Here is a 47018-nt window from a genome sequence, read left to right as displayed (position 1 = left end):
GCGAGGACTACCTGGACCAGCCGCTGCGGTTTCAGGGGCAGTATTTCGATGCGGAAAGCGGGCTGCATTACAACCGGCATCGGTATTACGACCCGAGGTTGGGACGGTATTTGACGCCGGATCCCATCAAGTTGGCGGGTGGGTTGAATCAGTACCAGTACGTGCCGAATCCGACGGGGTGGGTGGATCCGTTGGGGTTGACGTCGAACTGTCCGCCGCCGAACAGGCCAGGCTGTGAGGTGCCGGGTGGGATTGGCGGGGCTAAGGTTGACGAGGGTGAGCCGAAACTACCGACCATTGCTCACAATATAGATCCGAAAACTTTGAAGCGTGTACATACAATAGAGGGAAAAACCTCAACCAGGACAGTCGAGGATTATAAAAATAAAATGCGCAACGGATACGACCCAACCGATCCCATCACCGTAATAGAACATGACGGCAACCTATATATCTTGGACGGACACCATCGCGCAGCAGCTGCACGACAAACTTCGACCAATGTGACAATCAAACTCATAACAGATCTAAAAACGTATAACGGAGCTCTACGAAGTATTGAAGATGTATTGGAATCAGCAAACAATGTGGGCCTGGACAGGTTGGAGCACCGGAGAAGAAGATGAGCGATCAAAATGAAGCTTTGGACATCCTGATAAATGACTTTATCTCCATGGTAGAGTCCAGCACGCTGATATTTGAGCGCAAATTTGGCACTCGTGACATTCGACGGCTCTGGTACACCAAGATAATAAAGCGACGAGGAAGAGTCACTCGAGGCGTTAAATATGAATTGCATGGTGTTGGCTGCCGCATCAATCTATCGACAGGAAGCGTAGATTTTGACTATGGCCCAAACGGTGAAATTAATGGGTTTGATACTTGGCGCCTATACAATTTTGCCCGCGAAAGACCATCTAAACATAGGAAATATTGCGATGAAAAAATCATTAAAAAAGAACTGGAAGAATATCTTAATTTAAAAAAAATCAAAAAAATGTCAGCCTTCAGTAACCTGTATGTATGGGCTGACTCAAAAGAAACCGATTAAACATGACCACGAAAAGGGCCTGTTCACTCAGGCCCTTAAAAACAAATCCAAATTTTCAATCCACCTTACTCCCCCTCACTGCTCATCCTCATCCTCCTCATACTCCATATCTGCCTCATCCGCATCATTCAACGGCACCGTCGCATCATCCATCAGCGACCCCGGATCCTCGTTCCCCGGATCATTGATAAACGGCAGACCACTCGGGCCTTTTTCTTCCTTGCCTTCGGTTTCGGGCGTCATGGCAAACCTCTACGTCTGGTGGGTTGTATAACGTTCGAAAAGCCTTACAGGCAATCGTTCCAGTGTCCGACCGCCAGAAACGAAAAACCCGGCGCCAGGCCGGGTTTGTTTTCGAATATTCAATCAGTGATGGCGGTTTTTGTGTTTGTACTTGTTGTGCTTGTGACCACCACCGGAATGAGCTCTGCCACCGTCGTCACCCAGGTTGTTGCCCACTGCACCACCCGCCGCACCACCCAAACCAGCACCGATGGCCGAACCGGTGGAGCCGCCCAGGCTGTTGCCGACCACCGAGCCGCCGGCAGCGCCGAGGCCACCACCAATGGCGGCTTCGGTGCGATTGTGTTTATTCGCCCCAACCGCGCTGCCCGCCGCGCCACCGACGCCTGCGCCAACCGCGGCACCAGTGCTACCGCCGAGCTGGCCACCGACCACGTTACCGAGTACACCGCCCAAACCGCCACCTACGGCGGCGCTGCCATCTCCGGCGGCCATCGCACCTTGAGCGATGAATAATCCGAAAAACAGTGCAGACAATGACAAGCGCATTTGAACCTCACAGTTCCCGAATCGGGAGGGTATGCCCATAGGGCCTATGTCAGATTGGAGACATTTTTCGAGAAAACGTTCAGCCATGAAAAAACCCGACATCGAGCCGGGCTTTTTCTGACAAACGTTCGCTATCAGTGACGCTTGTGACCTTTGGACAGGTTAGCGCCGACGGCACCACCCGCAGCGCCACCAAGACCGGCGCCAATGGTTGCACCATTCCGGCCGCCCAGGCTGTTGCCGATCACCGAACCACCGGCCGCGCCAACACCACCACCAATAGCCGCTTTGGTGCGGCTGCCCTTGCCGGCAGCCATCGCACTGCCCGCCGCGCCTGCAACACCGGCACCAATCGCTGCGCCCGTGCTGCCGCCCATCTTCTGGCCAACCACGTTACCCAGCGCGCCACCCAGACCGCCGCCGAGTGCTGCAGTACCCTCACCGGCGACCGCACCTTGAGCAACCAGAAGCCCCAGAACCAGAGCAGGCAATGTTAGACGCATGACGAAAACCTCAAAAATAGGGAGATCAAAAGGGGCCGAGATTGAAAGCTGCCGACGCGCTGAAGTCCAGACAAATCAGCTGCCGCCGCGCACTTGGCGCCGATTGGACAGCGATTTCGCCAAAGGTTTTATCGCAGGCAAAAAAAAGCCCGCTGGGGAGACGGGCTGGAGACTTGCTTTCTAACGGATGGCTTCACCCTACGACCGTGGACGTGAAAAGTTTGTGAAAAACACCAAACCGGGCCAAGAGTTTGTAGGAGATTTCCTTTTCATAAACAGCAGGCATAAAAAACCCCGTTCATAGACGGGGTCGTTCGGTCTCACTTTATTTTCTTGAGCGGGCCGAGACCTTTGGAAGGAATTTGGCTTTCGGCCCCTTGGGTGCCGTGGACTTGATCTTGCCGGTCTGCACCGGATCCTCGCCAAAGCCCGATTGGTACTCCGTCTGGCCGCAACGGACACAGTTGTTGAATGAAAATTCGGCTCCATCGTCTTCGATATACGGATCAGTCATAGCCTCTCCCCTTTGCGATAGATCGACACCGGCAAAGCCCTTTTGCCTGAAAAAATATCGACCTCCAAGGCTTTTGAGACTAGCCGGTCATTACCGGACTTGTGGTTCAGTTCGACCGATGCCCGACGAATGGCCTACACCTGCTCAACATCCGAACCAACCGTTGATCTCACAACGCTAAAGATTCCCGCCCACAGGCCGTTGCCCTTTTTCATACAAATGAATCTCAAGGAGAGAACATGAAAATCAACGGATTCCCGGAAATGCCGGTCGTAAAACTCACGGACGAACAAATCGCTGCCGGCAAAGCCGCCGGTGAAAAATTCAAGGAAAAGCTCGCATCAGGCGACATCACCATCACCTACCCGGACAAACCGGTTCTGACTCCCGGCGTTATCTACCACCCGAGTCAGCCGGCCGATCCGACGCCCTCCACCGGCACCCCGCCGATGGTCGCAGTCGATACGCCCCTGACCTATGACGCCCACGGGCTTGTCATCCTCAAGCCACAGGGCTGATCGAAAGCAGAAAAGCAAAAAGCCCATTCATCATCTGAATGGGCTCGCTTAAACACCGCGACTGCATCAACGCAACTTGACCGCCGTACCCGTCGCGAACACCACAACCATGCCACCCTTGCCCGCCGGCATGCTGATCTCGAAATCCAGCCCGACCACCGCATCCGCCTGCAACGCCCGCGCCCGTTCCTTGATCTCGTCCGTCGCCTGAACCCGCGCCTCTTTCAACGCACGCTCCAGCGTCTGCGAGCGCCCACCAAAAAAATCGCGCATGCCGGCAAACATGTCACGGATCACGTTGACGCCCTGCACCGACTCCGCGCTGACAATGTCCAGGTACGCGGTGATCTGTCGGCCTTCGATGGCGTGGGTGGTGGAAATGATCATGGGAACAGTCCTTTTTTCTACGGATAAAGCGACGATTGTAATGTGCTATGGGAAAATCAGACCGAGCACTTGCGCGCATGACAGGCGTAGCGGATTAAAATCCAGACGCCAGAAACCACAAAACCCCTGATCTCTTTCGAAATCAGGGGTTTTGCGTATTGAATTTGGCGGTGAAGGAGAGATTCGAACTCTCGATACAGTTTCCTGTATACACACTTTCCAGGCGTGCTCCTTAAGCCACTCGGACACTTCACCGTATCTCTTCAAACATGTTCTGTCTGTCGAGGCGCGCTAATGTAGTCGAAAGCTTTTCTGATGGCAAACTTTTTTTCAGAATTTTCATGTGGTTAAGACAAAAAGGCGTTTCGCCCCACCTTGGACGATGGCAAACCGGCCAATCTCTGGTGACGGCCGCCCTTCTATATAGAAGCAGAACGGCGTGCTACGCCGGGCGCGGCCGGAAACGGTGACCGGCGAGTCAGTCACAGCGCTTTACCTGGCCTACGGTGGTGGGTAACGTCTGCCCATCTTTCTTACAAGGAATAGCGTCATGAGTGAGTTGATTGCCTACCACCTCGAAGACGGTATCGCGACCCTGACCCTGAACAACGGCAAGGTCAATGCCATTTCCCCGGACGTGATTGCGGCGTTCAACGCGGCGCTGGATCAGGCGAAGACTGATCGTGCCATCGTGATCATTACCGGTCAGCCGGGGATTCTGTCGGGCGGCTATGACTTGAAGGTGATGACCACCGGCCCGAAAGAAGCCGTGGCGCTGGTGACTGCGGGTTCGACACTCGCCCGCCGCCTGCTGTCCCACCCGTTTCCGGTGATCGTTGCCTGCCCAGGCCACGCCGTGGCCAAAGGTGCATTCCTGCTGCTGTCCGCCGACTACCGCATCGGTGTCGACGGCCCGTTCAGCATCGGTCTGAACGAAGTGCAAATCGGCATGACCATGCACCACGCCGGCATCGAGCTGGCGCGTGATCGTCTGCGTCGTTCGGCGTTCCACCGTTCGGTGATCAACGGCGAGATGTTTGATCCGAAAAGCGCGGTGGATGCCGGTTTCCTCGACAAGGTGGTGGCTGCCGAAGAGCTGCAAGGCGCAGCCCTGGCCGCGGCGCGTCAGTTGAAGAAGATCAACATGAACGCGCACAAGAACACCAAGCTCAAAGTGCGCAAGGCGCTGCTCGAAGCCCTCGACAACGCGATCATCCAGGATCAGGAGCACCTGGGCTGAGCCCACGCTTCCCGAGCCGAAGAAAAGCCCGACCGTCGTGTCGGGCTTTTTCTTGCGCGTTCGGTTGATCATCCGCCGACAGCTCTAGGACGCGTCTGACGATCAACTTGGAAACATGCGCTTAAACATCGCCTATCTCCGGACTCTATAGCAGCAATTGCCGAAAACAGTGCACATCCGTACACTGCGCCACCTTTTGTCCCGGTGGGGCCTGAAAATGCTGTTTGTGTTTCGTATGTTATTGATGGGCCTGCACTTTATTCTGGCCGGCGTGTTGGGGGTGATCCTCGGGCTGTGCCGGCCGTTCAATCCGGACAACAGCCGACTGTGCGCCCGCCTCTACGCGCTTCCGGCCATGTGCATTCTGCGCTTGCGGGTAAAAGCCGACGTCGGCCCGTTGATGAACAAGCCAGACAGTTGCGTGATTGTCGCCAACCATCAGTCCAACTACGACCTGTTCGTGTTCGGCAACGTGGTGCCCCGGCGGACCGTGTGCATCGGCAAGAAAAGCCTGAAATGGGTGCCGCTGTTCGGGCAACTGTTCTGGCTCGCGGGCAACGTGTTGATCGATCGCGGCAACGCGCACAAGGCGCGCAAGTCGATGCTCACCACCACCCACACCTTGCAGCACGAAGACACGTCGATCTGGGTATTCCCGGAAGGCACGCGCAACCTCGGTGAAGAACTGCTGCCGTTCAAGAAAGGCGCGTTCCAGATGGCGATCGCCGCCGGTGTGCCGATCGTGCCGGTGTGCGTCAGCAGCTACATCAAGCACATGCGCCTGAACCGCTGGCGCAGCGGGAACATTCTCATACGCTCGCTGCCGGCGATTCCTACAGCCGGGCTGACCATGGATGACATGCCCATGCTCATGTCCCAATGCCGCGAGCAGATGCGCGAATGCATCGCCGCGATGGATCAGCAGCTGCAAGCTGCGTAAAAAAGCCCGCCTTGTGCGGGTTTTCTTTTGCCGGGTGAACTGTACAGATTTCACTGACTCTCAAGCAGCGACACAGCTAAGCTGAAGCCTTGTATTCCCTGCCATCTGCCAAGAAGAAGTGAACCACTACCATGGGTCGAGTTGTTGCTGCTGCGGTTTACAGCGCCGGTAAGAAAGTCACTAATATCACGCTTGACGAAGGTGCCGCCTGGGCCGCAAAAACCGGACATTTTGTCTGGATCGGCCTGGAAGAGCCGGACGCTCAGGAGCTGGCCAATCTGCAGCGCCAGTTCAACCTGCACGAACTGGCCATTGAAGACGCCCTGGAAAAACACAGCCGGCCGAAGCTGGAAACCTTTGGTGACGCCTTGTTTATCGTCACCTACTCGCCAATCCGCGAACATGGGATCTTGCAGTTCATCGAAACACACATCTTCGCCGGCAAGGGCTACATCATCACCGCCCGCAACGGCCACTCGGCGTCCTACGCGCATGTCCGCCAACGCTGTGAGGCGCGGCCGCTGTTGCTGGAGCACGGCGAAGATTTCGTCCTGTATGCGCTGCTGGATTTCGTCATAGAAAACTACCAACCGGTGGGCGAAGCGATTCATGCCGAGATCGATGAACTGGAGCGCAACGTGCTGTGCAGTGCGTTGAACGAGCATGACATTCAGAAACTCCACGGTCTGCGCCGCGACGTGTTGCGCCTGCGCCGCTATGCAGCGCCGATGGTGGAGATTGGCGAGGAGCTGCAGAAGCTGAGCTTCCCGTTCATCGACAAGAACATGCGCCCGTACTTCCGCGATGTGCAGATTCACGTCACGCGGCAGATGGAAGACCTGACCACGCTGGCCGACATCGCCAGCCAGACCATCGAAATCGGCGTGCTGCTCGAGGCGTCACGGCAGAGCGTGGTGCAACGCAAGTTTGCCGCGTGGGCGGCGATTCTGGCGTTCCCGACCGCGGTGGCGGGGATTTACGGGATGAACTTCCAGAACATGCCGGAGCTGAGCTGGCACTACGGCTATTTCGCTGTGTTGGGGTTTATTACGGTGGGGTGTGTGAGTTTGTGGGCGAGTTTCAAGAGGTCGGGGTGGTTGTANGGGATTTACGGGATGAACTTCCAGAACATGCCGGAGCTGAGCTGGCACTACGGCTATTTCGCTGTGTTGGGGTTTATTACGGTGGGGTGTGTGAGTTTGTGGGCGAGTTTCAAGAGGTCGGGGTGGTTGTAGTCCTGTGGCGAGGGAGCTTGCTCCCGCTGGGGTGCGAAGCGCCCCCATACAGAAATCAAGTTGCCGTAAATTACGGCTGCTGCGCACCCGAGCGGGAGCAAGCTCCCTCACCACATAGGTAAATGTCAGGTCTTAAATCGCTGCAGCCTCAGGCTTGTGCGCCACAAAGCGCATCATCCACTCTGCCACCGTGATGCCATGGTGCTCCTGCTCCAGGCTGGCCACGCCTTTCGAGTAGATCTGCGAACCCAGCGCTTCCTGGCGCAGATCCAGCAGCGCTCGCGAATAGTCGTGAATGAATTCCGGGTGGCCCTGGAAGCACAGCACCTGATCGTTGATGTGGTACGCGGCAAACGGACAGAAATCGCTGGAGGCAATAACCGTGGCGTTTTCCGGCAGCGCCGTGACCTGATCCTGGTGGCTGATCAGCAGCGTCAGCTCTTCTCGCACCGGGCTCATCCACGGAGCCTTGGCCGCCAGTTTGTAGTTGTGGGTGCCGACGCCCCAGCCTTGGCTGGCGCGCTCGCTCTTGCCACCTAGCAGCAGCGCCAGCAATTGATGGCCGAAGCACACGCCGAGCAGCTTGTCGCCACGCTCGTAGCGGGTCAGCAGGTATTGCTTGAGGGTCTGGATCCACGGGTCGGTGCCGAACGAATCGGCCTTGCTGCCGGTGATCAGGTACGCATCGAAGGTCAGGTCGTCGCTTGGGTATTCGCCCTGCATCACGTTGTACACGGTGAACTCGGCGGCAATCGGTTGCTGCGAGAACAGGCGCTGAAACATCTGCCCGTAACCCTGATATTGATCGACCAGTTCCGGACGCAGGATGTCGGTTTCCAGAATGCAGATGCGTAGCGACATAAAAAATACCTGACACGTGATGGGAATAATGAACACCCCAGAGCCTGCCTTGAAACACCCCGGCAAGGCAAGCCCCGCAGCGTTCAGCCGATCACTTAAACAGCTCGCCTTTCGCGGCTTTTTCCAGCAACAGCGCCGGTGGCGCAAAGCGCTCGCCGTACTGCTCGGCCAGATACTGCGCGCGTGCGACGAAGTCCTGCACCCCGTACTGATTAATGAACTGCAAGGCGCCGCCGGTCCACGGCGCAAAGCCGATGCCGAAGATCGAGCCGACGTTGGCATCCGCCGTCGAGGTGAGCACGCCCTCCTCCACGCAGCGCACGGTTTCCAGGGCCTGCACGAACAGCAGACGATCACGCACATCCTTCGGCGAAATCTGCCCGTCGGCCTGCTCGAAGCGCGTCTTCAACTCCGGCCACAGATGTTTCTGACCACCCGCCGCGTAATCGTAGAAACCACCGCCAGCGGCTTTGCCCGGGCGCTTGTATTCGTTGAGCAGCAAGTCAATCACGGCGAAGGCCGGGTGTTCTATCAGCGGTTTCCCTTCCGCTTGCAGGTCTTTGGCCGTTTGCTGACGGATATGGCTCATCAGGCTGAGGGAAACTTCGTCGGAGATCGCCAGCGGCCCGACCGGCATCCCGGCCTTGCGCGCTTCGGTCTCGATCATCGGCGCGCTCACGCCCTCGCCGAGCATGGCGATGCCTTCATTGGTGAAGGTGCCAAACACCCGCGAGGTAAAGAAGCCGCGACTGTCATTGACCACGATCGGGGTTTTCTTGATTTGCAGAACAAAGTCGAAACCGCGCGCCAGGGTTTCAGCACTTGTTTGCGCACCTTTGATGATTTCCACCAGCGGCATTTTGTCCACCGGGCTGAAGAAGTGCAGACCGATGAACTTGCTCTGATCGGGTACCGCGGTCGCCAGTCCAGTGATCGGCAAGGTTGAAGTGTTGGAGGCAATCACTGCATCAGAACCCACTATTTTTTGCGCTGCCGACGAGACCGTCGCCTTGAGTTCGCGATCCTCGAACACCGCCTCGATGATCAGATCACAACCCGCCAGATCCGCATCATCTTCAGTGGCGTGGATCCGCGCCAGCACCGCTTCGCGCTTTTCGGCCGTCATCTGGCCACGGTCGACTTTTTTGTCCAGCAGCGCCGCCGAATGGGCCTTGCCCTTCTCGGCCGCCGCCAGGTTGATGTCCTTGAGCACTACGTCGATGCCGGCTGAGGCACTGACAAAGGCGATCCCGGCGCCCATCATGCCCGCACCGAGCACACCGACCTTGCGCGTGACATATGGCGCAAAACCCTGCGGCCGCGAACTGCCGGCGTTGATCTCGTTGAGCTGGAACCAGAAGGTGCCGATCAGGTTTTTCGAGATCTGCCCGGTGGTCAGTTCGGTGAAATAGCGGGTTTCGATCAGGTGCGCAGTGTCGAAATCGACCTGTGCGCCCTCCACCGCCGCACACAGAATCTTCTCTGGCGCCGGCAGCGTGCCCTGAGTCTTGCTGCGCAGGATCGACGGCGCTATCGCCAGCATCTGCGCGACTTTCGGATTCGACGGTGTGCCGCCGGGGATCTGATAACCCTTCACGTCCCAACGCTGCACCGCGCCCGGGTTGGCGACAATCCAGGCGCGCGCCTTGGCCAGCAACTCGTCACGATCCGCCGCCAGTTCATCGATCAGACCGGCCTGCAATGCCTGTTGCGGGCGTACCTTTTTGCCTTCGAGCAAGTACGGCAAGGCTTTTTCGATGCCGAGCATACGCACCATGCGCACCACCCCGCCGCCGCCCGGCAGCAGGCCCAGCGTCACTTCCGGCAGACCGAGTTGCACCGCCGCATCGTCCAGCGCCACCCGGTGATGGCAGGCCAGACAGATTTCCCAGCCACCGCCGAGCGCGGCGCCGTTGATCGCCGCGACCACCGGTTTGCCGAGGGTTTCCAGGGTGCGCAATTGTGCTTTGAGGCTCAGCACCATGTCATAAAAGGCTTTGGCTTCGGGTTTGCCGACCTTGATCAGCTCATTGAGGTCGCCGCCGGCAAAGAAGGTTTTCTTCGCCGAGGTGATGATCACCCCGGCGATGCTGTCTTTTTCCGCCACCAGTCGCGCAACGCAGGCGCCCATGGCCTGGCGGTACACGGCGTTCATGGTGTTGGCGCTCTGGCCCGGCATGTCGATGGTCAACACGACGATGGCGTCCTGGCCTTTTTCGTAACGAATGGCTTCGCTCATAACAAGGTTCCTTGAATTCGGGGCTCAGAGGCGTTCGATGATGGTGGCAATGCCCATGCCGCCGCCGACACACAGCGTCGCCAGGCCGTAGCGCAGGCGCCGGGCTTCCAGTTCATCGAGCAAGGTGCCGAGGATCGCGCAACCGGTCGCGCCCAGCGGGTGGCCCATGGCGATCGAGCCGCCGTTGACGTTGACTTTGTCCGGGTCCACCGCCATGTCCTTGATGAACTTGAGCACCACCGAGGCAAACGCCTCGTTGACCTCGAACAGGTCGATGTCTTCCACGCGCAGACCCGCCTTGGCCAAAGCCTTGCGGGTGGCCGGCGCCGGGCCGGTGAGCATGATGGTCGGGTCAGTGCTGGTGACCGCCGTGGCGACGATCCGGGCCCGTGGTTGCAGGCCCAGTGCACGACCCTTGGCTTCGGAGCCGATCAACATCAGCGCCGCACCGTCAACGATCCCGGAGCTGTTGCCCGGCGTATGCACGTGATTGATCCGCTCGACGTGGCTGTAAACCCGCAGCGCCGTGGCGTCGAAACCCATCTGGCCGATCATTTCGAAACTTGGCTTGAGTTTGCCGAGGCCTTCCATCGTCGACTCGGCGCGAATGAATTCGTCGTGATCGAGCAGGATGATGCCGTTCTGATCCTGCACCGGCACCAGCGACTTGTTGAACGAGCCGTCGGCCCGCGCCCGTGCGGCTTTTTGCTGCGAGCGCAGCGCGTAGGCATCGACATCCTCACGACTGAAGCCTTCAAGGGTGGCGATCAGGTCCGCACCAACGCCCTGCGGGGTGAAGTGGCTGTGCAGATTGGTTTGCGGATCCAGTGCCCAGGCGCCGCCGTCGCTGCCCATCGGCACCCGCGACATCGACTCGACGCCACCGACCACCACCAGGTCTTCGAAGCCCGAGCGCACCTTCATCGCGCCGAGGTTGACCGCTTCCAGGCCCGAGGCGCAAAAACGGTTGATCTGCACGCCGGCGACGCTAACGTCCCAATCCGCCACCTGCACCGCAGTCTTGGCAATGTCCGAGCCCTGATCGCCAATCGGCGTGACGCAGCCGAGCACCACGTCATCGACCTGACTGGTGTCCAGCGCGGTACGGCTTTGCAGTGCGGTCAGCAATCCGGCGACCAGATTCACCGGTTTGACACTGTGCAGCGCGCCATCGGCCTTGCCTTTGCCGCGGGGCGTGCGTAACGCATCGAAAATCAAAGCTTGGGTCATGACGTCCTCGAACCTGTGCGGTGAGTGAATTTCGTAGTGTCACTGTTGTCCCGAGCGCGCATGGATTCAATGACCACAGCGCTCAATGACGTTGACGTGCACGCTCAGACGGACGGTCATCCATCCTCAGGTGAACCGGTTCAGGTCAGCGAGTTGTCTAGCCAGCGGGCGGCGAAGAAGCTGGCAATAAGCCTCATGCCGTTTTTATCGCAAACGGCAGCAAATACATATGAAATGGATCTAAGCCAAGCGTGACGCGGGCTCTAAGGTAGTAAATGTACGTCAGGGTCGTCGGGTTTTGCCGGGGCCGACGTTCTTCAACAGGAAGTGCAGCGTTTGCCGTCATGGATATGCAGGCAGACATCAGGAAATAACAATAAAGGCGGTCAAGCCATGTTCAAACAACCGAAAGTTCGTCAAGCAGGACTCATTCTTTTCGCCACCACGCTGCTGTTGATTTTGCCCAATCTGACCAAGGTGATTGGCTGACTCAAGCGGCAGGCGTCCGTTATCGCCAGACAAAATGTGACTGGCCCGCTACCCGGGCCAGCGTGGCTGTGCGAACCTTTGCGCACTTCCACGACAGGGACGGCGATCATTTGAAAACGCTCATTGTGTTCTGGGCCTTGCTGCTGAGCATGCCCTTGTCTGCGGCGCAGCTCACGGTGGCGCTGGGCGCGAACAGTCGCACCTGGCAGACCGAAGAGTTGCTCAAGCATCCGCAAGCACAAACTCTGACCATCAAGAACGATGTGTCCTACAAGAAGGACATGACTTATCGCGCCGTGCCCGTGGCGGCGCTGCTCACCGGGATCAAACCGGCCGATCACCTGCAAGCGGTGGCGCTGGACGGGTTTGCCGCCGAACTGGCCGCTGCGCCGTTGCTCAACAGCAAAGGCGCGCAGGCCTGGCTGGCGATCGAGGACCCGACGCAGCCGTGGCCGCCGCTGTCCGAGGGCAAACACAGCGCCGGGCCGTTCTATCTGGTGTGGACTGACCCGCAGGCCGGCAACATCAGCCCGGAGCAATGGCCGTTCCAAGTGGCGAGCATCAAGCGCATGGCGCCGGTGGCCGAGCGCTTCCCGGCGCTGTTACCGGATCCCAAGCTGAAAGCGGATGACCCGGTGAATCAGGGTTTTGCGCTGTTCCAGAAGAACTGCCTGGCCTGCCACCGGTTGAACGGTGCGGGGGATGCGCAGTTCGGGCCGGATCTGAATATTCCGTACAACCCGACTGAGTACTTCGGCGCGGATTTTCTCAAGCGCTACATTCGCGATCCGCAGAGTTTGCGCCAGTGGCCTCAGGCGAAGATGCCGGGGTTTTCGGCAGAGGTGTTGCCGGAGAGGGATTTGCAGTTGTTGATCGGCTATTTGCAACACATGGCTGGGCGCAAGGTTAAGCCCTGATGCAACTCCCCATGTGGGAGCGAGCCTGCTCGCGAAAGCGGAGTTTCAGACACCACATTGCTGACTGATAAACCGCTTTCGCGAGCAGGCTCGCTCCTACAGGGTTTTGTGTGAAGCAAATTACTGTTGTTGCACGGAAATAACCGGCGTCGGCGACACGAACACCTTCGCATGCATCTGCTCACAACCACCGCCCCGACGCATGCCGCGCACCGGGCAGGCATCCAGATAATCCAGGCCCACCGCCAGTTTCAGATGGCGCTCCGGGCGGGCCAATTGGTTGGTCACATCAAAGCTGTACCAGGCGTCATCCAGCCACGCTTCGGCCCAGGCGTGACTGGCCAGGTGCTCGGCGTCCTCGCTGTACAGATAACCCGACACGTAACGCGACGGAATCCCCAGGCTGCGTGCACAAGCGAGAAACGCATGGGTGTGATCCTGACAAACCCCGGCGCGCCCGGCAAAGGCTTCGGCGGCGCTGGTGTCGACTTCAGTCGAACCCGGCGTGTAGCTGATGTGCTGGTTCAAACCGTGCATCAGGTCGATCAGCGCGGTGCGATCGCGCCGCTGTTTGCAGGATTTGTCGGCAAACGCCCGTAGCGCTTCGTCCGCCTCGGTCAGCCGGGTGAAGCGCAGAAACGGTAGCGCCGACTGGCTCTCATGTTCGGCCTCGCGCAATTCGTCGATATCGACCTGGCCACGGGCGCCGATGATGATCGCTTCGTGAGGCTCATCCATGGTCAGCACATGCAGGATATTGCCGAACGGATCGAGCTGGGCGCGCACCGGACGCGGCAGGTCGAGCTGCCAGCTCAACACGTGCTGACGCTCGCTGTCGTGCGGGGTCAGGCGCAGATACTGGATGCTCGCCCGCACCTGATCTTCATAGTGATAGGTGGTCTCGTGGCTAATGGAAAGTCTCATGCAGCCTCCAGGTATGAACTGTGAATCGCGTTGCCCAGCTGGCGCACCAGCGGGATGAATTCGGTGAGCCAGGCGTGCAGGCCTTCGGCGAGGATTTCGTTGATGCCGGTGTAACGCAGACGCGCGTCCATCTCGGCGGCGAGGCGTTGTGCCGGACGGCCATTGGCACCCGGTAACTGGGCGAGGATCTGGTCGATTTCCTCGGTGCAGGCGCGCAGCGAGCGCGGCACATCGGCGCGCAACAGCAGCAGCTCGGCGACATGCCGGGCGCCGGGGGCGTCGCGGTAGATCTCGGTGTAGGCCTCGAACGATGACAGCGCTCGCAACAGTGCACTCCACTGGTAATAGGCGTGCGCCGTACCGTCACTGACGGCCTCGGCCTGATCGCCGGCCATTTCATAGCGCGCATCGAGCAGGCGCAGCGTGTTATCCGCACGCTCGATGAACGTCCCCAGACGAATGAAACGGAATGCATCGTTGCGCATGATCGTGCCGTAGGACGCGCCCCGGAACAGGTGCGAGCGCTCCTTGATCCACTCGCAGAAACGGCTCATGCCGTAACGACTGAGGCCCTGCTCGGCAATGCCGCGAATTTCCAGCCAGGTAGCGTTGATGTTCTCCCACATGTCCGCGGTGATACGCCCGCGCACCGCATGCGCACTGGCCCGCGCCGCGCCGAGGCAACTGTAGATGCTCGCCGGGTTGGCCGCATCGAGGGCGAAGAAGTGCAGCAGGCGTTCGGCATGCAGTTCGCCGTGACGCTCCAGATAATCGTCGAGGGTGCCGGTGATCAACAGCGGCATCGCCAATTCGTGCAAACCGTCGCCGCGACCGTCCTGCGGCATCAGCGACAGCGAATAGCTGATATCGAGCATCCGCGCGAGGTTTTCCGCCCGCTCCAGGTAACGCGACATCCAGTACAGATCCGAGGCAGTTCTACTTAACATGGCAAGCTTCCTTCAATCCTCGACCACCCAGGTGTCCTTGGTGCCGCCGCCCTGGGAGGAGTTCACCACCAGGGAGCCTTCACGCAGGGCGACACGGGTCAAACCGCCGGGCACGACCCGGGTTTCGCGGCCAGACAATACAAACGGACGCAAGTCGATATGACGCGGCGCAATGCCGTTTTCGACAAAGGTCGGACAGGTCGACAACGACAGCGTCGGCTGCGCAATGTACGCGTGGGGCTTGGCCTTGATCCGCTCACGGAACGCATCGATCTGCGCCGTGGTTGACGCCGGCCCCACCAGCATTCCGTAACCGCCGGAGCCCTGGGTCTCCTTGACCACCAGATCCGGAAGATTGGCCAGTACGTGGGAAAGTTCCGAGGGGTTGCGGCACTGCCAGGTCGGCACGTTCTTCAGGATCGGTTCTTCATCGAGGTAGAAACGGATCATCTCGGTGACAAACGGGTACACCGATTTGTCATCCGCCACGCCGGTGCCGATGGCATTGGCCAGCACCACGTTGCCCGAGCGATAGGACGAGAGCAGCCCCGGCACACCGAGCATCGAGTCGGGGTTGAATGCCAGCGGATCGAGGAACGCGTCGTCGAGACGGCGGTAGATCACGTCCACCGCTTTCGGCCCGTCGGTGGTGCGCATGTACACCTTGTCGTCACGCACGAACAGGTCGGCGCCCTCCACCAGTTCAACGCCCATTTCTCGCGCCAGGAAAGCGTGTTCGAAGAACGCACTGTTGAAGCGCCCCGGCGTCAGCACCACCACGCTCGGGTCGTCAATCGGGCTGGAGCTCTTCAGGGTGTCGAGCAACAGATTCGGGTAGTGGTCGATGGGCGCGATGCGCTGGGCGGCGAACAGCTCCGGGAACAGACGCATCATCATTTTGCGATCTTCGAGCATGTAGCTGACGCCGCTCGGAGTACGCAGGTTGTCTTCGAGCACGTAGTAAGTGCCATCGCCGTCGCGCACAAGGTCGACGCCGGAGATGTGCGAATAGATGTCGCGATGCAGATCCAGGCCCTGCATCGCCAACTGGTACTGCTCGTTGGCCAGCACCTGTTCGGCGGGGATGATCCCGGCCTTGATGATGCGCTGTTCGTGATAAAGGTCGGCGAGGAACATGTTCAACGCCTTGACCCGCTGGATGCAGCCACGCTCGACGATCCGCCACTCGCTGGCGGGAATGCTGCGCGGGATGGTGTCGAACGGAATCAGGCGCTCGGTGCCCTGCTCGTCGCCATAGAGCGTGAAGGTGATCCCGGCCCGGTGGAACAGCAGGTCAGCCTCGCGTCGCCGTTGTGCCAGCAACTCGTCAGGCGTGTCGGCCAGCCAGCGGGCGAACTCCCGGTAATGCGGGCGGACCTGGCCGCCGGCATCGTACATTTCATCAAAATAGGTGCGGATCATGCCGTACTCCTTGTCACCCGGACCTACAGGCCTTCGCAAGGCCCGTGCCATCGGCATAAACGCTTTGATTTCAATCGGTTGGATAATCACGCCGCAAGCACCGCACCATTCCTGTGCGGCAATGGCCCCAACCGGATTGCCCCCGCTTCATTGCGACGCATTGCATCGCCTATCACCAGCATAGTCAGAGTTGATTTCACCGCTCGCACCGAGCTGCGGATAATCGGCGCATCCGCTGAAAACTTCCCCGGTGAAGACTTCAGCTCCACTGATCCGGACTGCCCGCGCAGTCCCCGCAGGCCGTAACCCTGACCGGTTTCCTCTCCTTATCGGTCTTCCCTTTAGCCACCCTCTCCGGTGGCTTTTTTTTGCCCGGGATTCTTGTTTCAGGGTTTTGCCACGGGCTATTCGGCGGCCAGAAACGACAACGGCCAACCCGAAGGTCAGCCGTTGCTCAATACCTGAAACCAGAGATCAGTTCAGACGATGGCGGTTACGCACCTCCTGCTTCACGCCCCAGCCCTCGATGATTCCGCCCAGCGGCTCGACCACGGCAGAGAAGCCCTGCTCGAAATCGCCAATATCGTCATAGGTTGCGTACATCACTTTGCTCAGTTCCAGCGACCAGGCGCCATCGTCGCGCGCACTGACCTGGGCATTGATGGATTCACCACGAAATTTGCCTGCCGCCCTGCGCGCCCGCTCCTCGTCCGGGAAAATGGCGTAGAACTCGATGGGATGGAACCGGGAAAAGTCGAAACCGCCTTCTTTCATGCGGCGCAGAACATTGCTGCTGATGTCTTCTTGATAGGCTGTGCTCATGAATCGTCCCCCTCGGATAGATGGATAGACTTTCCGTATTCCCGCCCCGGGCCTTACAGGCCAAAGTACTTCGGCAACGTGGTTGCACGCGGGAAACAAGCATGTAGCTGACAAGACCAGACCTTAGCGATTGTTTCGCTGATCTCGCTTGCAGAGTAGCCCCAAGATAGAGCTGCTGCCAAGGCCTGGTGCTTCAAGTGACAGGAAGAATTTCAGATTGGCGTGATACTGCGGATTTCGATGCTGTTCTGGGTTTTCAGGCTTTTCACGCCAGCATCGGTGGTGCGCCCTTCAAGATCGTTCATATCCAGTTCGGCGGCCACCGGCAGGAGCCGTTCCTTGATCAGGCGTGCAGCCTCGTCGTCGCTGGGGCATTCCGCGCGCTCGAACACCTCATCGACAATTTCACCATGATCGTCCACGAAAGTGACTTTCCACTTTTGCATCGGTGCCTCCTCGATCAAACCCGCAAATGGGCTTACTACTATCTCGACTTTTGGCGAGATTGATCGTTCAAAAGGATTGCAGCGGACGAACATGAAAAAAAAATCATTTTCATGGCTGGAAAAATTGTGTGGCGAGGGAGCTTGCTCCCGCTGGGCTGCGAAGCGGCCCCAAAATATTTTGAGATCGCAGACTTTGTGAGTGCTGCGCACTCAAGCGGGAGCAAGCTCCCTCGCCACAAGGAATCCATCGGCCTGGTCAGTCGTTGCTTGGCTTGTTGATCGCCTGCAGCACGTACTGCGGCAGCGCGAATGCGCCGATGTGGATTTCCGGGTTGTAATAGCGGGTGACGATGCCGCTGCCGATGAAGCGCTGTTGCAGGGTTTCACGGCTCAGCTTGCGGTAGGCCGGGTTGGTCGAGCCCCAGGCGAAGGTCATCGAACCGCCGATGTAGGTCGGCACCGCTGCCTGATAGAAGTGCCAGTCCGGGAACAGGCTGCGCAGGCGACCGGCAGTGGTTTTGACTTCATCGATCTGCATGAACGGCGTGCCGTTCTGGGTCACGAGGATCCCGCCTTCGTTCAGGCAACGATGGCACGCCTGATAGAAGTTCTCCGAGAACAGCACTTCGCCCGGGCCGATCGGGTCGGTGGAGTCAGAGATGATCACGTCGAATTTTTCCGTGGTGGTGGCGACGAAACGCATGCCGTCGTCGATCACCAGGTTCAGCCGTGGATCGTCGTAGGCGCCCTTGGAGTGGTTCGGCAGGAATTCCTTGCACATGTCGACCACGGTGCCGTCGATCTCGACCATGGTGATGTGCTCGACGCTGGCGTGCTTGGTCACTTCGCGCAGCATGCCACCGTCGCCGCCGCCGATGATCAGCACGCGCTTGGCGGTGCCGTGGGCGAGGATCGGCACGTGGGTGAGCATTTCGTGGTAGATGAATTCATCGGCTTCGGTGGTCTGGATCACGCCGTCCAGCGCCATCACCCGGCCCATGCGCGGGTTCTGGAAAATCACCAGGTGCTGGTGTTCGGTGCGCACTTCGTGCAGCAGTTTTTCCATGCGAAAACGCTGGCCGTAGCCTTCGTAGAGGGTTTCCAGGTATTCGCTGGTTTTGGTGACGGTCATGGTCAAGTGCTCCGATGAATGCGCGGGCGCCAATCGTGGGGGACGATTGCCCGGGAAAGGCGCGCATTCTACGTTGCCGAAGATGACAGGTCGAACCTTCCTCCGACAGGGCACACTCTGGAGCTACCACAAGACCAATGTGGGAGCGGGCTTGCTCGCGAAAGCGGAGTGTCATTCAACCTGTGTTTCGACTGAACAATCGCCTTCGCGAGCAAGCCCGCTCCCACAGGGGATCAGCGTGTTTTCGGGAAAGCGTCAGACCCGCACATTGCCCCGTGGCCCGGCGATCGCCCAGATGATCAGGCCCAGTACTGGCAGGAGGATGATCAGCAGAACCCAGAGGATTTTCATCCCGGTCTCGGCGCCGCTTTTCAGTACGTTGATGATCGCCCAGATATCGAGGGCAAGAATGATCAGACCAATCAGACCGTTGAACGTGGAACCCATGGTGTCGCTCCAGATTAGTGGCATGCACTTTTAGGATAGACGGTCGCGCGCAGGGTTCCCTTTTATTGCGTTCAGACGTGAACGGCGACTTTCAGCGCTTCCAGCGAAGGCGCGGCAGCGATGCCGACTTCGGCGCACAGCTCCAGCACCCGTGGCACGTCGTTGCCGTAGACCAGCACCACTTGCAGCTCGTCGTCGAGCAACTGGCTGAAGTTCATCAGCGTGTAACCGCCGTTTTCCTTGTTCAGGCTGCTCATCTGCACCTGGATGCGGTTGAGCGCAGTCAGCGCTTCGGTCTTGGCCAGTTGTTTGGGCTTGAGGTTGAAATCGACGCCCGGGCCGAACGAGGCGACGATCTGCGCGAACAGGTCAGCGTAGGTATCAGCCTGGAACAGCACGGTTTCCGGCAGGCTGCCGACCACCACCCACTCGCCCAGCGGAATCGGGAAGGTGTCGTCGTAGTTGATGTCCGGGTTGGCCGCCAGAAAGGCTTCGGCATCAGCGTAGGCCTGCGCGGCTTCGTCGGCCACATTCAGGATCTCGTCCTCGCCCATGCAGCCGGAGCTGATTTTGCTGATGAGTTCGACGAGTGCGGCTTTCATGAGGGCGGATCCTGTGGAAGGTTGAATTTGAGGGCGCGGAGGATAGCGCATTCCGTGGCGCATCCGACACCTGTGGCGAGGGAGCTTGCTCCCGCTGGGGTGCGAAGCAGCCCGAAAAACAGTGGGCTCAACATTTTTGCCAGCGCTGCGCACTGGAGCGGGAGCAAGCTCCCTCGCCACAGAATCTCGACAGTCCTCAGGCCAGCAGTTTTTCCAGCTGCGCCGTGGTATCGACCGCGCCCATGGTGCGGGCCGCGTCCAGCGCGGTGACGCCATTGGCATCCTTGGCTTGCGGGTCGGCGCCCTTGCTGATCAGGTAATCAACGATTTCAACACGGTTGAACATCGCCGCCATCATCAGCGCGGTACGGCCATCGAACGACGAGCCTTCGATCTCGGCGCCCGCTTCCACCAGCGCCTTGACCACCGCCAGATCGCCCTTGAACGCGGCGCCGGCAATCGGGCTCTGGCCGTTGCCGTTGCGCATTTCCGGGTCGGCCTTGTGCTTGAGCAGCACCTGCACCGCGTCGACGTGGCCATAGTAACTGGCGAGCATCAGCAGGGTGTCGCCCTTGCTGTTTTTCAGGTTCACCGGCAAACCGGCGCTGATCAGCCGATCGAGCATCAGCGCATCACCTTCGCGCGCCTTGTTGAAAACCTGCTCGGTGAATTCGGCAGCTTCTTCAGGGGTCATCTGGCGGCTCTGGTCAGACATAGGGCAACTCCACTTTCGGTTATTCGCAAAGCCGACAGTTTCCCGAGCGCGACGATAGCTGTCACCCCCTTTTTCTCAAGTCGTGCCATAGCCAATCTCAATAGCGATATTTGCCCTGATGAATATCGGCCAGAATTTCGTCCGTCACTTGCACGTAAGTCTGGGTGCCAGGCAGCCACGCGTAAATCGGATCATCACCTGTCTGGCCGGGGTCGAAGCCCTCGTTTTTCAGCCGGGTCTTCTGGTATTTGAAGGTCCCGGTGGTTTCCATTTTCACCTTCACCCGCAAGAACAGCGGCACCGCATAGGCCGGCATACGCTGGCGGGCGAACGCCAGCAATTCGGCGAAATCCAAGGTCGCGAGGGATTCGGCGGGCGTGATTGCGGCCATCCCGGCGCGACCGTTGGTGTTGCGCACTTCCACGCCGTAGGCCACCGCTTCGGAAATGTGCGGGTGTTGCAGTAGCAGGTTTTCCACCTCGGTGGTCGAAACGTTTTCACCCTTCCAGCGATAGGTATCGCCGAGCCGATCGACGAACTGCGCGTGGCCGAAGCCAATATTGCGCAGCAGGTCGCCGGTGTTGAAGAAGCGGTCGCCCTTGCTGAACACATCGTGCAACACCACCTTGGCGGTTTTCTGCGGATCGGTGTAACCGTCCAGCGGGGCTTTTTCGTCGATCCGTGCCAGCAGCAAGCCCTGTTCGCCCTTGCCAACCTTGCGCATGAAGCCGTCGGCGCTTCGCAACGGCTGACCGCTGTCGTGGTCGTACGCCACCAGCTCCCAGGCCATCAGCGAGAAACCGATGGTGTTGTCGAAGTTGAGGATATTGCTGAAGCCGATATTGCCGTCGCTCGCCGCGTACAGCTCGCAGATGTGCTCGACGGCAAACCGGGTCTTGAACTCGGCCCAGGCGCCGGGACGCAAGCCGTTGCCGATCATCTTGCGCACCGCGTGACGGCTGTCATCGGCGCTGGGCGGTTGATCGACCAGATAACGGCACAATTCGCCGACATAGCCGAGGGTGGTCGCGTTGTAGCGACGCACATCCGGCCAGAACTGGCTGGCGCTGAACTTGCGACGGATCGCGAACCCGGAAGCGCCATTGATCGCCGAGCCCCAGCACACACAAAGGCCGGTGGCGTGGTACAGCGGCAAGGTGCAATAGACGACATCGTCGGGCGTCATGTTCAGGGCGATCATGCCGAAGCTGGCGGAGCTGCGCATCCAGCGCCCGTGCTTGAACACGCCGGCCTTGGGCAGGCCGGTAGTGCCGGAGGTGTAGATGTAGAAGCACGGATCGTCGAAGAACACTTCACCGCTGCTGGGCGGGTTTTCAGCGCAGGCGTCAGCACTGGCACTGATCAGATTGACGTAGCCCTCGGGCGCAATGCCTGGGTGGCTATAGGTGTCACGGTCGGCGATAAACCAGGTGCGCTGCGCCGGGATCGACACCTGCTCGCGGATCGCGGCAAACGCCGGCTGCAATTCCTCACCGAGGACAATCGCCACCGGCGCCACCAGATTTACGCTGTGAATCAGTGTGTCGCGGGTTTGCGAAGTATTGAGCAGCGCACTGACCGCCCCGAGTTTGGCGAGCGCCAGAATGGTCACCAGCAGCTCGGGACGATTTTCGATGAACACCGCGACCACGTCGCCCTTGCCGATGCCCTGCGCGCTCAGATAGTGGGCGATGCGGTTGGCCCACTGGTTGACCTGCGCATAGGTCAGCAAGACGTTGTCCTGCAAGATCGCCTGCCCCTCTGGATTGCGCAGCGTTGCTTGCTCGAAGGTCCAGCCGAGGCCACACGTTTGGGTCGGATCCGTGACGTTGGCGACTTTCATGCCCTTGACCACCCGCGGGATGGCTTTGGCGATCGTCGGCAGTTTGCGGAGCATCATGCTCCAGGTAATCGTGTCGCTCGACGCGTGACGCATGGCAGCTCCCCGGTCGGCCTGGTCGGCCGGTTTTTTTATTGTTCGGGCTGTGGGCATGACCTGCGTTGTGGGCAAGGTCGAGATCGAAAATACGTCAGCGCTTCTCGGCCTGTACACGCGGTTTTTGCAATGTTTTGTATCCGCCCTGTCACGTTTGGCGGCGGTGATTGCGACTTTGCCGTTTGGTTCCGTTCAACTCATGAGAATCCCGCAAAATGCAGGATGCACGATGGCCATTCATGCAGATTGCACGAGCCATGCAAATTTCACGATTTTTAACTTATTGATTTATATACGTTTTTATTTTTCGGCGTGCTGGCACAATCGCTGCAACCTCCTCTGCATGCTTGCCATTCAAGTGCATACGGAGCTGAAAGACATGAGCCTGATCCAAGAAAAATTTACCTCGCTGTTCTCCAACTTCAACGTCACCACTGCGCCACGTCCCGATGGCGGGATCCTGCTGACTCTGCGCAGCAGCGAAGGCAAAGTGTTCAAGCGCGCCCTCACGTATCAGCAAATGCACAACGCCGACCAACTGTCGTGGGCGATCAGCGCGATCCGTCGTGACCTGGCGGAAGAAGCCAGTGAGCTGCCGCAGATTGCGATGCTGCAAAGCCAGCAGCGCTTTGCCCTGCCGACGTATCACTCGCTGTAATTTGATTCGAGGTTTTAAACAGCCTTAAACAAAAACAGGCCGGGCAGTTTTCATTGTCCGGCCTGTTTTTGTGGCTGATGCAAAACTCCGTGTGGGAGCGGGCTTGCTCGCGAAAGCGGCGTGTCAGTCAAAAATATTTGGCTGACACACCGCTTTCGCGAGCAAGCCCGCTCCCACACGGAGTTTTGCATCAGCCACAAAAACAGGCCGGACAATGAAAACTGCCCGGCCTGTTTTTGTGGCTGATGCAAAACTCCGTGTGGGAGCGGGCTTGCTCGCGAAAGCGGCGTGTCAGTCAAAAATATTTGGCTGACACACCGCTTTCGCGAGCAAGCCCGCTCCCACATTGGATTGAGGGTGGTTAGAAGGCTTCGGGTTCGATGCCGGTGAAGCTGTCGACGGTGATATGGCTTCCCAGCTCCCCACCCTCGCGCGCCAGGCCGCAGGTCTGCAGGCCTGCCGATTGAGCGGCATCCAGCTCCTCAACAATGTCGGACAGAAACAGAATGTCCTGCGGCTCGACACCAATCGCCTGTTGAATGTTGGTGTAAGACTGCGCCTCACGCTTGGGCCCCGACGTGGTATCGAAATACCCGCTGAACAGCGGTGTCAGATCTCCCGCCTCGGAGCAGCCAAAGATCAGCTTCTGCGCCTGGATCGAACCCGACGAATACACAAACAGTTGATAACCGGCCTGATGCCAGCGCTTGAGCGCTTCAACGGCATCCGGGTACACGTGGCCCTTCAACTGCCCGGCGTGATAACCCTGCGCCCAGACCATGCCTTGCAAGGCTTTGAGCGGCGTGGCTTTGCGATCTTCCTCGATCCAGCTCAAGAGAATTTCAACAACCCGTTCAACATCGGCCTGCGGTGCATTGCTGTCGCGGCGCACGGCGTCGAGTTGCTCAGCCACATCGGCACGTTCGGCGTTCTGCCGAACAAAATCCGGCAGGTGTTTGGCCGCATACGGGAACAGCACATCAAAAACGAAACTCACCGCGCTGGTGGTGCCTTCAATGTCAGTGACAATGGCTTTGATCGGCATCGGCTCAGTCCTCCAGTCGCGGGAAGCGCCCGGCGATGTCTTCGCCGGTGAAATTCGCGACCCAGCCTTCCGGGTTGTTGAACAGGCGAATCGCCACGAAGTGCGGGTGCTCGCCCATGTCGAACCAGTGCTTGGTACCGGCCGGCACCGAGATCAGGTCGTTCTTCTCGCACAACACCGCGTAGACATAATCGTCGATGTGCAGGGTAAACAGGCCACGACCGGCAACGAAAAAGCGCACTTCGTCTTCGCCATGGCGGTGTTCTTCAAGGAACTTGGCGCGCAGTTCGGCTTTTTGCGGGTGATCGCTGTTGAGGCTGATCACATCGACGGTGATGTAACCGCGCTCGGTCATCAGTTTGTCGATCTGCTCCTGATAGGCGCTGATCACCTCTTCCTGGCTGGCGCCGGGCTGGATCTTCGCGGCGGCTTGCCAGCGGTCGAAGCGCACGCCCTGCTCGGCGAGCGTCGAGGCGATGTCTTCGAAATGGGTCAGCACCTTGTTCGGAATCTCGGGGCTGGATACGTGATAGACGGACAGGCTGCTCATGGGCAATTCCTCGGTATCGGCCTTGCCGTCCGGTTCTTGCAGACCGGTCGGGCAGTGCATTTCATAAGGCAAATGGGCGGCTTCGGGTGAAGTCAGCCTTGGCGGTTCATGACGCTGCGGGTTTTCAACTCGCATTCAAACAGAAATTCGAAGGCCTCGATCTGCCGCAGGGCATCGCTCATCTGCGCGCCCCAGGTGTAGAGGCCGTGGCCACGAATCAGATAACCGACGCAATCGGGATGGGCGTCGAGCCAAGGCTGCACCTTGGCGGCAAGGCGCGCAATGTCCTGATCGTTGTCGAAAATCGGCACACGCACCCGCGATTCATGGGTCGAGATGCCGCTGAAGGCCTTTTGCAGCTCGTAGTCTTCGAACTCGATGAAGTCTTCGGGCGTCAGGCGCGACAGCACCGTGGCGTTCACCGAGTGAGTGTGCAGCACCGCACCGATCTCCGCGCGCCAGCTATAGAGCTGGGTGTGCAGCAGGGTTTCGGCGGACGGTTTTTTGCCCGGTTCGAGGCTGTTGCCGGACAAATCCGTGGCGAGCACGTCGTCCAGACCCAACTGGCCCTTGTGCTTGCCGGACACGGTCAGCAGCGCTTCGCTTGGCGACAGGCGCGTCGAATAGTTGCTGCTGGTGGCCGGCGACCAGCCGCGACCATAAAGAAAGCGCCCGGCATCGACGATTTGCTGGGCGAGTTGTTCACGCGTAAGGCTCATGGCCTGTCCTCTTGCATACGTGTGGCAATGATAACGGCAGCAGCGAGCGCCGCGAGACTGGCAATACTAAAGGTCAATGTGGCGCCGAGGGCATTCCAGCTGTAACCGGAATACAACGCGCCGAGCGCGCCGCCAGTACCGGCCAGCGCGGCGTACAGCGCCTGGCCCTGACCTTGCTGACGCGCACCGAAGCTACGTTGCACGAACGCGATGGCAGCCGCATGAAAGCTGCCGAAGGTCGCCGCGTGCAGCACCTGGGCCAACAACAGTACCCAGAGGAATTCGGCGAACGAACCTAGCAGCAACCAGCGCAGCGCCGCCAGCAGAAAACTCGCCATCAGCACCCGACGCAATGAAAAGCGCACGAGAATCCGGCTCATCGCCATGAACATCAGCACCTCGGCGACCACGCCCACGGCCCAGAGCATGCCGATTGTGCCGCGTGTGTAACCGAGGCGTTCAAGGTGCAAGGTCAGAAAGGTGTAATACGGGCCGTGGCTCATCTGCATCAGCGCGACGCAAGCGTAAAACGCCAGTACACCGGGGCTGCGCAGCTGCTTGAGAAAGCCCTCCCCGCTCGGCCGATTACCTTGCGGTGGCTGCGCGTTCGGCACCCACAGGCTGCTGAGGACGATGCCGGCCATGATCAGCACCAGCGCCGCCGGGTAGATGTCGAGGCTCAGCCATTCGAACAAACGGCCCAGCGCGACCACGGTGATGATGAAACCGATCGAGCCCCACAGGCGAATCTGGCTGTAGCGCGCGGTTTGCCCCTGCAAATGCGCGAGGGTGATGACTTCGAACTGCGGCAAAACCGCATGCCAGAAGAACGCGTGCAACGCCATGACCATCGCCAGCCAGGCGTAGGTCTTGCTGACGAAAATCAGCGAGAACGTCAGCAGCGTACACACCGCACCGAAGCGCACGATGGCCAGGCGTTTGCCGGTGTAGTCGCCGAGCCAGCCCCAGATGTTCGGCGCCACACAGCGCATCAGCATCGGGATCGCCACCAGCTCGCCGATCCGCGCAGCACTGAAGCCGAGATGATCGAAGTACAGCGCCAGAAACGGCGCTGTCGAGCCGAGCAAGGCGAAATAGAACAGATAGAAACTGGACAGCCGCCAGTACGGGAGCGCCGCCACGGTCAGACCGCGACGGCTTGGCGATCAACCATCAAAGCTGACCCAGCACCGGGGTGCTGACGCGCACGTCGGCGTTCTGCCCACGATGACGCAGCAGGTGATCCATCAGCACGATGGCCATCATCGCTTCGGCAATCGGCGTGGCGCGGATGCCGACGCACGGGTCGTGACGGCCCTTGGTGATCACGTCCACCGGGTTGCCGTGGATGTCGATCGAACGGCCCGGGGTGGTGATGCTCGACGTCGGCTTCAGTGCCAGATGCGCGACGATCGGCTGACCGGACGAGATGCCGCCGAGGATGCCGCCAGCATTGTTGCTGAGGAAACCTTGCGGGGTCAGTTCATCGCGATGCTCGGTGCCGCGCTGAGCGACGCAGGCGAAACCGGCGCCGATTTCCACGCCTTTCACGGCGTTGATGCTCATCAGCGCATGCGCCAGTTCAGCGTCGAGGCGGTCGAAAATCGGCTCGCCGAGGCCCGGCATCACGCCTTCGGCGACTACGGTGATCTTGGCTCCGACCGAGTCCTGATCGCGGCGCAACTGGTCCATGTAGGCTTCCAGTTCCGGGACCTTGTCCGGATCCGGGCTGAAGAACGCGTTCTCTTCCACCGAATCCCAGGTCTTGAACGGGATTTCGATCGGGCCGAGCTGGCTCATGTAGCCACGGATGACGATGCCCTGGCTGGCCAGATACTTTTTGGCAATCGCACCTGCCGCTACACGCATCGCAGTTTCCCGCGCCGAGCTGCGACCGCCACCACGGTAGTCGCGCTCGCCGTATTTGTGGTGGTAGGTGTAGTCGGCGTGCGCCGGGCGGAACAGATCCTTGATCGCCGAGTAGTCCTTGGACTTCTGGTCGGTGTTGCGGATCAGCAGGCCGATCGAGCAACCGGTGGTGCGGCCCTCGAACACGCCGGAAAGGATTTCGACTTCATCGGCTTCCTGACGCTGGGTGGTGTGGCGGCTGGTGCCTGGCTTGCGCCGATCGAGGTCGCGCTGCAGGTCTTCGAGGGAGATCTCCAGGCCCGGCGGGCAGCCGTCGACAATGGCGACCAACGCCGGACCATGGCTCTCGCCAGCGGTGGTGACAGTGAACAACTTGCCGTAGGTATTGCCGGACATGCAGGACGCTCCGTGAAATCAAACCCGAATTCGTGATGCGCGCCAGTATACGCAGGCTAACCGAGTAGTTCATCCTCGAACCTTAGTGGTGTTGGTGAGTCCAACCGGCACCTTGGCGAATGATGGCGTGATGATGCTGCGAGTTCTGATCTTGAGTCTTACCCTGTTTACCGGCTTTGCCCACGCGACTGTCCTGCAGCGCCCGATCTCTCTGGATACCGGGAGCGGTGAACTTTTCGGCTCGCTGTTGCTGCCAAAATCCGACAACCCAGTGCCGGTTGTCCTGATCCTTGCCGGCTCCGGTCCTACAGATCGTGACGGCAATAACCCCGATGGCGGGCGCAATGACAGCCTCAAGCGGCTGGCCTGGGTGCTGGCCAAACACAACATCGCCAGCGTGCGCTACGACAAGCGCGGGGTGGCTGCGAGCCGGCCGGCCACACCTGACGAGCGCAATCTGTCGGTGGAAGGCTACGTCGACGACGCCGTGGCGTGGAGCCAGAAGCTGAAAAGCGACCCGCGTTTCGGCCCGTTGATTCTGCTCGGTCACAGCGAAGGTGCACTGATTGCCACCCTCGCCGCCCCGCGTGCCGACGCCGCTGCGCTGATTTCGCTGTCCGGCAGTGCCCGCCCGGTGGATCAGGTGATCCGCGAGCAACTGGCGCGCAGCCTGCCGCCACCGTTGATGTTGCGCAGCAACCAGATTCTCGACAGCCTCAAGGCCGGTCACACCGATGCCGACGTGCCGGCGCCGTTGCAACCGATCTTCCGCCCGAGCGTGCAGCCGTATCTGATTTCGCTGTTCCGCCAGGACCCGGCCAAGGCTTTTGCGCAACTGAAGATGCCGGCGCTGATCGTCCAGGGCAGCAACGACATGCAGGTCGGCGTCGGCGATGCGCAGGCGCTGAAAGCCGCCAAACCCGACGCCGAACTGGTGGTGATCGAAGGTATGAACCACGTCATGCGCATCGTCCCCGCCGATGTGAAGCGGCAATTGGCCTCGTACAAGGACCCCAATTTGCCACTGGCGGCGGAACTGGGCGGCAAACTCATCGAATTTATTGACGGCATTCGCAACCGTTAACCGTAGTTTGCCCTCCAGTCCTGCAAAAAACGGCCGATAAGCCTTTGTCGCCAGCGTACCGGCTGGCGACAAGCAGAGCTTGGACAGGATCTCGCCGTTATGACTGATACCCCGACTTCACCCGACACCACCGCTGAAAAAGACGCACCGCCAGCGGTCGAGCTGCCATGGGCGGACGTCAGCGTCGAGCACCACAAGATGCTCCGCCTGGCCCCACTGCAGACTGATCGTCACACCGGTGGCCGGCCTTTGCGCTTTGTCGAATTCGGCTATGCCGAGCGCAACAGCAAAGAACACAGCCTGATGCGCATGGCGATCAAACTGCCCGGTCAGCGCGTGCGCAAAGAGCAGAACCACCTCGACGTTTGGGTCGATCACACCAGCAAACGTGTGCACTTCGGCCCCGACAGCGGCTTGCAGATCGAACCGCTGAACCGCGGGATCGGTCGCTTCATGGCTGCGCAAGGCATCAACTGGGCGAAAAAACGCTGGCCCGCCTACACCGTCGACGGCATGGACTTGAACAACAAGGACGCGCTGAACGAAGACACCCGCCTGCGTCGCGATCACTTCTTGCGCGTGCATGGTTTTGACGTGGTTTACGCCGATGCCCAGCATTTGAAGGGCAGCGTCAAAGAGGTACAGGTCGGTGACCTGTTGGGCGACTGGAACAGCGAGAAGCTGCAGATCGTCGAGATTCTCGAAGCGGCGCAGATGCTGCAACAGGCCGAGCAGAACCTCGCCGAGCAGGAAGTGAAGCTGAAGAAGCAGGAAGACAAGGTCAGCAAGTTCAAGCGTGAAGACGCTGGATTGCGCTTTACCATTACCTGTCTGGTGGCGTTTGCGGTGTTTCAGGCGGGATTGTTGATCTGGATTGCAACGCACCGCTGAAATCAGCGCTGCCCTGTGGCGAGGGAGCTTGCTCCCGCTCGGCTGCGAAGCAGTCGTAAATCATGCACATGCGGTATGTCTGGTGCACCGTCATTGCATGTTTTGAGTCTGCTTCGCAGACCAGCGGGAGCAAGCTCCCTCGCCACAAAAGTCAGTCAGGTCAGACGCGGGAAGCGAACAAGGCCTGATGATCGCGGCACTGCTCCGCCGTCAGCATGAACACACCATGCCCGCCGCGCTCGAATTCGAGCCAGGCAAAATCGACTTCCGGGTACAGCGCTTCGACGTGCACCTGGCTGTTGCCCACTTCGACGATCAGCAGACCCTTCTCGGTCAGGTGATCCGCCGCTTCGGCGAGCATCCGTCGTACCAGGTTCAAGCCGTCATCACCACAGGCCAGGCCCAGCTCCGGTTCGTGCTGGTATTCGTCCGGCATGTCGGCGAAATCTTCGGCATCAACGTACGGCGGGTTCGACACGATCAGGTCGAAACGCTGCCCCGGCAGGCCATCGAAACCATCGCCCTGCACGGTGTACACACGCTCATCGACGCCATGGCGCTCGATGTTCTGGTTGGCCACTTCCAGCGCTTCGAACGACAGGTCCGCCAGCACCACTTCAGCGTTCTGGAACTCGTAGGCACAGGCGATACCGATGCAGCCCGAGCCGGTGCACAGGTCGAGGATGCGTGCCGGCTCGTCGCCGATCCACGGTGCGAAGCGGTTTTCGATCAGCTCGCCAATCGGCGAACGCGGGATCAGCACGCGCTCATCGACGATGAACGACATGCCGCAGAACCACGCCTCGCCCAGCAGGTACGCAGTCGGGATGCGCTCTTCGATGCGGCGCTTGAGCAGGCGTTGCAGGTTGACCAGTTCGTCGTCTTCCAACGCACAGTCGAGGTAGCTGTCGGCGATCTCCCACGGCAGGTGCAACGCACCGAGCACCAACTGCCGGGCTTCATCCCATGCGTTGTCGGTGCCATGGCCGAAAAACAGATCCTCCCCATGGAAGCGGCTGACGGCCCAACGGATGTGGTCGCGCAGGGTACGAAGTCGGGAAGTGATCACGGGGCAGAACTCCAGAAAAAACGACTGGCGATTCTACCAGCCAAAACGCGTCACGACGACGCGGGAAACATTCGCGGCCGACAGTAGGACTTTTCTGTTTTTTGCATCAGCTATTGAACAGAACGTGTAACTTGACAAGGCTGCAGGCCAATAACGACGCTGCCTACGATGGTAGCGGTTCACAGAACCGCTCAGCCAGAGGACAATGCCGCAAAAGCCCCACCCCAAGGAGCCCCGAATGTCCGTTCCAAAAACGATGTTTCAACTCAGCGGCCGCGGTTACGCAGCGGCCACACTGAGCCATGCCACCGTGGTCATCATCGATGCCCAGAAAGAGTACCTCAGTGGCCCGCTGGCCCTGAGCGGCATGGACGCGGCCGTCGCGAACATCAAACAACTGGTCGCCGCGGCCCGTGCAGCCGGTCGGCCGATCGTGCACGTGCGTCATCTCGGCACCGTCGGTGGCCTGTTCGACCCGCAGGGCGAACGCGGCGAATTCATCCCCGGCCTTGAGCCACAAGGTGACGAAACCATCATCGGCAAACTGCTGCCGAGCGCGTTCCACGGCACCGAACTGCTCGACCGTTTGCAGAATCTTGGCTCGCTGGACCTGATCGTCTGCGGTTTCATGAGCCACTCCAGCGTCAGCACCACCGTACGCGCGGCGAAGAACCTGGGCTTCCGTTGCACCCTGGTCGAAGACGCCTGCGCCACCCGTGATCTGCCGTTCAAGGGCCGCGTGCTCAGCGCCGCCGTGGTGCAGGAAGCGGAAATGGCGATCATGGCCGACAACTTCGCCACCCTCGCCCTGACTCAAGATCTGATCTGATCTGCTCTGATGAGCGGCTCAGCACGCCGCTCATCCGCAAAAGCCTCGCATTTGCTTCAATTGCCTTAGCCTCAGGAACAACCCGGTCAACTCCCGGTCGAAGGGCCGATACCCATTGAGGAAGGTCGGAATGAAGTTATCCGATGGATTTGACGCACGCCGCTTGCGGCCCAAAGGCCAAAGCAACTGGCGTTTTCGATTCGGCGCAGCGATCGCCGCCATTCTGGCGACGTTCGGTGTGCTGCTGGCGATGGCCGGGGCCGCCAGCCTGCTGGGGCGCCCGCCGGCGCTCGGCGATTTGAATGCCACGCCGATGGGTTCGGCGATCATTCTCGCGGTCGGCTTGTTGTTCCTGTATTTCGGTGTGGCGCTGTGGCGTCGATGCCGCCGTCGCGCCCGGCAATCGCGGGAACTGAACATGTCCCCGCACCTGATGAAAAAACACGACTGACTCCACGGCCTGGCTTTTTGCCGGGCCGTTTTGTTTCGACTTGGGTAAACTGGCCGCCCTTCGCGGAGGCTGACATGCAAGACGACGATTTTTCCCTGTTCAAAAGTGCGATCCAAGGCGTCAAGCCGATCAAGCACGACCGCGCCGACACTGGCAAACCCAAGGCTGACCGCGCGCAGATCGCCAAGCTGCGCCAGTCCGCCACCGTGCGCACCGACACCACCACCGTGGATGGCCTGTCCGATCAGTTCGTGATCGACGTCGGCCCCGAAGACGAGCTGATGTGGGCCCGCGACGGGGTGCAGGAAAGCCAGATGCGCAAGCTCAAGATCGGCCAGATCCCGTTCGAAGGCAGCCTCGACCTGCACGGCATGAACGTGGAAAAAGCCCGCGAGACCCTCTGGGCCTTTCTCGCCGAAGCGACCAAATTCGAAATCCGCTGCGTGCGCGTCACCCACGGCAAGGCCGTGCGCCTGGACGGCAAGCGGCCGATGATCAAAAGCCACGTCAACACCTGGCTGCGCCAGCATCCGCAAGTGCTCGGTTTCACCTCGTGCCAGGCGAAACACGGCGGTGCCGGCGCGGTGTACGTGATGCTCAAACGCACCATGATGGAAGGCCGCGACGAATAATCGCGTTACACCGAACTTGCAGGGTTGTGTCCGCCACCGTACCCTTGCCCTTTGCGAAAATCCCCACAGGTAGTTTCATGTCCCTGGAACAGAATTACACCGCGATTCTCGGCCAACTGGGCGAGGACGTGTCCCGCGAGGGCCTGCTCGACACGCCAAAGCGTGCCGCCAAAGCCATGCAGTACCTCTGCCGCGGTTATGAACAGACGCTCGAAGAGGTCACCAACGGTGCCCTGTTCAGCTCCGACAACAGCGAAATGGTGCTGGTCAAGGACATCGAGCTGTACTCGTTGTGCGAACACCACCTGCTGCCGTTCATCGGCAAGGCGCACGTTGCGTACATTCCGAGCGGCAAGGTGCTGGGCCTGTCGAAGGTCGCGCGGATCGTCGACATGTACGCCCGCCGCCTGCAGATCCAGGAGAACCTCAGCCGGCAGATCGCCGATGCGGTGATGCAAGTCACCGGAGCACTGGGCGTGGCCGTGGTGATCGAGGCCAAGCACATGTGCATGATGATGCGCGGTGTCGAGAAACAGAATTCGTCGATGATCACTTCGGTGATGCTCGGTGAGTTCCGCGAAAACGCGGCGACTCGCAGCGAGTTCCTCAGCCTGATCAAGTAATCGGCTGCAGAAAAAAACCGGCGTTGATCGCCGGTTTTTTTTCGCCCGTGAAAAATCGGGTAAGCTGCGCGCCCTTCTCTCTTTGCACCGTGAGGCTTTCAACGTGTTCGTAAAAGCGCTTCGTGTCGGCCTTGGCCAACTGATCATCTTCATCGACTTCATCACCCGTCCGGGCAAGAAACAGCGCCCGGCCGAGGTACAGGCGCAAGTCAACGCCGCCGCCAAAGGCCTGACCCTGTATCAGTTCCACGCCTGCCCGTTCTGCGTGAAAACCCGTCGTACGCTGCGTCGCCTGAATGTGCCGGTCGCACTGAAGGACGCGAAGAACAATGAACAGGATCGCCAGGCCCTGCTGGACCAGGGCGGCAAGATCAAGGTGCCGTGCCTGCGCATTGAAGAGAATGGGCAGACGACGTGGATGTATGAGTCCAAGGTGATCATTGATTATCTGGATAAGCGGTTTGCTGCGGTCTGATATTGATTGAGTGCTTTCACTGACGCCTTCGCGAGCAAGCCCGCTCCCACAGGTTTTGTGAACGCCACAGCCCACTGTGGGAGCGGACTTGCTCGCGAAGAGGCCCTCCCAGCCAAAGCAAATCCCCAAAAGTAAACCGGCCCTCGAGCCGGTTTGTTTTTTTCAGGCTGCTTTGTCTAGTTGCGCCTGCCTCACCACCGCCGCCAACCGCTTCAACCCTTCATCCAGTCGCGCCGGGTCGATGTGGCTGAAATTCAAACGCAGATGCCCAAGGTTTTTATCCGGTTCGGGAAAGAACGGCTCGCCCGGCATGAACGCCACGTCATTGGCCAGCGCCTCGTTGAGCAAGGTTCGCGTATCCAGCGGTTGCTTCAGCGTCAACCAGAAAAACAACCCGCCCTGCGGCATGTTCCAGTTCGCCAGATCGGCAAAGTGCGTTTCCAGCGCTGACTGGAAAGCATCCCGCCGCTGCCGGTAAAAGCCGCGCAACTCGCTCAGGTGCTGCTGATATTTTTCACTGCCGATCCATTGCAGCGCCTGCCACTGGCCGATGCGGTTGGTGTGCAGATCCGCCGACTGTTTTAGCTTGAGCAAATGCGGAAACAGGTCCGGGCTGGCGATCAGGTAGCCGACGCGCAGGCCCGGCAGCAGGGTTTTCGACACGGTGCCGGTGTAGATCCAGCTGGCTTTCTGCAAACGCCCGGCAATCGGTTTGGCGCTGCCGCCATCGAACGTCAGTTCGCGGTACGGCTCGTCTTCGATCAGGGTCACGCCGAATTCATCGAGCAATGCGGCGACGGCGGCGCGCTTGGCTTCGCTGTAGCGCACGGCGGACGGATTCTGGAACGTCGGGATCAGGTAGATGAACGCCGGGCGATGTTGCTCAAGACGATTGCGCAGTTCGGCCAGATTCGGGCCGTCAGCCTCTTGCGGCACGGTCAGGCAATCGGCGCCGAACAGCTGGAAGATCTGCAGCGCGGCCAGGTAGGTTGGCGCCTCCAGCAGGATTTCGGTGCCTTTGTCGATGTACAACTTGGCTGCCAGATCCAGAGTCTGTTGGGAACCGCTGACCACCAGCACCTGACTCGCCGTGCACTCCAGACCCAACGCTCGCGCCTGCGCCGCCAAGGCTTCACGCAGCGCGGGCTCGCCTTCGCTCATGCCGTATTGGCCGAGGGACAGCGGCATGTCCGCCCATTCGACTTTCGGCAACATGGCTTCCGCCGGCAGGCCACCGGCAAACGACATCACCTCCGGGCGCTGGGCGGCGGCGAGGATTTCACGGATCAGAGAACTTTTAAGGCGCGAAACACGTTCGGAAAAAGCCATGGGAGTCACCGGTAGCGAGGCTTGGGAAAAATGAGTCAAACTGGTTGACTGAAACTACGACAGCTTGAGCGAGTACGTCAACATGCTTGACCTTAAAAACCCCGCCAGTCAGCAACAGGCGATGGAAGCGTTTTTCTTCGGCTATCAGGCGTTCACCGCCAAAGCGGATGAAATGCTCGAGCGGCGCGGCCTGTCCCGGGTGCATCAGCGGATTGTGTTCTTCATCGCGCGTTATCCGAATTTGAGCGTGAAGGAATTGCTGGGCTTGCTCGGCGTCAGCAAACAGGCGCTGAACATGCCGTTGCGCCAGCTGCAGGAAATGCATCTGGTGCAGAGCGTGGCGTCGGAGGCAGACAAGCGTAAGCGCCTGCTGGAGCTGACTACTGAAGGTGAGAAGTTTGAGCGGGCGTTGCGGCGTGAGCAGGTGAAATTGCTCGAGCGGGTGTTTGCTGAGGCTGGGGAGGCGGCGGTGAATGGGTGGTTGGCGGTGAATATGGCACTTGGGAACACTCAGTCACTTCTCGATTGACTGGACTGGCCTCTTCGGGAGCAAGCCCCCTCCCACAGGGCTCTGCTGATTACCCATGATTCGGGGCCACTGGAGTTCCACTGTGGGAGGGGGCTTGCTCCCGAAGGGGCCTGCACGGGCGATATATCCCTATCGCCTGACCTTTCGTAAACAAAACCAAAAACAATATTTGCTTTATTTGTACACAAAAGCATAATCCACTGCGTGCGAGTTCCTGACCGCATGGTCAACAAATTCGCGTATGCCTCAAAGGGCTGCTGCCACCCCTCATGGGTCCGGCCCTGGAAATAACAATAAAACTCTTGAGGAGTACTCGCTGTGGAAAGCCGCAAATCCGAAGCATCGACGCTGGAACTCTCGCCGCCCTTACGCACAGGCGTGCTGGAGCGCATCTTCAAACTCAGCTTGCATGGCACCACGGTGAAGACCGAGCTGATTGCCGGTCTGACAACCTTCATCACCATGGCTTACATCATCTTCGTCAACCCGAACATCATGGCCGATGCCGGGATCGATCACGGTGCAGCCTTCGTCGCCACCTGCATCGCCGCCGCGCTCGGCTGCCTGCTGATGGGCCTGTACGCCAACTGGCCGGTGGGCCTGGCACCGGGCATGGGCCTCAACGCCTTCTTCACTTACACCGTGGTCGGCACCATGGGCTACAACTGGGAAACCGCGCTTGGTGCGGTGTTCGTTTCCGGTGTGTTGTTCATGATCCTGACCTTCTCGCGGATTCGCGAATGGCTGCTCAACAGCATCCCGGTCAGCCTGCGCTTTGCGATGGGCGCTGGCGTCGGCCTGTTCCTCGGGCTGATTGGTCTGAAAACCGCCGGTATCGTCGTCGACAGCCCGGCCACCCTGATCAAACTCGGCTCCCTGCGTGAACCCGGCCCGCTGCTGGCGGCGATCTGCTTCCTGATGATCGCGATCCTCAGCTACCACAAAGTCTTCGGTGCGATTCTCATCAGCATCATCACCGTGACCCTCGCCGGTTGGGGCCTGGGCATCGTGCACTACGAAGGGATCATGTCGACCCCGCCAAGCCTGGCGCCGACCTTCATGGCAATGAACGTCGCGGGCGTGTTCAACGTCAGCATGATCAGCGTGGTGCTGGCCTTCCTCTTCGTGCACATGTTCGACACCGCCGGCACCCTGATGGGAGTGGCCCAGCGCGCCAATCTGGTGAACGCTGACGGGCGTATCGAAAACCTTTCCCGAGCAATGAAAGCCGACAGCGCCTCCAGCGTCTTCGGCGCGGTGGTCGGTGTCCCTCCGGTAACAAGCTATGTGGAAAGTGCCGCTGGCGTAGCCGCTGGTGGTCGGACTGGTCTTACCGCAGTCACCGTGGGTGTGCTATTTATAGCCGCGATGTTTTTCGCGCCACTGGCCGGGATGATTCCGGCTTACGCCACCGCCGGTGCGCTGATTTATGTCGCGATGCTGATGATGGGCGGCATGGCGCACATCGAATGGGATGAAGCCACTGACGCCATCCCGGCGATCGTCACTGCGATCATGATGCCGCTGACCTTCTCGGTCGCCGATGGCATTGCGCTGGGCTTCATCACCTACGTGGCGTTGAAGGCCGGTACCGGCAAGTACAAGGAAATTTCCGTCAGCCTGTGGGTGCTCTGCGCGATCTTTATCGCCAAGTTCATCTTCTTGTAAGCGTCACGCGGTTCAAGCGTCAAACCAGCCTCACCCTCGCGGGTGGGGCTTTTGCACATTCTTGAGTACAACAAAAAAAGGAGCAAAGTGATGAGTCTGGAAACCTGGCTGCTGTTCAGCGGCGCGGCATTGGTGGTGATCCTGATTCCGGGGCCGCTGTCATTGCTGATGATCAGCAACAGTCTGAACTACGGCTTGCGCCGCTCTTACCCGGCATTTCTCGGCGGCGTGATCGCCTCGATCTGCCTGCTCAGTGCTTCGGCGCTGGGGCTCGGCGCCCTGCTGCTGGCGTCAGAACAACTGTTCAGCGCCCTGAAAATCGTCGGCGCGCTGTACCTGTTCTACCTCGCCTGGCAGAGCTGGCAGCAATCGCGTCAACCAGCGGTCGGTGCCGAAGTGCCACAAGCCGCACCAGTGCCACGCTTTCGCACACTGTTCGGGCGTGCGTTTGTCTTGGGTGCGAGCAATCCGAAAGACATTCTGTTCTTCGCCGCGTTTCTGCCGCAGTTCCTCAGCGCACAACAGCCGTTCCTGCCGCAGTTGCTGATCATGATTGCGACGTGGGTGGTGCTCGACCTGTGCTGCAAACTCGCTTACGGGTTGGGCGCGCATGGTGCGGCGCGTTATCTGCGTAGCGGCAAGGGACAGAGCTGGTTCAATCGGGTGAGTGCCGGGTTGTTCAGTGGTGCCGGTGCAGCGTCGCTGTTGAGCCGCTGACAGCAAAAGCTTCGCGAGCAAGCCCGCTCCCACAGGGTATACGTATTCCAAAGTGGGAGCGGGCTTGCTCGCGATGGCGTCAGACCAGACAGCACTTTCCTCCAAGCGAAAAAAAGCCCGCAGTGTGAGCGGGCGAAAGACCAAAGAAGCTATATGCGCAGTCGCTTCCCGGTGGGGGCAGCTGCTTGGGGGTCAGCTGCCCCGATAGGTGGAATAGCTGTAAGGCGAAATCAGCAGTGGCACGTGATAGTGATCCTGTTCGGCGGAGATGCCGAAACGCAGCACCACCACGTCGAGGAACGCCGGCTCCGGCAGTTGCACGCCACGAGCGCGGTAGTAATCGCCGGCGTGGAACTGCACCTGATAGACCCCGGTGCGGTAGTCATCGCCTTGCAGCAGCGGCGCATCGACCCGGCCATCGCTGTTGGTTATCGCACTGGCGACCAATTCCAGGTGCGAGCCTTCAACGCGGTACAGCTCGACCTTGATCGAGCTGCCCGGGCAACCGTGTGCAGCGTCCAAAACGTGTGTTGTCAAACGTCCCATTGATTCTGCGCGCCTGGCCGCAAAGATGCAGTCAGACTTCGCGCCTCCCGAAGTCAGGTAAAAAGGAGACCGCACCGATTCGGAGCACGAAAAGTTGCGGCGAGCGACTGATTAAGACACTTTTCAAAAAAATTGTACACAATAAAAACGACATTTTTCACCTCACCCCCGCCATTCGGGCGTTTACCCCTGATCTACCCCTCAAGCGCCTGCCTATTGAACCTCACAGCCATTAGCTGACTGATCAGGCAGGTTTCTTGCAGGTTTACGCCATTAGCAGCAAAAGATGACAGTCGGTGAAAAATGCGAAAATTCAGGCTTACAAATTGCGAGTAAAGTTGTATACAATCAGCCCATCGCTGTGACGCCAGCCTGTGCAGGCCGTTACACAAACCTGTCAACGAATAAGAAGGAAGACTGCAGTGAGCGCTGACTACCCACGCGACCTGATCGGTTACGGCAGTAACCCTCCTCACCCACACTGGCCGGGCAACGCGCGCATCGCCCTGTCCTTCGTGCTCAATTACGAAGAAGGCGGCGAGCGCAACATTCTGCACGGCGACAAAGAATCCGAAGCCTTCCTCTCCGAGATGGTCGCTGCTCAACCGCTGCAAGGCGCACGCAACATGAGCATGGAATCGCTTTACGAGTATGGCAGCCGCGCCGGCGTCTGGCGGATCCTGAAACTGTTCAAGGAATTCGACATTCCACTGACCATCTTCGCCGTGGCCATGGCCGCCCAGCGCCACCCGGACGTGATCCGCGCGATGGTTGAAGCCGGTCACGAGATCTGCAGCCACGGCTACCGCTGGATCGACTACCAGTACATGGACGAGGCGCAGGAGCGCGAGCACATGCTCGAAGCGATCCGCATCCTCACCGAACTCACCGGCGAGCGCCCACTGGGCTGGTACACCGGCCGCACCGGCCCGAATACCCGGCGCCTGGTGATGGAAGAAGGTGGTTTCCTCTACGACTGCGACACCTACGACGACGACCTGCCTTACTGGGAACCGAACAACCCGACCGGCAAGCCGCACCTGGTGATCCCGTACACCCTCGACACCAACGACATGCGCTTCACCCAGGTGCAGGGTTTCAACAAGGGCGACGATTTCTTCGAATATCTCAAAGACGCGTTCGACGTACTGTACGCCGAGGGCGCCGAAGCGCCGAAGATGCTTTCGATCGGTCTGCACTGCCGGCTGATCGGCCGTCCGGCGCGTCTGGCCTCGCTCAAGCGCTTCATCGAATACGCCAAAAGTCATGAACAGGTGTGGTTCAGCCGTCGCGTCGACATCGCGCGTCACTGGCACGAAACCCATCCGTACCAAGGGGCCGCTAAATGAGCCGCTTTCAAACCCTGCAACCGTCGAGCCTGAGCCGCGACGCTTTCGTCAAAGCCTTCGCCGACATCTACGAACATTCGCCATGGGTGGCCGAGAAGGCCTACGACCTGGGCGTGGACGCTTCGATCGACGAGATCGAAACCCTGCACCAGCGCATGAGCGACATCCTGTTGAGCGCCGATCACGCCAGTCAACTGGCACTGATCAACGCTCACCCGGACCTGGCCGGCAAAGCCGCCGTCCAGGGCCAACTGACCGAAGCCAGCACCAATGAACAGGCTGGCGCCGGTATTCACCAATGCACGGCCGAAGAGTTTCAGCGCTTCACCGAGCTGAACGACGCCTACAAGGCCAAGTTCAAGTTTCCCTTCATCATGGCGGTAAAAGGCAGCAACCGGCATCAGATCCTCGCGGCGTTCGAAACGCGCATTCACAACTCGGTCGACACCGAATTCAAATGCGCGCTGGCGGAGATCAACAAGATCGCCCTGTTCCGTTTACTGACTCTTTAGCGAAGCCTGACCCGAGTACATCAGACGCGGAGAGTACCCAGGGTCTTGCAAGCATCCCCAGCCAACTTATTAAAGGCAGACAAGAAGAATGAAAGCTTACGCCGTACCTTTCGAGAAGTTCGTCAACCTGGCCGATGCCCGTCTGGGCACCAAAATCATCTCGGTCACCGATGACTGGTTCGCAGACGCCAATCGTCTGTTTCAGCCGACCCCGGCCGTGTGGAAGGAGGGGGTGTTCGACGACAACGGCAAGTGGATGGACGGCTGGGAATCGCGTCGCAAGCGCTTTGAAGGCTACGACAGCGCGGTGATCCGTCTGGGCGTACCGGGTTCGATCAAGGGCGTGGACATCGACACCTCATTCTTCACCGGCAACTTCCCGCCATCGGCCTCGCTGGAAGCGTGCTTCCTGGCCTCGGGCGAGCCGGACGAAAACACCCAGTGGACTGAAGTGCTGTCGGCCGTCGAACTGCAAGGCAACAGCCACCACTACCACGAAATCAGCAACGACAAAGCCTTCAGCCACCTGCGCTTCAACATCTACCCGGACGGCGGTGTCGCCCGTCTGCGCGTCTACGGCATTCCGTTCCGCGACTGGTCGGCGGTTGGCGACAATGAACAAGTCGATCTGGCCGCAGCCCTTAACGGTGGCCGCGCCCTCGCCTGCTCCGACGAACACTTCGGCCGCATGAGCAACATCCTCAACCCGGGCCGTGGCATCAACATGGGCGACGGCTGGGAAACCGCACGTCGTCGCACCCCGGGCAATGACTGGGTGATCGTCGCGCTGGGCCACCCGGGCGAGATCGAAAAAATCATCGTCGACACCCTGCACTTCAAGGGCAACTACCCGGACACCTGCTCGATCCAGGGCGCGTTCGTCAAGGGCGGCACCGACAGCCAGATCGAAACCCAGTCGCTGTTCTGGCGTGAACTGCTGCCAAGCCAGAAGCTGGAAATGCACGCCGAACACACCTTCGTCGAGCAGATCAAGGCTTTGGGCCCGATCACCCACATCCGCCTGAACGTGTTCCCGGATGGTGGTGTGAGTCGCCTGCGCGTTCTCGGCAAGGTAGCGAAGTAAGCGGCGCGACCATTCGCGAGCAAGCTCGCTCCCACAGGAGACTGCATTCCAAATGTGGGAGCGAGCCTGCTCGCGAAGGCGTCAGAACAGTCAACACAGAATTCGGAAAAGAACAGCATGCGCACACTAACGATTGAACCGCTGACCAAAGAAGCCTTCGCCCCCTTCGGTGACGTGATCGAAACCGACGGCAGCGACCACTTCATGATCAACAACGGTTCGACCATGCGCTTCCACAAACTGGCGACGGTCGAAACCGCTACGCCTGAGGACAACGCGATCATCAGCATCTTCCGCGCCGACGCGCAGGACATGCCGCTGACCGTGAGCATGCTGGAACGCCATCCGCTGGGCAGCCAGGCTTTCATTCCGCTGCTCGGCAACCCCTTTCTGATCGTGGTCGCGCCACTTGGCGATGTACCTGTATCAGGCTTGGTCCGCGCCTTCGTCACCAACGGCAGGCAGGGCATCAATTACCATCGCGGCGTCTGGCACCACCCGGTGCTGACGATCGAAAAGCGGGATGACTTCCTGGTGGTTGATCGCAGTGGCACAGGCAACAACTGCGATGAGCATTTTTTCAAAGAGGATGAGCGTTTGATCCTCGCCCCCCACCAATAAGAGAAGGTCTGATCACTCGACAACAAGAGTGACAGGCGAGAGGTAAAGACTGTGGAAGCACATCTGTTGGAATGGCTGAACCTGAGCGTGCGCTGGGTTCACATGATCACTGGCGTGGCCTGGATCGGCGCGTCGTTCTACTTCGTCTGGCTGGAGAACAACCTCAACCGCGTCAACCCGAAAACCGGTCTGGCCGGTGATCTGTGGGCGATCCACGGCGGCGGTATCTATCACCTGGAAAAATACAAACTGGCCCCACCGTCGATGCCGGAGAACCTGCACTGGTTCAAATGGGAAGCCTACTTCACCTGGATGTCGGGCATCGCGCTGCTGTGCGTGGTGTTCTACTCCAACCCCGTGCTCTACCTCGTGGCACCCGGCAGCGGCCTGACCGGCCCTGAAGGCGTGGCCATCGGCATCGGTTCGCTGATCGCCGGCTGGTTCATCTACGACTTCCTCTGCGATTCGGCTCTGGGCAAGAAACCCGCCCTGCTCGGCTTCATCCTGTTCGTGCTGATCATCGGCGCGGCGTATGGCTTCAGCAAGGTGTTCAGCGGTCGTGGTGCGTATCTGCACGTCGGCGCGATCATCGGCACCATCATGGTCGGCAACGTGTTCCGCATCATCATGCCGGCCCAGCGTGCACTGGTCGCGGCGATTGCCGAGAACCGCACGCCGGACCCGGCGCTGCCGGCCAAAGGCCTGCTGCGTTCGCGTCACAACAACTACTTCACCCTGCCGGTGCTGTTCATCATGATCAGCAACCACTTCCCGAGCACTTATGGCAGCCAGTACAACTGGTTGATTCTGGCCGGGATCGCGGTGTTGGCGGTGTTGGTGCGTCACTACTTCAACACCCGTCACGACAGCCACAAGTTTGCCTGGACCCTGCCTGTGGCAGCGGTGGGCATGATCACCCTGGCGTACGTCACCGGCCCTGCGCCGATGCCGACCGCACCGGACGTGGCCAAGGCGCCAGCAAAAATCGAGTACCAGCCATTGCCGGAAACGGCACTGGGCGGTGGCGCGAAACCGGCTGAAGCGGCGGCACCTGCAGCGCCAGCCGCTCCGGCTGCCCCTACTGCGGCACCGGCGCAAGCGTCCAACGCAGGTCCTGCGTTCGACAAGGTGCACAACGTGATCCAGGAGCGCTGCGCGGTCTGCCATTCGGCCAAACCGACCAGCCCGTTGTTCAGCGCGGCGCCCGCCGGTGTGATGTTCGACACCCCCGAGCAGATCCGCCAGAACGCGGCGCGGATCCAGGCGCAAGCCATCACCACGCAGATCATGCCACTGGGCAACATCACGCAGATGACCCAGCAGGAACGTGACCTGATCGGTGCATGGATCGCGCAGGGAGCCCAGACCAACTAAGCAACACAAATTGTGGCGAGGGAGCTTGCTCCCGCTGGGTCGCGGAGCGGCCCCTCTCTTTGCCTGAAGAGCAGGGACTGCTACGCAGTCCAGCGGGAGCAAGCTCCCTCGCCACAGACCTGATGCAAAGAAACAGCTGTGAGCAACCCGACAGCTGTTCAATCACAAGAATAAAAAAGATCCGAGGTGTTGCATGTCCGAGCTGTCCAAAGCGCGCATCCCCGACGCACCCGCCATTCAGCGTTTGCCCCTTTTGCAACTGATCCTGGTCGGTTTGCAACATGTTCTGCTGATGTACGGCGGTGCCATCGCGGTGCCGTTGATCATCGGACAGGCCGCTGGCCTGAGTCGTGAAGAAATTGCCTTCCTGATCAACGCCGACCTGCTGGTCGCCGGTATCGCCACCATCGTCCAGTCGCTCGGGATCGGCCCGATGGGCATCCGCATGCCAGTAATGATGGGCGCCAGTTTCGCGGCCGTCGGCAGCATGGTCGCCATGGCCGGGATGCCCGGTATCGGTTTGCAAGGGATCTTCGGTGCAACCATCGCCGCTGGGTTCTTCGGCATGCTCATCGCGCCGTTCATGTCCAAGGTCGTGCGTTTCTTCCCGCCGCTAGTGACCGGCACAGTCATCACCTCGATCGGTCTGTCGCTGTTCCCCGTGGCCGTGAACTGGGCCGGTGGCGGTGCCGCTGCGGCGCAATTCGGCTCGCCGATTTATCTGGCCATCGCCGCTCTGGTACTGGCGACCATTCTGTTGATCCACCGCTTCATGCGCGGCTTCTGGGTGAATATTTCCGTGCTGATCGGCATGTGCCTGGGCTACGTGCTCTGCGGTGCGATCGGCATGGTCGACCTGAGCGGCATGGCCAACGCGCCGTGGGTTCAGTTCGTCACCCCGCTGCACTTCGGCATGCCGAAATTCGAACTGGCGCCGATCCTGTCGATGTGCCTAGTGGTGGTGATCATCTTCGTCGAGTCCACCGGGATGTTCCTCGCGCTGGGCAAAATCACCGGTCAGGAAGTCTGCCCACGGATGCTGCGGCGCGGCCTGCTGTGCGATGCCGGCGCCTCGTTCGTCGCCGGTTTCTTCAACACGTTCACCCATTCCTCGTTCGCGCAGAACATCGGCCTGGTGCAGATGACCGGCGTACGTTGCCGCTCGGTGACCATTGTTGCCGGCGGTTTGCTGATCGTGCTGAGCCTGCTGCCGAAAGCGGCATTCCTGGTCGCGTCGATTCCACCGGCGGTCCTTGGCGGTGCGGCTATTGCGATGTTCGGCATGGTCGCCGCCACCGGGATCAAGATCCTGCAAGAGGCCGACATCGGTGACCGTCGCAACCAGTTGCTGGTGGCAGTGAGCATCGGCATGGGCCTGATCCCGGTGGTGCGTCCGGAGTTCTTCGCGCATCTGCCGCTGTGGATGAGCCCGATCACCCACAGCGGCATCGCCATGGCCACGCTCAGCGCGCTGACGTTGAATCTGCTGTTCAACATCCTCGGCGGCGCCGAACGCGCAGCGATCAACGACTGCCACGCACATTAACAGCATTACCGATTACCCCTGTGGGAGCGAGCTTGCTCGCGAAGAGGCCATGTCAGTCAACATCACTGTTGAATGACACACCGCTTTCGCGAGCAAGCTCGCTCCCACAGGGACTGTGCAACACCCTGCCTCAACAATAAAAACAAGAGGGAGCAACCGATGATTCGCACGCAAACCAGCGTTCTGTTGAGTGGCGGCCTGCTGGCCGCGAGTCAGGCCATGGCCGGCGATTTACTGCTGTGGCAGACCAACAGCCTGAGCTACCTGTACGGCAAGAACTTCGCGATCAACCCGTCGATCCAGCAGACGGTGACGTTCGAGCACGCCGACAAGTGGAAGTACGGCGACAACTTCCTGTTCGTCGACAAGATCTTCTACAACGGTCAGGAAGACCGCAACAAAGGCCCGCACACCTTCTACGGCGAATTCACCCCGCGTTTCTCGTTCGGCAAGATCTTCGACCAGAAAATCGAATTCGGCCCGATCAAGGACGTGCTGCTGGCGATGACCTACGAGTACGGCGAAGGCGACAGCGAGGCCTACCTGATCGGCCCCGGCTTCGACCTGAAAGTGCCCGGTTTCAACTACGTGACCCTGAACATCTTCCGTCGCCAGACCGAAGGCCCGCGCCCCGGCGACGGCGTCTGGCAGATCACCCCGGGCTGGTCTTACAGCGTGCCGCTGGGCAACTCCGACCTGTTGATCGACGGCTATCTGGACTGGGTCGTCGACAACGACCAGAACTCGCGCGGCACCTACCACGCCAACCTGCACATCAATCCGCAGATCAAATACGACCTCGGCAAAGCCCTCGGCTGGAGCCACAAGCAGCTGTACGTCGGCACCGAATACAGCTACTGGAAGAACAAATACGGCGTCGAAAGCAGCCACAACCTCGACACCAACCAGAACACCGCCAGCCTGCTGGTGAAGGTGCACTTCTGAGATGGCCCGCAACCGTGCCCCATACCTGTCGTCGGTGCTCTGTTGCGGGGCACTTGAGAGCTGGCCGAGGAGTCAGTATTCTCCGCGGCCTCTTGAATTCGGTCTAAAAAAAAGCCCGGATTTAATTCCTGACCGACAAGCCAACTTATCCCGGCCCCGGTCAGTACCGAGGCATCCCGAAAACACGCGCAATCGACTGTTTTTCAGCAGCCGAACGGGCGTTTTTTTGCTTTTCGAAAGCGTTGGCCCAGCTCTTGCTATCACCAGCGAAGCTGACCGATCGGATGACTTTTGCAGCGACGAAAAAAGGCGCCACACCAGAGCGCCGATCTTAAAAAAATAAACGTGGAACACCTACTTTGGGAGCAACCGAATGAAACGTATGTGCACCAGCCTGATGCTCGCGGGATCGATGCTGGCCGGCGGCGAGGCCATGGCCGACGGCCTGCTGCAATGGCAGAACAACAGCCTGACCTACCTCTACGGCAAAGACTTCAAGGTCAACCCGGCGATCCAGCAGACCGTCACCTTCGAGCACGCCGATGCCTGGAAGTACGGGGACAACTTCCTGTTCGTCGACAAGATCTTCTACAACGGCAAGCCGGATGGCGGCGTCGGCAACAACACTTACTATGGCGAATTCAGCCCACGCCTGTCGCTGGGCAAGATCCTCGACCAGAAGATCGAATTCGGTCCGGTCAAGGATGTGCTGCTGGCGATGACTTACGAGTTCGGTGAAGGCGACGTCGAGTCGTACCTGATCGGCCCGGGTTTTGACCTGGCGATTCCAGGCTTCGACTACTTCCAGCTGAACTTCTACCAGCGCCACACCGAAGGCTCGCGCGCCGGTGACAACGTCTGGCAGATCACCCCGGTCTGGTCCTACACCATTCCGGTTGGCGACTCGAACATCCTGATCGACGGTTTCATGGACTGGGTGGTCGACAACGACGTCAACAGCAAAGGCGAATACCACGCCAACCTGCACTTCAACCCACAGGTCAAATACGACCTGGGCAAGGCGCTGAATTTCGGCGAGAAGCAGCTGTATGTCGGTGTTGAATACGACTACTGGAAAGACAAGTACGGGATCGACGACACCCGTGCGTTCACCACCAATCAGAACGTGACCAGTTTCCTGGTGAAGTTCCACTTCTGATCCTGGTATCGCTGGCGTCTGCAAGGACGCCTTCGCGAG

Annotated in this window: 53 protein-coding genes and 1 tRNA gene; 27 read left to right on the top strand and 27 right to left on the bottom strand. The window is 59.7% G+C overall.

Annotation, left to right across the window (positions count from 1 at the left end):
• Both VLA07_RS26340 and VLA07_RS26335 read left to right on the top strand, forming a co-directional pair.
• Positions 1–626, top strand: a 626-nt coding sequence (locus tag VLA07_RS26340; RefSeq protein ID WP_333992473.1) for an RHS repeat-associated core domain-containing protein, incomplete at its 5' end; no start/stop codon positions are given.
• Positions 623–1051, top strand: a complete 429-nt coding sequence (locus VLA07_RS26335; protein WP_330207791.1) for a DUF6896 domain-containing protein — start codon at positions 623–625, stop codon at positions 1049–1051. The genes VLA07_RS26340 and VLA07_RS26335, both read left to right, overlap by 4 nt.
• A gap of 75 nt (positions 1052–1126) precedes the next feature.
• Here VLA07_RS26335 and VLA07_RS26330 read toward each other — a convergent pair whose 3' ends face one another.
• From VLA07_RS26330 to VLA07_RS26315, 4 genes are all read right to left on the bottom strand, one after another.
• The gene (locus VLA07_RS26330; protein WP_003223252.1) at positions 1127–1294 is read right to left on the bottom strand and encodes a hypothetical protein; all 168 of its coding nucleotides are present in this window, start codon (positions 1292–1294) and stop codon (positions 1127–1129) included.
• A gap of 123 nt (positions 1295–1417) precedes the next feature.
• A complete protein-coding gene (locus VLA07_RS26325; RefSeq protein WP_027613308.1) occupies positions 1418–1843 on the bottom strand; it encodes a YMGG-like glycine zipper-containing protein in 426 nt (141 codons plus the stop codon).
• A gap of 134 nt (positions 1844–1977) precedes the next feature.
• The gene (locus VLA07_RS26320) at positions 1978–2346 is read right to left on the bottom strand and encodes a glycine zipper domain-containing protein (protein WP_007960728.1); all 369 of its coding nucleotides are present in this window, start codon (positions 2344–2346) and stop codon (positions 1978–1980) included.
• 325 nt (positions 2347–2671) lie between these two features.
• Positions 2672–2860: a hypothetical protein gene (locus VLA07_RS26315; RefSeq protein WP_007960727.1), complete on the bottom strand. Its 189-nt coding sequence runs from the start codon at positions 2858–2860 to the stop codon at positions 2672–2674.
• Between the two features lie 239 nt (positions 2861–3099).
• Here VLA07_RS26315 and VLA07_RS26310 point away from each other — a divergent pair, with 239 nt between their 5' ends.
• Positions 3100–3378, top strand: a complete 279-nt coding sequence (locus VLA07_RS26310; protein WP_097087585.1) for a hypothetical protein — start codon at positions 3100–3102, stop codon at positions 3376–3378.
• Between the two features lie 66 nt (positions 3379–3444).
• Here VLA07_RS26310 and VLA07_RS26305 read toward each other — a convergent pair whose 3' ends face one another.
• Together VLA07_RS26305 and VLA07_RS26300 are read right to left on the bottom strand one after the other, a co-directional pair.
• Positions 3445–3765, bottom strand: coding sequence for a YbjQ family protein (locus VLA07_RS26305; RefSeq protein ID WP_027613311.1), 321 nt, complete (start codon positions 3763–3765; stop codon positions 3445–3447).
• Between the two features lie 165 nt (positions 3766–3930).
• Positions 3931–4020 (bottom strand) — tRNA-Ser (locus tag VLA07_RS26300).
• Positions 4021–4315: 295 nt separating this feature from the next.
• On the opposite strand from VLA07_RS26300, the gene VLA07_RS26295 reads away from it, so the two are divergent.
• The 3 genes from VLA07_RS26295 (at position 4316) to VLA07_RS26285 (ending at position 7180) form a co-directional block, all read left to right on the top strand.
• Positions 4316–5005: a crotonase/enoyl-CoA hydratase family protein gene (locus VLA07_RS26295; RefSeq protein WP_333992468.1), complete on the top strand. Its 690-nt coding sequence runs from the start codon at positions 4316–4318 to the stop codon at positions 5003–5005.
• A gap of 217 nt (positions 5006–5222) precedes the next feature.
• Complete coding sequence (locus tag VLA07_RS26290) at positions 5223–5945, top strand: 1-acylglycerol-3-phosphate O-acyltransferase (protein ID WP_333992466.1); 723 nt, start codon at positions 5223–5225, stop codon at positions 5943–5945.
• Positions 5946–6076: 131 nt separating this feature from the next.
• Entirely contained in the window at positions 6077–7180 is a 1104-nt protein-coding gene (locus VLA07_RS26285; RefSeq protein ID WP_333992464.1) for a magnesium and cobalt transport protein CorA, read from the top strand.
• 132 nt (positions 7181–7312) lie between these two features.
• Here VLA07_RS26285 and VLA07_RS26280 read toward each other — a convergent pair whose 3' ends face one another.
• The 3 genes from VLA07_RS26280 to VLA07_RS26270 all read right to left on the bottom strand — a co-directional run bounded on the left by VLA07_RS26280 (position 7313) and on the right by VLA07_RS26270 (position 11510).
• Positions 7313–8041: an amidotransferase gene (locus VLA07_RS26280; protein ID WP_333992462.1), complete on the bottom strand. Its 729-nt coding sequence runs from the start codon at positions 8039–8041 to the stop codon at positions 7313–7315.
• Between the two features lie 91 nt (positions 8042–8132).
• The gene (locus VLA07_RS26275) at positions 8133–10280 is read right to left on the bottom strand and encodes a 3-hydroxyacyl-CoA dehydrogenase NAD-binding domain-containing protein (protein WP_333992461.1); all 2148 of its coding nucleotides are present in this window, start codon (positions 10278–10280) and stop codon (positions 8133–8135) included.
• A 24-nt stretch (positions 10281–10304) separates the two neighbouring features.
• Complete coding sequence (locus tag VLA07_RS26270; protein WP_333992460.1) at positions 10305–11510, bottom strand: acetyl-CoA C-acetyltransferase; 1206 nt, start codon at positions 11508–11510, stop codon at positions 10305–10307.
• A 60-nt stretch (positions 11511–11570) separates the two neighbouring features.
• On the opposite strand from VLA07_RS26270, the gene VLA07_RS26265 reads away from it, so the two are divergent.
• Entirely contained in the window at positions 11571–11765 is a 195-nt protein-coding gene (locus VLA07_RS26265) for a hypothetical protein (protein ID WP_333992458.1), read from the top strand.
• Positions 11766–12148: 383 nt separating this feature from the next.
• A complete protein-coding gene (locus VLA07_RS26260; protein WP_333992477.1) occupies positions 12149–12916 on the top strand; it encodes a c-type cytochrome in 768 nt (255 codons plus the stop codon).
• 120 nt (positions 12917–13036) lie between these two features.
• Here the strand turns inward: VLA07_RS26260 and VLA07_RS26255 are convergent, their stop codons facing one another.
• The 10 genes from VLA07_RS26255 to VLA07_RS26210 form a co-directional block, all read right to left on the bottom strand.
• Positions 13037–13840, bottom strand: a complete 804-nt coding sequence (locus VLA07_RS26255) for a transglutaminase family protein (protein ID WP_027613320.1) — start codon at positions 13838–13840, stop codon at positions 13037–13039.
• Positions 13837–14787, bottom strand: coding sequence for an alpha-E domain-containing protein (locus VLA07_RS26250; RefSeq protein ID WP_027613321.1), 951 nt, complete (start codon positions 14785–14787; stop codon positions 13837–13839). The genes VLA07_RS26255 and VLA07_RS26250 overlap by 4 nt, the downstream gene beginning before the upstream one ends.
• 12 nt (positions 14788–14799) lie before the next feature.
• Positions 14800–16209, bottom strand: a complete 1410-nt coding sequence (locus VLA07_RS26245; protein WP_027613322.1) for a circularly permuted type 2 ATP-grasp protein — start codon at positions 16207–16209, stop codon at positions 14800–14802.
• A 474-nt stretch (positions 16210–16683) separates the two neighbouring features.
• Positions 16684–17031 carry a ribonuclease E inhibitor RraB gene (locus VLA07_RS26240; RefSeq protein ID WP_007960698.1) on the bottom strand — a complete coding sequence of 116 codons (348 nt, stop codon included), beginning with the start codon at positions 17029–17031 and terminating at the stop codon, positions 16684–16686.
• 212 nt (positions 17032–17243) lie between these two features.
• Positions 17244–17477 carry a hypothetical protein gene (locus VLA07_RS26235; protein WP_027613323.1) on the bottom strand — a complete coding sequence of 78 codons (234 nt, stop codon included), beginning with the start codon at positions 17475–17477 and terminating at the stop codon, positions 17244–17246.
• 256 nt (positions 17478–17733) lie between these two features.
• Positions 17734–18609, bottom strand: coding sequence for a polyamine aminopropyltransferase (gene speE, locus VLA07_RS26230; RefSeq protein WP_041068886.1), 876 nt, complete (start codon positions 18607–18609; stop codon positions 17734–17736).
• Between the two features lie 255 nt (positions 18610–18864).
• Entirely contained in the window at positions 18865–19056 is a 192-nt protein-coding gene (locus VLA07_RS26225; protein WP_007960694.1) for a PLDc N-terminal domain-containing protein, read from the bottom strand.
• A gap of 71 nt (positions 19057–19127) precedes the next feature.
• The gene (locus VLA07_RS26220; protein WP_330207806.1) at positions 19128–19658 is read right to left on the bottom strand and encodes a hypothetical protein; all 531 of its coding nucleotides are present in this window, start codon (positions 19656–19658) and stop codon (positions 19128–19130) included.
• A 196-nt stretch (positions 19659–19854) separates the two neighbouring features.
• Positions 19855–20373 carry an ankyrin repeat domain-containing protein gene (locus VLA07_RS26215; RefSeq protein ID WP_027613325.1) on the bottom strand — a complete coding sequence of 173 codons (519 nt, stop codon included), beginning with the start codon at positions 20371–20373 and terminating at the stop codon, positions 19855–19857.
• Between the two features lie 97 nt (positions 20374–20470).
• Positions 20471–22309: a long-chain-acyl-CoA synthetase gene (locus VLA07_RS26210; protein ID WP_333992453.1), complete on the bottom strand. Its 1839-nt coding sequence runs from the start codon at positions 22307–22309 to the stop codon at positions 20471–20473.
• A 379-nt stretch (positions 22310–22688) separates the two neighbouring features.
• Between VLA07_RS26210 and VLA07_RS26205 the strand changes: the two genes are divergently transcribed.
• Entirely contained in the window at positions 22689–22967 is a 279-nt protein-coding gene (locus tag VLA07_RS26205; RefSeq protein ID WP_027613327.1) for a DUF3509 domain-containing protein, read from the top strand.
• Positions 22968–23328: 361 nt separating this feature from the next.
• On the opposite strand, the gene mtnC is transcribed toward VLA07_RS26205, so the two are convergent.
• The 5 genes from mtnC to aroC form a co-directional block, all read right to left on the bottom strand.
• Complete coding sequence (gene mtnC, locus VLA07_RS26200) at positions 23329–24012, bottom strand: acireductone synthase (RefSeq protein WP_027613328.1); 684 nt, start codon at positions 24010–24012, stop codon at positions 23329–23331.
• 4 nt (positions 24013–24016) lie between these two features.
• Positions 24017–24562 carry a 1,2-dihydroxy-3-keto-5-methylthiopentene dioxygenase gene (locus VLA07_RS26195; RefSeq protein WP_027613329.1) on the bottom strand — a complete coding sequence of 182 codons (546 nt, stop codon included), beginning with the start codon at positions 24560–24562 and terminating at the stop codon, positions 24017–24019.
• Between the two features lie 92 nt (positions 24563–24654).
• Positions 24655–25281 (bottom strand): methylthioribulose 1-phosphate dehydratase, encoded by a 627-nt coding sequence (locus VLA07_RS26190; RefSeq protein WP_095139982.1) that lies wholly within the window; start codon positions 25279–25281, stop codon positions 24655–24657.
• Entirely contained in the window at positions 25278–26423 is a 1146-nt protein-coding gene (locus VLA07_RS26185; protein ID WP_041068869.1) for an MFS transporter, read from the bottom strand. Before VLA07_RS26185 ends, VLA07_RS26190 begins: the two co-directional genes overlap by 4 nt.
• A 31-nt stretch (positions 26424–26454) precedes the next feature.
• The gene (gene aroC / locus VLA07_RS26180) at positions 26455–27546 is read right to left on the bottom strand and encodes a chorismate synthase (protein WP_097087568.1); all 1092 of its coding nucleotides are present in this window, start codon (positions 27544–27546) and stop codon (positions 26455–26457) included.
• 130 nt (positions 27547–27676) lie between these two features.
• On the opposite strand from aroC, the gene VLA07_RS26175 reads away from it, so the two are divergent.
• Both VLA07_RS26175 and VLA07_RS26170 read left to right on the top strand, forming a co-directional pair.
• The gene (locus VLA07_RS26175) at positions 27677–28630 is read left to right on the top strand and encodes an alpha/beta hydrolase (RefSeq protein ID WP_333992450.1); all 954 of its coding nucleotides are present in this window, start codon (positions 27677–27679) and stop codon (positions 28628–28630) included.
• 99 nt (positions 28631–28729) lie between these two features.
• A complete protein-coding gene (locus tag VLA07_RS26170) occupies positions 28730–29521 on the top strand; it encodes a hypothetical protein (protein ID WP_150369873.1) in 792 nt (263 codons plus the stop codon).
• Between the two features lie 160 nt (positions 29522–29681).
• On the opposite strand, the gene prmB is transcribed toward VLA07_RS26170, so the two are convergent.
• Positions 29682–30590, bottom strand: coding sequence for a 50S ribosomal protein L3 N(5)-glutamine methyltransferase (gene prmB / locus VLA07_RS26165; protein WP_086794742.1), 909 nt, complete (start codon positions 30588–30590; stop codon positions 29682–29684).
• Positions 30591–30828: 238 nt separating this feature from the next.
• Between prmB and VLA07_RS26160 the strand changes: the two genes are divergently transcribed.
• The 5 genes from VLA07_RS26160 (at position 30829) to VLA07_RS26140 (ending at position 33600) form a co-directional block, all read left to right on the top strand.
• Complete coding sequence (locus tag VLA07_RS26160; RefSeq protein WP_003223193.1) at positions 30829–31419, top strand: cysteine hydrolase family protein; 591 nt, start codon at positions 30829–30831, stop codon at positions 31417–31419.
• A gap of 130 nt (positions 31420–31549) precedes the next feature.
• Positions 31550–31870 carry a hypothetical protein gene (locus tag VLA07_RS26155; RefSeq protein WP_007914024.1) on the top strand — a complete coding sequence of 107 codons (321 nt, stop codon included), beginning with the start codon at positions 31550–31552 and terminating at the stop codon, positions 31868–31870.
• A 74-nt stretch (positions 31871–31944) separates the two neighbouring features.
• On the top strand, positions 31945–32502 hold the full coding sequence (locus VLA07_RS26150) for a Smr/MutS family protein (protein WP_096797013.1): 558 nt from the start codon (positions 31945–31947) through the stop codon (positions 32500–32502).
• 77 nt (positions 32503–32579) lie between these two features.
• On the top strand, positions 32580–33125 hold the full coding sequence (gene folE / locus VLA07_RS26145) for a GTP cyclohydrolase I FolE (protein WP_003442011.1): 546 nt from the start codon (positions 32580–32582) through the stop codon (positions 33123–33125).
• Positions 33126–33228: 103 nt separating this feature from the next.
• On the top strand, positions 33229–33600 hold the full coding sequence (locus tag VLA07_RS26140; RefSeq protein WP_247269669.1) for a glutathione S-transferase N-terminal domain-containing protein: 372 nt from the start codon (positions 33229–33231) through the stop codon (positions 33598–33600).
• A 162-nt stretch (positions 33601–33762) separates the two neighbouring features.
• Here VLA07_RS26140 and VLA07_RS26135 read toward each other — a convergent pair whose 3' ends face one another.
• Positions 33763–34929: an aminotransferase-like domain-containing protein gene (locus tag VLA07_RS26135; RefSeq protein WP_333992440.1), complete on the bottom strand. Its 1167-nt coding sequence runs from the start codon at positions 34927–34929 to the stop codon at positions 33763–33765.
• 82 nt (positions 34930–35011) lie between these two features.
• Between VLA07_RS26135 and VLA07_RS26130 the strand changes: the two genes are divergently transcribed.
• The 3 genes from VLA07_RS26130 (at position 35012) to VLA07_RS26120 (ending at position 37843) form a co-directional block, all read left to right on the top strand.
• Complete coding sequence (locus VLA07_RS26130) at positions 35012–35458, top strand: MarR family winged helix-turn-helix transcriptional regulator (protein ID WP_333992439.1); 447 nt, start codon at positions 35012–35014, stop codon at positions 35456–35458.
• Between the two features lie 318 nt (positions 35459–35776).
• Positions 35777–37126, top strand: coding sequence for an NCS2 family permease (locus tag VLA07_RS26125; RefSeq protein WP_027613339.1), 1350 nt, complete (start codon positions 35777–35779; stop codon positions 37124–37126).
• 90 nt (positions 37127–37216) lie between these two features.
• Positions 37217–37843: a LysE family translocator gene (locus tag VLA07_RS26120; protein WP_003223174.1), complete on the top strand. Its 627-nt coding sequence runs from the start codon at positions 37217–37219 to the stop codon at positions 37841–37843.
• 192 nt (positions 37844–38035) lie between these two features.
• Here VLA07_RS26120 and uraH read toward each other — a convergent pair whose 3' ends face one another.
• The gene (uraH, locus tag VLA07_RS26115) at positions 38036–38389 is read right to left on the bottom strand and encodes a hydroxyisourate hydrolase (protein ID WP_003223171.1); all 354 of its coding nucleotides are present in this window, start codon (positions 38387–38389) and stop codon (positions 38036–38038) included.
• A gap of 422 nt (positions 38390–38811) precedes the next feature.
• On the opposite strand from uraH, the gene puuE reads away from it, so the two are divergent.
• The 8 genes from puuE to VLA07_RS26070 all read left to right on the top strand — a co-directional run bounded on the left by puuE (position 38812) and on the right by VLA07_RS26070 (position 46979).
• Positions 38812–39738 (top strand): allantoinase PuuE, encoded by a 927-nt coding sequence (gene puuE / locus VLA07_RS26110; RefSeq protein ID WP_039769896.1) that lies wholly within the window; start codon positions 38812–38814, stop codon positions 39736–39738.
• Positions 39735–40250, top strand: a complete 516-nt coding sequence (gene uraD / locus VLA07_RS26105; RefSeq protein WP_064586706.1) for a 2-oxo-4-hydroxy-4-carboxy-5-ureidoimidazoline decarboxylase — start codon at positions 39735–39737, stop codon at positions 40248–40250. The genes puuE and uraD overlap by 4 nt, the downstream gene beginning before the upstream one ends.
• Before the next feature lie 88 nt (positions 40251–40338).
• On the top strand, positions 40339–41334 hold the full coding sequence (gene alc, locus VLA07_RS26100; protein ID WP_007960036.1) for an allantoicase: 996 nt from the start codon (positions 40339–40341) through the stop codon (positions 41332–41334).
• A gap of 117 nt (positions 41335–41451) precedes the next feature.
• Positions 41452–41955 (top strand): ureidoglycolate lyase, encoded by a 504-nt coding sequence (locus tag VLA07_RS26095; protein WP_027613342.1) that lies wholly within the window; start codon positions 41452–41454, stop codon positions 41953–41955.
• A gap of 51 nt (positions 41956–42006) precedes the next feature.
• Positions 42007–43329 (top strand): urate hydroxylase PuuD, encoded by a 1323-nt coding sequence (locus VLA07_RS26090; protein WP_247269664.1) that lies wholly within the window; start codon positions 42007–42009, stop codon positions 43327–43329.
• A gap of 193 nt (positions 43330–43522) precedes the next feature.
• Positions 43523–44875 (top strand): nucleobase:cation symporter-2 family protein, encoded by a 1353-nt coding sequence (locus VLA07_RS26085; RefSeq protein WP_041068823.1) that lies wholly within the window; start codon positions 43523–43525, stop codon positions 44873–44875.
• A 159-nt stretch (positions 44876–45034) separates the two neighbouring features.
• Positions 45035–45820, top strand: a complete 786-nt coding sequence (locus tag VLA07_RS26075) for an outer membrane protein OmpK (protein ID WP_027613345.1) — start codon at positions 45035–45037, stop codon at positions 45818–45820.
• A gap of 373 nt (positions 45821–46193) precedes the next feature.
• A complete protein-coding gene (locus VLA07_RS26070) occupies positions 46194–46979 on the top strand; it encodes an outer membrane protein OmpK (RefSeq protein WP_027613346.1) in 786 nt (261 codons plus the stop codon).
• Positions 46980–47018: the final 39 nt, after the last annotated feature.

Source organism: Pseudomonas sp. S3(2024), from assembly GCF_036861315.1.
Classification (GTDB): Bacteria; Pseudomonadota; Gammaproteobacteria; order Pseudomonadales; family Pseudomonadaceae; genus Aquipseudomonas; species Aquipseudomonas putida_A.
The sequence above is the reverse complement of the archived record's forward strand: the minus strand, read 5'-3'. Positions and strand labels throughout refer to the sequence as shown.

Coding starts and splice junctions, on each gene's coding strand:
- VLA07_RS26275 (WP_333992461.1), bottom strand. CDS start 10,280: ATGAGCGAAGCCATTCGTTACGAAAAAGGCCAGGACGCCATCGTCGTG.
- VLA07_RS26210 (WP_333992453.1), bottom strand. CDS start 22,309: ATGCGTCACGCGTCGAGCGACACGATTACCTGGAGCATGATGCTCCGC.
- VLA07_RS26215 (WP_027613325.1), bottom strand. CDS start 20,373: ATGTCTGACCAGAGCCGCCAGATGACCCCTGAAGAAGCTGCCGAATTC.
- alc (WP_007960036.1), top strand. CDS start 40,339: ATGAAAGCTTACGCCGTACCTTTCGAGAAGTTCGTCAACCTGGCCGAT.
- VLA07_RS26130 (WP_333992439.1), top strand. CDS start 35,012: ATGCTTGACCTTAAAAACCCCGCCAGTCAGCAACAGGCGATGGAAGCG.
- VLA07_RS26155 (WP_007914024.1), top strand. CDS start 31,550: ATGAAGTTATCCGATGGATTTGACGCACGCCGCTTGCGGCCCAAAGGC.
- VLA07_RS26265 (WP_333992458.1), top strand. CDS start 11,571: ATGGATTCAATGACCACAGCGCTCAATGACGTTGACGTGCACGCTCAG.
- VLA07_RS26310 (WP_097087585.1), top strand. CDS start 3,100: ATGAAAATCAACGGATTCCCGGAAATGCCGGTCGTAAAACTCACGGAC.
- VLA07_RS26245 (WP_027613322.1), bottom strand. CDS start 16,209: ATGATCCGCACCTATTTTGATGAAATGTACGATGCCGGCGGCCAGGTC.
- VLA07_RS26075 (WP_027613345.1), top strand. CDS start 45,035: ATGATTCGCACGCAAACCAGCGTTCTGTTGAGTGGCGGCCTGCTGGCC.
- VLA07_RS26170 (WP_150369873.1), top strand. CDS start 28,730: ATGACTGATACCCCGACTTCACCCGACACCACCGCTGAAAAAGACGCA.
- VLA07_RS26175 (WP_333992450.1), top strand. CDS start 27,677: ATGATGCTGCGAGTTCTGATCTTGAGTCTTACCCTGTTTACCGGCTTT.
- folE (WP_003442011.1), top strand. CDS start 32,580: ATGTCCCTGGAACAGAATTACACCGCGATTCTCGGCCAACTGGGCGAG.
- VLA07_RS26330 (WP_003223252.1), bottom strand. CDS start 1,294: ATGACGCCCGAAACCGAAGGCAAGGAAGAAAAAGGCCCGAGTGGTCTG.
- VLA07_RS26305 (WP_027613311.1), bottom strand. CDS start 3,765: ATGATCATTTCCACCACCCACGCCATCGAAGGCCGACAGATCACCGCG.
- VLA07_RS26280 (WP_333992462.1), bottom strand. CDS start 8,041: ATGTCGCTACGCATCTGCATTCTGGAAACCGACATCCTGCGTCCGGAA.
- VLA07_RS26335 (WP_330207791.1), top strand. CDS start 623: ATGAGCGATCAAAATGAAGCTTTGGACATCCTGATAAATGACTTTATC.
- VLA07_RS26070 (WP_027613346.1), top strand. CDS start 46,194: ATGAAACGTATGTGCACCAGCCTGATGCTCGCGGGATCGATGCTGGCC.
- VLA07_RS26160 (WP_003223193.1), top strand. CDS start 30,829: ATGTCCGTTCCAAAAACGATGTTTCAACTCAGCGGCCGCGGTTACGCA.
- VLA07_RS26205 (WP_027613327.1), top strand. CDS start 22,689: ATGAGCCTGATCCAAGAAAAATTTACCTCGCTGTTCTCCAACTTCAAC.
- VLA07_RS26260 (WP_333992477.1), top strand. CDS start 12,149: ATGCCCTTGTCTGCGGCGCAGCTCACGGTGGCGCTGGGCGCGAACAGT.
- aroC (WP_097087568.1), bottom strand. CDS start 27,546: ATGTCCGGCAATACCTACGGCAAGTTGTTCACTGTCACCACCGCTGGC.
- VLA07_RS26325 (WP_027613308.1), bottom strand. CDS start 1,843: ATGCGCTTGTCATTGTCTGCACTGTTTTTCGGATTATTCATCGCTCAA.
- VLA07_RS26225 (WP_007960694.1), bottom strand. CDS start 19,056: ATGGGTTCCACGTTCAACGGTCTGATTGGTCTGATCATTCTTGCCCTC.
- uraH (WP_003223171.1), bottom strand. CDS start 38,389: ATGGGACGTTTGACAACACACGTTTTGGACGCTGCACACGGTTGCCCG.
- VLA07_RS26270 (WP_333992460.1), bottom strand. CDS start 11,510: ATGACCCAAGCTTTGATTTTCGATGCGTTACGCACGCCCCGCGGCAAA.
- mtnC (WP_027613328.1), bottom strand. CDS start 24,012: ATGCCGATCAAAGCCATTGTCACTGACATTGAAGGCACCACCAGCGCG.
- VLA07_RS26235 (WP_027613323.1), bottom strand. CDS start 17,477: ATGCAAAAGTGGAAAGTCACTTTCGTGGACGATCATGGTGAAATTGTC.
- VLA07_RS26320 (WP_007960728.1), bottom strand. CDS start 2,346: ATGCGTCTAACATTGCCTGCTCTGGTTCTGGGGCTTCTGGTTGCTCAA.
- VLA07_RS26240 (WP_007960698.1), bottom strand. CDS start 17,031: ATGAGCACAGCCTATCAAGAAGACATCAGCAGCAATGTTCTGCGCCGC.
- VLA07_RS26290 (WP_333992466.1), top strand. CDS start 5,223: ATGCTGTTTGTGTTTCGTATGTTATTGATGGGCCTGCACTTTATTCTG.
- uraD (WP_064586706.1), top strand. CDS start 39,735: ATGAGCCGCTTTCAAACCCTGCAACCGTCGAGCCTGAGCCGCGACGCT.
- VLA07_RS26255 (WP_027613320.1), bottom strand. CDS start 13,840: ATGAGACTTTCCATTAGCCACGAGACCACCTATCACTATGAAGATCAG.
- VLA07_RS26295 (WP_333992468.1), top strand. CDS start 4,316: ATGAGTGAGTTGATTGCCTACCACCTCGAAGACGGTATCGCGACCCTG.
- VLA07_RS26315 (WP_007960727.1), bottom strand. CDS start 2,860: ATGACTGATCCGTATATCGAAGACGATGGAGCCGAATTTTCATTCAAC.
- VLA07_RS26250 (WP_027613321.1), bottom strand. CDS start 14,787: ATGTTAAGTAGAACTGCCTCGGATCTGTACTGGATGTCGCGTTACCTG.
- VLA07_RS26095 (WP_027613342.1), top strand. CDS start 41,452: ATGCGCACACTAACGATTGAACCGCTGACCAAAGAAGCCTTCGCCCCC.
- VLA07_RS26120 (WP_003223174.1), top strand. CDS start 37,217: ATGAGTCTGGAAACCTGGCTGCTGTTCAGCGGCGCGGCATTGGTGGTG.
- VLA07_RS26150 (WP_096797013.1), top strand. CDS start 31,945: ATGCAAGACGACGATTTTTCCCTGTTCAAAAGTGCGATCCAAGGCGTC.
- VLA07_RS26085 (WP_041068823.1), top strand. CDS start 43,523: ATGTCCGAGCTGTCCAAAGCGCGCATCCCCGACGCACCCGCCATTCAG.
- VLA07_RS26195 (WP_027613329.1), bottom strand. CDS start 24,562: ATGAGCAGCCTGTCCGTCTATCACGTATCCAGCCCCGAGATTCCGAAC.
- VLA07_RS26135 (WP_333992440.1), bottom strand. CDS start 34,929: ATGGCTTTTTCCGAACGTGTTTCGCGCCTTAAAAGTTCTCTGATCCGT.
- VLA07_RS26190 (WP_095139982.1), bottom strand. CDS start 25,281: ATGAGCCTTACGCGTGAACAACTCGCCCAGCAAATCGTCGATGCCGGG.
- VLA07_RS26220 (WP_330207806.1), bottom strand. CDS start 19,658: ATGAAAGCCGCACTCGTCGAACTCATCAGCAAAATCAGCTCCGGCTGC.
- speE (WP_041068886.1), bottom strand. CDS start 18,609: ATGACCGTCACCAAAACCAGCGAATACCTGGAAACCCTCTACGAAGGC.